Source organism: Binatus sp. (SeqCode), from assembly GCF_049584895.1.
In the GTDB taxonomy this organism is placed as follows: Bacteria; Desulfobacterota; Binatia; order Binatales; family Binataceae; genus Binatus.
Genome location: NZ_JBAUYR010000041.1, coordinates 1 through 52,621, shown reverse-complemented (window position 1 = coordinate 52,621; position 52,621 = coordinate 1). Strand labels below are relative to the sequence as shown.

The following is a 52,621-nucleotide window of genomic DNA, read 5'->3' as shown; positions in this document are numbered from 1 at the left end:
TACAATCATCACCGCCCCCATCAAGGCATCGGCGGCCGCACTCCTATCTCTCGCCTTCCGAGGGACAACCTGTTGCAACTCGACACCTAACCCCTAACCCCTTCCCTCCAGGGAAGGGGAACCGGATCACTTTTGCTCACTTAGGACATGCCTTGGATCGGGGAGGCCCAGCGGGTGAAGACGGTCTCCGATATCTTTTCGAGTGGCGGTAGGAACTCGGCCGCTTGGGCCATCATTCTATCGGCCGGGATGTTCTCGCGAACTAAATCTTTCGCGAACGCGTTGGCCATCGCGGCGACTCCTTCGCGCGTCACTTCGATATGAAACTGGAGGCCGTAGACCTTGTCGCCATGACGGAACGCCTGGCACGGAGTCTTGTCCGACGATGCGAGTGAGACGGCGCCCAGTGGAAGTTCGAAAATGTCGCCATGCCAGTGGAACGGAGTCATCGTCGCGGGCAGCCCGCGCATCAAGCGATCCTCTTCAGCCGAATCGCTGAGGCGGATCGGATGCCATCCGATTTCCTTGCCGGACGGATTTCGTTCCACCTTCGCGCCCAGAGCGGCCGCGAGAATCTGCGCGCCGAGACATATACCTAGCACCGGCAGATTCATTTTCATCGCGTCTTCGATGAGTCGCATCTCGTCGCGCAGCCACGGATAGCGATCGGTTTGATAGACGCTCGCCGGACCGCCCATCACTATTAGGCCGCCCGCGCCTTTCATGCTCGCCGGAACCGGCTGGCCCTGGTCGACGCGCACGTATTGCCATGCGAGCGCGGCGCCCTCGAGCGCGTCGGCGATGTTGGCGAGGCTCTCGACCGGGTGATGCTGGAGAACATAAATCTTCGCCATCGGGGTGTCTCTTCAGCGCTATAGAATAGCCGGCGCGCAACGGTTGTAAAAACTGCAAGCTTTTTGCATTGCGCGTTGGCTATCCAGCGGCGTTCGTGGTTTGACCTTCGTTAGTGTTTTCATGAATCAGATGACGACCGTGATCTTCTCTGGCTTGGTTGTCCTGTCCGTCGCAGGCTGCACTGTCAATCGCGAACTGGCTCCGCAGAGTATTTCACCGCCGGCATCTCTGGGGAATGAGAGATTACCGCTGAACGTCGCGGTGATCGGCGACCCTGCTTTGAAGTTCGACTACCCACGATACTTCAAGGCTTTCGTCGAGGTGCTGAACCCCGGGCTCGCGCAGACGCTGCAAAGCGCGTTTCGCGGAAACTTTCAGAATGTGAATGTAGTCGAGGCTGAAGAGGCTGCGGGCAGTGCCGACCTGTTGGCTTCGCCCAAGCTGGAGCTTTCAGATCCGATGAAGTTGACAGTGACATTTGTCGATCCACGTTCGCAGAGAATTGTCGCAGAGCTTTCGTCAGAGCGGTCTTGCGACGGCAACGCGCCCGGCGTCTACGACCACCTCGTAACCGACCTGGTGCTGTTCGCTGCAGTAGTCGTTTTTCCCCCTGCGGACAAGTTGGTCACGCATGAAATCGACAAGCACACTGCCGATCGCTTCAACGCCGCATTTGCGCCCGCGATCGCGCAGATGGCCGGCGATATCGCGATCAAGGCGTCGAAGGATCCTCACTTACAGTCGTTCGCGACACCGCGCGTTCAATCCGTTAGCGCCGCACCCGTGAACACCTTCTAGCAAATCGCCATCACAGCAGAGTGCCGCGGCGGATGCGGCCGAGATGTGTATACGCGCGTTGCGTGGCGACGCGGCCGCGCGACGTGCGCGCGAGGAATCCCTCTTGCAGCAGGTAGGGCTCGTAAACTTCCTCGATAGTGTCGGACTCTTCGCCGACTGCGGCCGCAAGGCTCTCGACGCCGACCGGGCCGCCGTCGAACTTGTCGATGATCGCGCCGAGAATCGCGCGATCCATTTTGTCGAAGCCTGCGGTGTCAATTTCGAGCAGCTCCAGGGCGGCCAGCGCGATTTCGCGCGTTACGACCGGCGCTTCGTTCACCTGCGCGAAGTCGCGCACGCGCCGCAGCAGGCGATTGGCGATTCGAGGAGTCCCGCGCGACCGCGACGCGAGCTCGTGCGCGCCAGCTTCATCGATCGCGACATTCAGCAGAGCCGCGGAGCGGCGGACGATCTCACCCAGCTCCGCGTGATTGTAAAAGTCGAGATGAAAATGCTGGCCGAATCTGTCCCGCAGCGGCGAACTGAGCAGACCCGAGCGTGTGGTCGCGCCGACCAGCGTGAACGGATTCACCGAGAGCTTCATTGTGCGCGCGCCCATCCCCTCGCCCACCACGATGTGAAACTCGAAGTCCTCCATCGCGGAATATAGCCGTTCCTCGACCACGCGCTGCAGGCGATGAATCTCGTCGATGAAGAGCACGTCGTGCTCCTCGAGATTGTTCACGATTGCGGCGAGGTCGGCGGCGCGCTCGATCGCCGGTCCGGAAGTCACGTGGACGTTGACCCCGAGCTCGCGCGCGATGATGTGCGCGAGCGAGGTCTTGCCGAGGCCGGGCGGTCCCGCGAACAGCACGTGATCGAGCACTTCTGCGCGTCCACGAGCCGCATCGATCGACATGCCGAGGATTTTCTTGGTGCGCTCCTGGCCGATGAACTCCGCGATAGCGCGCGGACGCAGCGCGAGATCGATGCGACGATCGTCCTCATGGCCGACGCGCGCGGTAAGCCGCCCTTCCGCTGGCGGCGGCGGCGTGCCGGCATTTTCGATTGGCTTACTTTTCGCCAAGCAGCACCGCCAACGCCTTTCGGATTATGATTTCAGGATTCTGCGCGGCGCCCGCGTCGGCCGCTATGACCGCATCAACTGTGCGCTTCGCCTCTATCGGTTTCATGCCGAGATTCACGAGCGCGGAAATCGCCTCGTCCGATGGACCAGCGGGTCGTGCGGCGGCGTCGGGCACAGGCCGCAGATGGCCGTTGGACGTGCTGGTGGAGGGCGCCGCCATCTTCAAGTCGGCGACCTTGTCGCGCAGTTCGCGCACGACGCGTTCCGCGACCTTCGGACCAACGCCGGGCACCGCGTCGATTCGCTCGACGTCCCCCTTGCCGATTGCAGCCACGAGTTCTTCGGGCGCGAGCATTGACAGGATCGCGAGCGCGAGCTTCGGCCCGACGTGTTGCACGCTCATCAGCAGGTCGAAGGCGCGCTTCTCAGTCGCGTTGGAGAATCCATAGAGCAGCAGCGCGTCCTCGCGCACGACCTGGCGGATCATCAGCGAGACACGCTCACCGAGCTGCGGCAATCGATAGTAGGTGCTGAGCGGGATCAGTACTTCGTAGCCAACGCCACCGGTCTCGACGACGATACGCCCCGCGTCACGAACTGCGAGCGCGCCCGACAACGTCGCGATCATTGCGGCACCATCTTCGGTTTGGTTCGGCGCGGCGCTGCGGGCCGGATGCGCTCGATCGACTCGACCAGGTTCGGCATGCGTCCGCGGCCGAGATGGCAGAGCGCTATCGCGAGTGCGTCGGCCGCGTCGTCGGCGAGCTCGACTGCCGGGTCGAGCTTCAGCGTCTTGCGTACCATGTACTTCACCTGCGCCTTGTCGGCGTGTCCGTGACCTGCCACGCAGAGCTTAACTTCGTTGGGCGGATATTCGTACATCGCGAGCCCGCGCTCCGCCGCCGCGAGCATCGCCATCGCGCGCGCCTCACCGAGACGAAAAGCGCTCTGCACGTTGGCCGCGACGAAATGCCGCTCAAGACTCACCGCCGTGGGAGCGAACTCATCGATGATGTTGAGAAGAACTTCATGAATACGATGCAGGCGCGCGGGACCCGGCGCGAGCGAGGCGCATCGAATCGTGCCTGCGTTCACGTAGCGCATGCCCGGCCCCTCGACCACGCCGTAACCGCACACCGCACTCCCGGGATCCACCCCGAGTATCCGCATACCCCACCTCCGCGGCAGCACCGCGCGGCGTCAGGCCGCCGAGAACTGCGCCATCTCTTCGTCGCTGATGTCGAAATTCGCGGCGACGTTCTGCACGTCGTCGTGATCCTCGAGTTCTTCCATCAGCTTGAGCACCTGCCCGGCCGTATGGCCGGAGACCGCAACCGTATTTTCGGGAATCCGCGTTTGTTCCGAATGCGCGATCGCGAGACGGGCTTTTTCCAGCGCGTCGCGCACCGCGTTCAACTTGTCGGGCGACGTGAGAACCTGGAAAGTCTCGCCGTCGCTGGTCACGTCGTCGGCGCCGGCGTCGAGCGCGAGTTCGAGCAGCTTGTCCTCGTCGATTGCGGATTTTTCGATTCCAATCACGCCGCGCTTCTTGAACATCCAGCCGACGCATCCGACTTCGCCGAGGTTGCCGCCATGCCGCGAGAAAACGAACCGCAACTCGGCGACCGTGCGATTGCGATTGTCCGACAGCACGTCGACCATTATTGCGACGCCGCCGGGGCCGTAGCCCTCGTAGGTGATTTCCTCGAGCGACGCGCCCGCAATTTCGCCGGTGCCTTTTTTGATCGCGCGATCGATGTTGTCGTTGGGCATCGATTGCTTCTTGGCGACCGTCACTGCCGTGCGCAGGCGCGGGTTGGAATTGATATCACCGCCGCCGAGTCGCGCCGCGATCGTGATTTCCTTGATCATCTTGGTGAAGACGCGGCCGCGCTTGGAATCGGTGATCGCCTTCTTGTGCTTTATCGAACTCCATTTCGAATGACCCGACATGGCAAATACCTTCCGCGGGGCCACCTCGGCGGGCGGGTCCCGAACGATGCCGAGATTATCATAAAGTTTCGCGCAAGGGGGAATGGGGCGAAGCCTATGGCGTCGAGGAATTCACGCGCTCGCGGACTTCGAAGTCATCACATCTTCAAGCGCGCCTGCGAGGCTCGGATGCTCGAAGACGTAGCCGCTTTGCTCGGCCACCTTCGGAAAGACCCGCTGCGACGTGAGCAGGATGTCGCTCACCTCTCCCAGCGCGAGGCGAAGTGCCATGCGCGGCACCGGGAGCAGCGCCGGCCGGTGGACTGCATTCGCCAGCACGCGCGTAAAATCGGCATTGGTCACCGGGCGTGGCGCGACCCCGTTCATCGGCCCACGGATCGAGTCGTTCCGGCTCGCATGCAGCATCACGCCAACCAAATCCTTGATATGAACCCACGGCATCCACTGCCTGCCACTGCCGAGCCGACCGCCCACTCCCATCCGAAAGGGAGTCAGCATCGTGGCGAGAGCCCCGCCGTTCGGAGCGAGAACGACCCCAATTCGGACGCATACCACGCGAACACCAAGCTGCTCGGCCGCCATCGCTTCGCGTTCCCAATCCACGCAGAGTTTCGCGAGGAATCCATCGCCCGCACTTGAGTGTTCATCGAGCTCTTCGTCGCCTCGATCGCCGTAGTAGCCAACCGCCGACGCGGACACGAGCACCTTCGGCCGGCTCTCCGAGGCCGCGATCGCGCTGACCAAGTTGCGCGTGCCGAGGACACGGCTGTCGCGGATGCGGCGCTTCTTCTCTTCTGTCCAGCGCCCCTCGAACACCGGCTCGCCCGCAAGGTTGAAGACGACCTCGACGCCGCGGATAGCGTCAGCCGGCGCAGGGCCGCCTTCCGGATTCCAGGCGTGCGCCTCAACCTTACCGAGCCGACGCCGCGCTTCGTCCGGGTTGCGACTCAGGACGACCACGTCCTCGATTTTCCCGACGAGATGCTTTCCGACGAGCCCAGTAGCACCTGTGATGAGTGTTCGCATACCGTCCTTCTTCTGTCTTATCCTTAGCAGGTTCGCAACTGTCGATACGCTCTCCGCGTTGCGCGCGCATAACGATCGCTGCGAAAGCGCTAGCCTCAACTCCGTCCGCTTCTGTTATCATGCTGTCGCTATCGATTCGGATGATCGAGGAATGCCTGGGGTGAGAATTTCGATTTTGGGTTTGTTGGCGGGGCTGTGCGCTGCCGGGTGCCTATATCCTCCCGTCACGCAGCCGCCGCCTGACGCGCAGCAGGAGGTGGTGATACCGCTGCCGTACGATCTCGCATGGGACGCGGTGAATGGGGTCATCACCGAAAATTCGTTCCACGTGCAGGCGCAGGATATGACCAACGGGATTATCGAAGCGGTGGGTCCGCGCTTCACACTGCATGACGCCGATTGCGGAAAGATAAAGAGCGTGGCGGGCTCTTACATTGCAGAGCCGGAGCAGGACTCGTCGTCCGTGTACAACTTCCTGGTGCGCCCGCGCGGCACGGAGGCGACGCTGGTCGAGGTGCGCGCGACCTTTAACTCCTCGGTCAAGGTCCCGTTGCATCCGGCGACCGACGTCGACTGCGTGTCGCACGGAATCCAGGAATCGAATCTGCTGCGCGAGGTCCTGGTTGAAGCGAAGAAGACTCATCGCCCGACATTCGCCAAGCAGAGCGGCACCCCGCAGCAGGCGGCGTCTTCGCAATCGTCGGGACCGGCGCACAGGCCTCCGTCGACGATTGATAAAACAGAGGGACAATCCGAGATGCCGACTTCGATGCGCGGATTTTCGATTGGCGGGAATCTCAAACTGCCAGAGCCTCCATCGCAGTAGACCAGCACTCGCGCGGGCTTGACATTTTTTTCGTCCGGGATGAAACCGGGGCAGAGACCTCTCCCCTAACCCCTCTCCCTTTAGGAGAGGGGAGAAGCAGAGTTAGGAGAAACTTTATGAAAGGTCGCATCGCGTTCATCCCAACCGCACACAAAATTGAATTCCACGAGTACGAGGTTCCCTCGCCTGCCGCTGGCGGTCTCGTCGCGGCCGTCACGCAGACCAACGTGTGCGGCTCGGAAGTGCATATGTGGAAGGGCGAATTCGGGCGGCGCGGCGTGATGCCAGGCCATGAGATGAGCGGGCGCATCGAGGCGCTCGGCGCGGGCGTGCGCGCGGATTGGGCCAGCGTTCCGGTCAAGGAAGGCGACCGGATCGCGCCGGTCTACTACACGGTGTGCAATCGATGCATAAACTGCGTCAGCGGTAATCATGCGGCGTGCACCGCCAAGGTGGTCGGCGCGCGGCATCCCGATGAGCCGCCGCATTTCACCGCCACGTTCGCAACGCATTATGTCGTAAAGCCTGATCAGCATTTCTACCGCGTGCCGGACAATGTGCCCGACCTGGTCGCGTCGTCGGCGAATTGCGCGATGTCGCAAGTCTTCTGGAGTCTCGATCGCGCGCGGCTGGCTTACGGCGAAAAGCTGGTGGTGCTCGGCGCGGGCGGACTCGGGCTGCATGCTATGGCGATCGCGAAGGCGCGCGGCGCACATGTGATCGCCGTCGACGGCGTCGATCTGCGCTTGCGCGAGGCGCGTCGATTCGGCGCCGACGAGACGGTCGATATGCGCGAATACAAAGATGCGGAAGCTCGCGACAAACGCGTGCGCGAGCTATGCGCCGGATGGCCCGACGTGGTGCTCGAGGTAGCCGGCGTCCCCGAGGCGTTCAGCGAGGCACTAAAGATGGTGCGCGCCGGCGGCCGCGTGATCGAAGTCGGCAACATCTCATCGGGCCTGACGGTCCAACTCCCTCCGTCAACGATCACCTTCAAATCACTGGAAATAATCGGCGTAGCAACCTACCCGCCGCACTACCTGAAGAAGTCGCTGGACTTCCTGGCCGCAAACATCGACCGCCTCCCCTACCGCGAAATGTGCGACGCGACGTTCCCGCTGTCGAAGGCCGCCGAGGCACTGGACAAAAGTGAGCATCGCGAGGTCACGCGCGCGGGATTGTTGCCGGAGATGAATTAGAAATTTAGGAGAATCGAAATGAGTGCCGAGTCCACAGGAAATAGTAATTCGAGCGCAATCAGGCCGGCAAAACTCTCGCATGCAGTGCTGCGCACCGGGCATCTCGACAAGATGATTGAATGGTACAAGACGGTGTTCAATGGTGAGGTCTTGTTCGAGAACGATTTTATCGCGTTCATGACCTACGACGACGAACACCATCGGATCGCTTTCATAGGCTTTCCCGGTGTCGTCGATAAGCCGAAAGGAAGCGCAGGGCTCGACCATCTCGCCTTCTTTTATGCGACTCTCGGTGATTGGATCGCGACGTATGAACGCCTCAAGACGGCCGGGATCACACCGCGGATCGGCATTCACCATGGGTTGACGATGTCGTTGTATTACCGCGATCCCGATAACAACGGCGTCGAATTGGCGATCGACAACGTCGAGAAATCCAAGTGGCACGACTGGATGCGCAACACCCTAAAGGACGTTCTAATCGGTGCGCCGATCGATCCCGAGGAGCTAGTGAGGAAGTATCACGCGGGAGTGCCCGAGGCAGAATTAAGGCGTTTCACGCCAGCCAGTGAGTTAGATCCGGAAGTGCTGCGCCGTATGGTCGAGTAGTGGAATCAAGCAATCGCTTCGACGGAATAAATTCCGTCCTACTGTCTGAATAAAAGCTCTCACTTTCGAAACTCTCCCATCGCGAGATCCCGGGAGAAAAACCGCGTGCTCGCCGTAGTGACTGCGACGTGATAGGTTGCCAGCAATCTGTCGGTGCTGGACGAGATTGAGCGCCGCAGATTGATGCACGCGGGATTGCTGGCAGACCTAAGACTCAAAATCTGCGGGGGCTGCGTGATTCCAATCCGCTACAATCTTAGGAGCCTGCTCGAGCGGCGTGCTACGACGCTGATGACCGTGCTCGGGCTTGGCATGGTCGCGATGATCTTCGTCATTCTGTTCGGGTTCATCGGCGGGCTGAAAGGCACGATGCTCAATGCAGCCGACCAGCGCAACTGGGTGTTGCTCAGTCGGGGTACGCCGGATGAAACGGCGAGCTTCATTCCGCACGCGCTTATGGACCTCATCCGCGTGCGGCCCGAAATCGCAACGAGTGACTCAGGCCAGCCGTTGATGTCGCCGGAGATTTTCGCGGGCGTGAACATCAGCCGCGACAAGCATGTGCGCCAGTTCGTATTGATGCGCGGCGTGATGCCGATCGCAATGAAAGTGCATCGCAACATGCGCCTGGTCGCGGGGCATTGGCCGACTCGCGGCAACGGCGAATGGGCCGTCGGGCAAAAGATCGAGGCGCGGCAGCCGTATATGACGATCGGCACTCAGATGCATTACGGCCGGCGCAACTGGACAATCGTCGGAGTTTTCTCCGATGAGGACAGCGCGCGCGAGTCCGAGATTTGGACCGACTACGATTACCTGCTCACCGACGCGCAGAGCCCCGGCAAAGACACCAACTCGCTGCATATCGTGTTGAAGCCCGGCACCGCGGACTCATTTCAGAATGCGCTCAAGAGTGACTCACGGCTGAAGGTCGACGCGATATCCGAGCGCGACTACTACGCCTCGCAAACTAAAGTGGTGGACCAGTTGCGATCGCTCGGGCTGATCGTGGCGCTGATGCTCGGGGTCGGCGCGGTGTTCGGCGGGATGAACACGATGTACGCGGCGGTGGCCCGGCGCAAACGCGAGATCGGCGTGCTGCGCGTGCTCGGATTCTCGCGCGGGAATATTCTCGGCAGCTTCGTAATCGAGAGCGCTATTCTCGGTATCGCTGGCGGCGTTGCGGGCGTCGTGCTGGCGTATATCGTCGCGTGGGGCACGGGCTTGAACAGCCGTCTGCTCAGCGTTGGTTCTACCTTCTTTTCTTATCGGCCGACGCCGGCGGCGATTGTCGCGGGGCTGGCCGCGGCGAGCGTGATCGGTGTGGCGGGAGGATTTGCGCCGGCATGGCGCGCGGCGCGCATCGGGGTGATCGATTCGATTCGGGAAGCATGATGATAGCGAAGCTGTTCATCGTCGCGATCCGCAATATGCGGCGTCAGCTGCGGCGCACGATTCTGACCGCGCTCAGCTTCGCGGTCGCGGTCTTCCTGTTCACAGTGCTGGTGGCGGTGCCGGTGTCGATGGATCGAATCGCGGCCGACGCCGCGAAGGGCCTGCGCCTGATCGTTATCCCGCACAACTCGTACAAGCTGCCGGCGAAGTACTGCAATGATATCAGGAAGATGCCGCATGTGATGGGATGCGCGCCTGAGCTTCAGTGGGGTGCGATTTATCGCGACCCGCGCAATCAGATTATGGCGATCGGCGTAACGCAAGATATCTATTCGGTCAGCGGGCCGAGCGATTTTCAGTTGCCGCCCGAGATCCGCAAGCAGATGTTCACGGACCGGCGCAACGCATCGGTCGGCAGCGTGCTGATGCGCGAGCAGGGGCTTAAGCTCGGCCAGCCCTTCACTCTCCGTTCACCGGAGAACGCAAAGCTGACTCTGACTCTCATTCCAAAGACCGAAATGCCAACCCTCTTAACCGCGCGGGCGCTGTTCTTCGATCGTCGATTGCTCGACGAGGCGGTGAAGAACGCGTACGGAGCCGATATTCAGGATCGCGCGACCTTCCTGGCGGTCAGAGTCGATCGCGCCGAGAACATGAATTCGGTGATCGGCGAAATCGACGAGAACTTTCACAACTCGGACGGTGAAACCGAGACGACGCCGGAGTCGGACGCACTGAACAGTGTGATCACCGGAATCGGCGACGTGCGGACAATCATGTACAGCATTTGTATCGTCGTGCTGCTGACGGTCTTGCTGATCGCGGCCAACTCGATGGCGATGATGGTGCGCGACCGGATAACCGAGGTCGCGGTGATGCGCGCGCTCGGCTTCGCGCGCGTTCACGTGGTGGCGTTGCTGCTGACGGAGGCCGCGCTGATTGGACTTGCCGGCGCGATTGTCGGCGCGGGCGCAGCGCTGTGGTGCTTCCACGGAGGCATCTCGCTCGGGGCGCTCACGGGAGGACTCGGCTACATGGCGGTCGCACCGAGCACTGCGGCATTGGCGGTTCTGGTCGCGCTCGGTGTGAGTCTTCTGAGTGCCGTGGCGCCAGTGACGCAGGCAGCGAACATCCCGCCCGCGATGGCCTTCAGGAAAGTAGTGTGAAACGGAATGTCTCAACTGCCAGCGCGGTCAGGGATTAGAGCGTCGGCGGGCACCACCTCCGGGTCTGAGGTGCCCGGGACTTTCCAGTACAGGTGCAGGTATGAGCCGCCGCCGATATTGCGCTCGCCGACTTCGATCCGATGCGGTCCTTCGGTGAGGTGAATCGTGCCGCTGTCGCGAACCTTGGTGACCGGGCCGGGATCGCGAATGACGGGAGTGCCGTCAACCGTGACCCATCCTGAATCGTCGACGTCGATTGTGAATTGGTAGTCTCCCGTTTTTGGCGCGAGCAGCTGGCCGCGCCAGATGTCGCATGAGGGGAACGGCATCGCGCCCATCTCGGCAATCGTGTCGAAATCAAGTTGCCGATCGACTCGCACGATATGTGGAGCGGTACTGCCGCATTCGTCGCCGACGTAATACCTGCCCAGCAATCCGTGATGCCCGCTCTGCAAGAAGGGCTGCATGACACGCTGATTCATCGAGAGCAGGAAGACTGTCGCGATTGCCAGCGTGACGGCGGCTTGTTTGTGGCGGCGCGACGTACGATCGCCCCAGAGCCCGAGCGTGTCCGACAAATCGTACGCACCGAAGATCCAGAACGCGGCGAGCGGCCATAGCTGGAACGGGCCGGGCAGTCCGAGAAGTTTGCCGAGATTAAAGGCTACAGAGTCGCGCACAATCATGCCGCCGCCGAAGAATGCGTCGCGGTTGGTGGCGAAGTCGCCGCGCATGAATTGCTGCAACGCGAAGTCGCGCACCGGGTTGTCGTATTCGTACGGGAAGTGCGGATTGGTCGAGGTGGCCATCAGCATGATCGCGGCCGATAGCGCGCCGATCGCGCCCAGCAGCCAGTTGAATGCGGCGGGAAGAAACGTTAGTGCGAGAACCATGAACGGAACCGACGCGACGATTTGCCGCGGGCCGGTCGCGGTGCCGCCGCCCCACGATACGATCGATTCGCCATACGATGCGTTGAACAGGATCAGCACCACGAACGAATAGACGGTGACGACGAATTCGGCGCGCCACTTTTTCAGCTCCGCGAAATAGCCGACGCCGACGGCCGACAGCAGCAGCACCGGGTTGCAGAAGAACAATCCGCGCTGCGGATCGAGCAGCACGTTCCACAGGATGCGCATCTTCGGATAGGTCAGTCCGACGAAGCCCACAGCCTGCTCGGGGAATTGACGGTTCTCGGTCGGGGCGAGCTTGAACGCCTGGTAGCTGAAGAAGAATGGATTTCCGAATGCTCCCCAGTTGTAAGCGAGCATGATCGCGACGGTGATCGCAGCGCCGGCGGAAAACGCGGCGAGATTCTTCAGGTCGCGCAGTTTGAATAGCGCGTAGATTCCGATCGCGGCGGCGACGAGGAAGACTGGGTAGTCGTTGAGGACTGCCCATCCTGCTAGGAAGCCAGCCGCCAATGCGCGCGCCGGCGATGGACGAGTTACGAAGGTCGCGAGCAGATAGAACGCGCTGAATACGCATACCGCGGCGACCGGCTCGCCGGTGAGTTCAGTGGCGTATGGAAACGCGATTGTCCCGAGACCGAGAATCAGCGCGACACCGGCCGCGCGGCCGTCCGACGCGCCGAGAAATCGCGCGAAGCGAAACATGACCACGCACATCGCGGCGACGAGCAGGCCGGTCGTGAACACTGTCGTCAGATATGTGACGAATGCCCAATACTGCGGCTCGTGCGCCGCGTTCATCGGCAGCAGCGCGATGCGGAAGATCATCCACGGAATCAGCGCGGTGTATGACGTGCCGGGCGCTTTGACGGAGTAGATGTGCCCGTGGAACGTGATGATGTCGGCGGTGTTGTAGCCGCAAAAGTCATTGATATAGAGCGCGCCCTTTTCGATCATCGAGCGCAGCAGGTCGAAGCGGCACGCGACGCTCTGGTCGGCGCCCTGGTAAAAGTAGGCATAGGTGACGAACGGGATCAGGAAGATCGCGGCCTCGATTTGGCGGCGACGATCTTCGGGCGCGATCGCGCCGTTGGAGCTCGAGACTCCCCCGGTCATTGTTTTTTGGGGCGCCCCGCCATCGCAGCGCGAAACGTATTGAAAATGCGAAAGTCGTCGTCGCCGTAAATGCGCCAACCGGCCCATGCGATTCCCACCAGCGCCAGAAAGGTGACGATCAGCGAGATTGGCGAGCCGATCGGCACCGGCGCTCCCTGCTGCCGGATCGCATTCAAGTCGTACGTCGGAGTCGCGTTGGCAGGCGGCGCGTCAATCGCGACCATCGACGCGTTTCTGAAGAACGCCTTGCCGGTGTTGAGGCTGCCGAATCCACCGACGCGCAGGGCGACGTCGATATCGGCGCCGTGGCCTCCCACCTTGAGGTACAGGGTGACGCGCTGCCAGTCGGTGGTGCCGTGGATGTCCGCCGACATGATGCCGTCTTCCATGACCGACATCGACGCGCCGGATTCCTTGGCGCCGACGTCTTCCGTGCGGACATCGACGCTCAGCTGATACCATCCGGGCGGCACGGTCAGCGGTTGCATCCAGCGGCCGTCGTTGGCCTTGAGGTTATCCACCTCCATCTCACTCGGCTTGTCGGTGTAGGAATGCCAGTGCGTTTGAAAAGCGTCGGGGCTGTTGATCCAAGCCTCGGTGCGCCAGGAGTCCGGCTGATCCTCGGAGCCTTTTTTGAAGTCGCCGTTGAGCAGGAGGTTTTTTTGATCGGCGGAGTATGCGCGGCGCGAGGTGAATACTGCGGCCAGCATCGTGCAGAGAACGATTGCGGACAGCAACCTAACCCCTAACCCCTTCCCTCGAGGGAAGGGGAACGATCGCAGGAGGGCACAGTCGCAACGGCGGAGCGGGATCATATCCAATTGCGGATTCCGCCTGACTGGAGCCACATGCGCGCGTAGTATCCTTCGCGGCTTATCGGCATGCCGACCCAAATCGGGAAGTAGTACACGAACAGGATCAGCGCGGTGACCGCGAACACGCTAGCGACGTATCGGCCCGCATACGGAGTCCTCAACAGCAGAAAACCGTACGCGCCAATGACCACAATAAAGGTGATCCACGCCCACGTCGGAGGCAGGCCGAGAAAAAACACCGGCGTCATCGTCAGCAACAGCGCAAGATGCTCCCACGGCTCGGCGCGCTCCTTGAAACATTCGGCGAGCAGAATCGCGAGCGCCAGGTAGCCGAAATAAACCGACGCCATGTAGTGGTAGAGGAACAGCGTGCGGCCGATCCACGCCCAGATTAGCAGGTAGCTGAGATAGCCGATGACCAGGAACGATCGCGTGAGCGACGGGCGCTCTATAGCCTGCACCGCGGTGATCGTGATCGCGGTCAGCGCGCCCCACCATAGAAGAGGATTGCCGCCGCCCCAGACAGTCTGCACGTCGCCGGTCTTGGGAAAGTTCTGCCAGTAAGCAATCGGCCGCAGCATCAGCGGCCAACTCCACCATCGCGACGCGTACGGATGCGTCGCGGAGGAAACACTCTTCTCGTACCAGACGACGTCGGTGTAGTACTTGCCGAGATCGGAGATGCCGCCCCACCATCCGAGCCAGAAATGCGGGATGAACACCGCCAGGTAGGTGATTGTGGCGACGGCCCCGACCAGCAGGACTGCGCCAACGTTCATCGGTTCGAGTACGTCGGCCATCGACGGCATCTGCCACGATTGCGCGGCTGATGGCGATGAGCGGTTGCGCCAATAAATCTCAGCGAAGCGTATTACCAGGAACGCGAGAATGATCAGTACGACGAATGAGATTGTTATGTCGCTGAGGTAAAGCAGGAATCCGAGGACGATACAGGTTGCAGAAATGAACAGCGCCGAGGTCTGATCGAAAAGATTGAGTGCGATCGGGACCGCCGGCGCTGGCGCTTTGATTTTCTTCGGCTTGGATTCGATCGGCGCCTTTGGTTCGACCAGCGGCTCCGGTGGAGCGGGTTTCGGATGGTCTCTCGCGATCACGTAAACGATAAAGCCGAGCACCAGTAAAAAAGTGATCGCCGGGATGTAGAGTTTGCTCGCCAGGCAGAGGCCCAGCGCCAGACCGATCCACGGCAGGATGCGTTGACGCGCTTTCGGGTCGGGCGTCTGCACGAATTTGAAGAAGAGCAGGTACGAGACGGCGGCGCACGTGAGATAGACGATGTCGATCACGGCGTAGTGCGAATCGACCAGGTACATCCCGTCGCAAAGAAGGATCGCGCCCGCCAGCGCGCCGACCAGCCGCGATCCCGACATCCGGCGCCCGATTAGATACGTGATTCCCACCAGCGCGGTGCCGATGGTCGCGTTGCCGACTCGCCAACCAAACGGATGATCGCCAAAGAGCAGGATGCCGAGCGCGATGATGAGCTTGGCCAGTGGAGGATGAGGATCGAGGAATGATTCGCCGTGCAGATAATGGCGGCCTTGCGCCACGAAATGGACCTCGTCGAAAACGATCTCGGCCGGATGCCCGAGATGCCAGAAGCGCGTAATTGCCGCGGCGATCAGCAGAATCGAGATGATGATCGTGTCGGTCGCGATCCACGGGGGCGCGGATGCCGCCGGCTCCTCGACGTAGTCTTCGATCGGCCGCGGGGGCATCGCGAATTTGCTGAAGAACTCACCGATCGGATCGGTCTCAGCACTGCTGTCTTTCATTCGCGTCGAACCCCAGTAGACGGCCAGCCCGAGAGCGATCACGTTCAGAGCCGAGGTCGCCATCGCAAGGCGGTCGCGCGAATCCAAAAACACGACGGTGTTGAGCGTGTGCAGAATGTAGGCGAGGTTGATGAAGCAGGTGATCGTGAGAATCACGAACACCGCGAGCATCTCGGGCGCTTCCAGAGCCAATGGCACCGCCAACGCGATTGCGGGGTAGAGGTACCGCTCGTGCATCCTGGGCGCGACCATGAAGAATCCAAAAACCGCGATGAACGACGCGAACAGCAGGCGCGTCGGCGTTCTGCCCCGCCACAAAATCCACGCGACGAATACGTACAGGGGCACCAACAGGCTCATCCCGAGCGCGAAGAACGATACTCCCGCGAGCGTGTTCGAATCGGCCTGGCGCAGTCCGCCAAGCAACGCCATCAGGTTGAATGCGTTGACCGAAGTCTCGTGGTAGTACGCCGCGGTCGACGTGTAGAGCTTGATGATCCAGTTCCATTCGTGGCCGATTTGAAACGGCGCGATGCCGATGATCGCGACCGCGATCAGCGCGATTCCTGACCTTATCCAGGTCGCGAAGTCGGTCTCGAGCATCGTCCACACGCCGAGCACCGGAAGCATCATCAGTCCCTGCGGCTTGACCAGCACCGCAATCGCGGCGAGACCCCATGCGATTTCGTACTGCTCGCCAAGAATCGCCACGATGCTCAGAAGCGTGACAAACGTCATTACGGAATCGCTCTGGCCCCAGACCACGGTGTCGAACAGCAGCGACGGATTCAGCGCGACCATCAACATCGCGAAGAATGCCATCTCGGGCCGGCCACCGCGCCGAATGAAGGCGTACATCAGGATCGAGAGCGCGAGGTCAGCGACAATCGCCGGACTTTGTATAATGACGCGGTAGAAATCTCCGGTGGCGCCGATTGCATGCGCGAGTATCCCGACGACCCACAGCCCGTACAGGTAGCCGGGCGGATAATCGAGGAAGAATCCCTGCTGATATGTATGCGCGGGACCGAACGTCGCGATTTGGCTCGCCCACGCCTGGTAATCGCCAACGTCAGGGCCGAAGCCGGGAAAGTACGGCATCACCAGCAGCTTCAGGATAGCCAGGGCGGCGAGCACCAGCAGAGCTGGGATGACGCCGGAGTCGGTATCTTCGGTCAGGGGGCGGAGGTAATCGATGAAGGCGTAGCCGACCAGCGCGATCAGAATCGCGGCGGCGATGAACCCCGGTAATTTGCCGGTGGAAACTGCGGGCGTCGATGCGGCCGCGATGGCGACGACCGCCAACGCGGCAACGCCCCACGGTGCAATTCGCGCCCACGCAACCCACCCTTGAGGCCGGTCCCCCTCGACCTTCAGACTCTCGATCATCCTGCTATCGCCCACATGCGCAAACGATAAAGATAGCGGTTATTTCAGCCGCGATGAACAGGGGCAGGTGTCGGGCATCGCGGGTCATTTTTCGTTTTTCAATTGGCTGGCGACCGCGCTAGCCGGCAGTCTATTATGGGCGGCATTGCCGCCAAGGAGAACTCTTCGATGCGACTGATTCACACCGTCTATGAGCCGGCAGGCGAAGGACCCCATCCGACGCTGATCGCGATGCACGGGTTCGGCGCCAGCGCGCTCGATCTGCTGGGGCTCGCGCCGTACATAGCAGAGGGCCGCTTCATGGTGATTTGCCCGCAAGGTCCGATGGAAGTGCCGATTGGTCCGACCCGCGGCTACGCGTGGTTTCCGATTCGCATGGGCGCATCGCCCGATCGCGGTGCAATCGACGACGCTAACAAAATGGTGACCGAGTTTCTCAACGAGGCACTGAAAAAATACCCGGTCGATCGAAAAAAGCTGGTGGTGCTCGGATTCAGCCAGGGCGGCATGATGGCGTATCGGCTCGCGATCAGAAATCCCTCGAAGTTCGCAGCGCTGGTTGCACTCTCAACGTTTTTTCCGCCGGACTTGAAGGACGAGGTAAACGACCCCGCCGCGCTCGAAGCGCTGCCGACACTCGTCCAGCACGGCCGCGCCGACGACATGATCGAAATCACCCGCGCGCGAGCATCGGTAGAAACGCTGCGCGCGCTCAAGGTACCGCTGACATATCGCGAATACGATTGCGGCCACGAGATCACGGCCGAAGCCCTGACTGACCTATCGAATTTCCTGACCGAGAAGGTCCTCGACCCGATCGTCAAACCGTAGTTCTTCCCCTCTCTCTGAAAGGGAGAGGATCGAAGGTGAGGGGTCCTTACACAGCGCGCATCTTTTGCGCGCGATTCAAGATTCTGCCTCTGCCTGCTACTCATCTTCGACAATAGCGACTGGACGCACCCATCCTGCGCTGCCGCCGGTGATTTTGATTGGCAGCGCGCTTACTTTGAAACCGAACGGGCGCGGGATTGCGCCGAGGTTGGCGAGTTTTTCCATGTGGATGTGCTCGCGCTCGCGGCCGACGAAATGCGCCGGGAACAATGCGTCGGGATTACCTTCGCGCAAGCCGCGCGCCATCGTGGCGAACGACACGTCCATCGCGATCGCGTCGATTCCGATCAGCTTCACACCTTCATCAAGAATAAAATTCTGGCCCGCGACCGACAGCCCGGCTTGTCGGCGCACGTACTCATCGACGTTGTCGAGATACTGGTCGCTGCCGGTCCAGAGCAGCACGATGTCGAGCGGCTTGAGCGTGTAGCCGATTCGCGAAAGCTCGCCCTTGATGTCCTCGACGCTGATGTCTTCACCCTGGCGATGGCGAAAATCGAGCCGCACGCCGTCGCCGTAGCACCATTCCAGTGGAATCTGATCGATAGTGCGCGCAGGCTTGCCCTCGCACAGCGGGCCGAAGTGCCACGGCGCATCGATGTGATTTCCGGCGTGCCCCGTCAGCGTGATCGTTTCCCATCCGAGTCCCATCGACTCCGGGTAATCGCCAACGTCCGAGCCTTTGAACAGACGCAGCATCGCACGCGCGCCTTCCTCGTGGCTGACGCGCTTGAAGCGATAATTCCACGGCGGATACGGCGCAGCGTCGAGCGGTACTCCGATATCGATGATTTTCATTTTCACGAGATAAGATTCTAACGCCCGCATCTCATCCTGTCATTCAGAGCCGCTGCGGCGAAGAAACCCGGATCTTTGCCAAAACCAAGCATGCTAGGATCGCCGGCATGAGCGATGACACCAACGTGGCGCAAGCATTCGCGAAACTGCTCGAGGTCGTCACGGAACTGCGCGCGCGATGCCCGTGGGATCGCGAACAGAAACTTGGCGACACTCCCCGGCATCTGATCGAAGAGACATACGAAGTGGCCGACGCGATTGCTCGCGGTAACCTGCCCGACGTCGCGGAGGAACTCGGCGACGTGATCGTCCAATGCCTGTTCATTGGCGTGATTCTCGCCGAGGATGCGAAGCTCGATATCGCAACCGTCATGCAGAACGCCGCGGAAAAACTAATTCGGCGGCATCCGCACGTTTACGGTGACACGCGCGCCGAAACTTCGGAGCGAGTGGTCGAGAATTGGGAGCGGATCAAAGTCGGCGAGCGCGCGAGCAAGAACCCGGACAGCGCCAGGAGCCTCGCGCACGTCGGCCGCGGCTTGCCCTCGATGATGCGTGCGGAAAAACTCGGCGAGAAAGCGCGCCGCGCCGGAATGGATTGGGCGAACATCCGCGACGTACTGGCGAAGGCTCGCGAGGAAATCGACGAGGTCGAGCAGGCACTCGATCGCAACGACAACGCAGATGCGGCAGAAGAGCTGGGCGACCTGATGCTCGCGATCGCCAACGCCCCCCGCTTCATTGACCAGGACGCCGAGACGACTCTGCGCGCGGCCTGCGACAAGTTCGTCGGGAGATTCGACGAAGTCGCGCGCATCGCAGCATCACGCGGGCTCGACCTGAAATCGATGACGCCGTCCGAAATCGACGCACTGTGGAACGAAGCTAAAGCGGCCAGGTCTCGATGAATCGATGCTCGCGTCATTTGAGAAGCGAACCGCGTAGGGTCGACATTGGACGCCCGCCTGCCAATTTAGTAACACAGATGGCGACTGGGTCCTGCCTCCCCCTTCATCCAGTCGGGGAACGGGTTGGCGTTTTAGAAGGCGAACGCTGGCCCGTTCTTTTTTAGGGAATGAGTCGCTGACGATGGATCGAGTATTATCGAAGTGGATCGGCTATGCCGTGATCGGTCTCGTGGTCGTATACCTGTGGATGCATTCCAATTCCATCGCCGGCGAGCTCAGAGCGCTGATCGGTGACTGGTGGAAATGAATCGCGCAGAAACTTGAACGGCGAACATGCGGCCGTAGCCGCTAACCGGCGATTATGGCAGTGTGTCAGGCTTGGCTCGATCCCTTGACCCCATCCTGGAGGAACCCATGAGCCTGCGAGCACTTCCTATCCTGTTTCTATTCGCCGCGGCCCTGACGCTCACCCCAATCTCGGGCCTCGCTGCTGTCGGCCTGGCGGTCGGAATCGCCCCGCCCGCGACTGTAGTCGAGACGCCTCCGCCCCCTCCGCCGCCGCCCGCGAATGTCTGGGCGCCGGGCTACTGGGCATGGGACGGCACCAAATATGTCTGGGTGCCCGGAAGTTACGTGGTGGCCCCCTTCCCAGGCGCCGTGTGGGTAGCGGGACACTGGGTTAGAGGCGGCCACGGCTGGGGTTGGCATGACGGCCACTGGCGGTGACGGGTCTCCGCGGGTGAGGTGCAGGAGTATTGCTCCGGCGCTCTCGCACTGTTACAGATGACTGGTTATGCCTCATATTCCCGTTCATCCGTCGGCCGAGAAACGACATCGGCAAAGTCTTAAGCGCGCCGAGCGCAACCGCGTCGTCCGCACACGTGCCCGCACGTTGGCCAAGACCGCAGCGGAAACTATCGCCTCCAGCAGCGACGAGGCTGCGGCCAAGGAAGCGCTCAAACAGGCGACCAAGGTGCTGTACAAGGCGATCAGCAGCGGCACGATGCATCGCAATACGGTGCGGCGCAAAGTTGCGCGGCTGTCCGCCAGCCTGCATCGCAAGTTCAGCAAGAAAGCGTAGATCGGTCCGCTCGAGCGAGGGCTTCCTTAGTCGGGCGCGGTCATCAGGTCGAGGATCAATCCCGCGAGCGCCTGTTCGCGATCCTTGATGGTGCCGTCCTTGAAGCCCGCGTCCATCGCGCACGCACGCCAGTAGGCGCGTTCCAGCCGGGCGAGCCCGAAGCGTCGCGCTCCTTCGATAGCACGAGTTGCCAATCCACTTTGCGGCGGGAGGCCGAGCGCAGCTGCCACATCGCCTTGACTCCTTCGCGCCGCCATCATCGAGGCTGCGATCATCATCCGTCGCATCATCGGGATGATTTCGACCGCGAGTATCTCGAAGACCTCGCGCCCGAGCGCGAGCGCGCGGCCCAATTGCGCCAGCGCGGCCGAGGCCCTGCCACGCGCGACGCTCTCCGCGAGCTCGAATGCTTCCGGCATCCGTCGTGCGCCCTCGTCCAAATCGGCCGGCTGCACCGCCTTGCCCGGCTCGGCGAAAATCATGACTTTGCCGAGCGTGTTGGCGACCGCCGCCAAATCTCCGCCGTGACGCGAGATGATCAGGTCGAGCGCCGCGGGCGACATCTTTAATCCAAGCGATTGCGCAAACGCATTCACGTACTGCTCGATCTGGTTGTCGAACGGACGCATGCAGTTCACCAGCAGCGCCGATTTTTCCGCAGCGCGGCGAACCTTGGCGGGCGCGTTGTCCTTTTCGTAGAGCAGGATGAGATGACCGGGGCAGCCCGCGGTTTCAATTGCCGCGACCAGCGCAGCCTCCGAGCCGCCGCTGCCCGACGTGCGCGCGTCGCCGGCATCCGCATCCGCACCGGATGTCTCGGCCTTGTCGCGACGCGACTTAAGGATTCGGCATGCGATCGCGCGCCTGGGCGCAAACAAGTCGGGCGCCTGAAGCTCGTTCAACACGGCGCCGCAGTCGTCACCCGAACCGATCTGAAAGCTGCGATACTGGCACCCGTCGCTGACGAGCTTGCGAACAACCGAATCAAGAACATATTCACGCAGAAATGCGTGCGGACCGAAAATTACAACCACCGGCGGGATTCGCTTTCGATCGTCCCCGCCTGATCCTCGAAGATACGCGAGCGCAGTTTCAAGCGGCATGCGGTAGTGTACCGAGGGAAAATGAAAAGCTAGAAACCTTCGGCCATTTCAGCGTAGAGGTTCTGCGCGAGCCGCTGCATCAACACCTCGCGCGACGATGCAGTTTCCGATTGCGCAGTCTGGATATCGGTCATGTTTGCGATGTCGTTGCTGCGCAAATTCTGCTGCAGGAAAGTTGGCGTCGTGGCCACGGTCGTCTGCGGCACCACGGGAGTGTGCTCCCCGGCGCTGATGTTATTCGCGGTCCATATTGTCTTCTTGGTGTGCATGTCTCTGAGCATCGCCGAGAGCACCATACTTTGATTGTATTGGGTCGGCTCGAGGGCAGAGTTGAAGTTCGTCGGAACTTCGTTAGCGAACCTCACCGCGCCCGACAACTCGAGATCGGCAGCGCTCGGGCTATCGACGATTTTGAGCCTTCGATGCAGGTCGATTTCATCTTTGATGTAACGCATGACCTCATCGTTGACGCCGGTCACACGCGTTTGATTGCCGAATCGCTCGACGTAAATCGTCTGCGCGCTCGACGGCAACGCGTCGCCCGATGCCGCGAAGTGATAGCCGCATCCCGCAAAAAAGAGCGCCGCGACAATAACGAAGCCGAGCAGCCTACTCGGCCTTGGATAGTGTGACATCCTCACCCTTCTGCTTGAGTCCCAGCCGTCCCGCGATTTCGTCCAGCACGCCGTTGACGAAGCGCCCCGACTCGATGTCGCCGTAGCATTTCGCCAGCTCGATCGCCTCGTCGATCGTAACCCGCGCCGGAATGTCTTCCATCCTGAGCAGCTCGAAAAGCGCGATTCGCATCACGTTGTGATCGACCCGCGACAGCCGCTTGACCGACCAATGCTCGAGCGCGTCCGCCAGATGCTTGTCGAGGGCAGGCTGCTCGCGGCGCACTCCTTCCATCAACTGGACGGCGAATCTGCGGGCTTCATCTTCGACTGGAAAACTTTCGAACAGCGCGGACAGGTCGTCGCTGCTGGCGCCGCCGCAGATGTCGATCCGATACAACGCTTTGAGCGCAAGCTCGCGCCCCTGATGTCTAAGTCCCATAGCAATTCCACAGTCGCGGGCGGCGCGGCAGGCGTCGGCGCAGCGGCTTACTCTTTCAAGTGATCAGCTTCAGCTCCGAGAACAGATGCCCGAGCTTTTCTTTCTTGGTTTTCAGGTATCCGATGTTTCCCGCGTGCGGCGTGACCTCGATCGGCACGCGCGAAACGTTTACACCGTAACGGCGCAGGCTCTCAATCTTGTGCGGATTGTTGGTGAGCAGCTGCACCTCGCCTACGCCAAGATCGCGCAGAATCTGCGCGCCGATCCCATAATCGCGCAGGTCCTCGTCGAAGCCCAGATGCAGGTTCGCTTCGACCGTGTCCATCCCATTGTCCTGCAGCGCGTAAGCGCGAATCTTGTTCCCCAGGCCGATTCCGCGACCCTCCTGATGTAGATAAATCACCACGCCGCGATCCGCCGCCATGATTCGTTCGAGCGCTTCCTGCAACTGCTCGCCGCAATCGCATCGCGCCGACGCAAACACGTCGCCGGTAAGACATTCGGAATGTAGCCGCACCAGCGCGGAACGTCCGCCGCCGACCTGGCCCTTAATCAACGCCAGATGCTCGCGGCCGTCGACGACGTTGCGGAAGACGACGGCATTCAGCATACCGCCGTCGATCGGAAACGGCTGCTCGGAAACGCGCTGCACCAGGACTTCATTGGTCAAGCGATGCGAAACAAGTTCCTTGACGTAGACGATCGGCAGCGAATGCTTCGCCGCAAACTCGCGCAGATCCTTAAGTCGCGCAGCCTCGCCGTCCTCGCGAAGTATCGTGCACAGAGCAGCGGCGTGGCCCAATCCAGCCGAGCGCATCAGATCGACGGCCCCCTCGGCGCGCCCGATCCGCACCATCACGCCGCCGCTCAGCGCCATCAACGGCAGGATGTGGCCGGGCATGACGATATCGTCATGGCGAGACTCGTCGAACGCGACCACCGAGATCACTCGCGCGCGATCGCCCGCCGAAATACCGGTGGTTGCGCCTTCGCGCGCGTCGATCAGCACGCCGGCCTGCTCATTGGAGTCGCCGTTGTCGGTCGAGGGCTGGAGCGGAATCCCGAGCTCGCGGAAACGCTTGTCGGGAATCGCGACCGAGATGACGCCGCGGGCCTCCCGCGCCATGAAATTGATGTCGTCGGGAGTGATTTTCTCGGCCGCCATCACGAGGTCGCCCTCAGCGTCCTCGCGCTCCTCCGCAATCATCACGACCATCTTTCCGTCGCGCAACGCGGAGAATATTTCTTCTAAAGAAGCCGATGCCATCTGATTCAATTCAACGATGGCGATATTACCACCGGCCCGGCAACCTAACCAGTCCGCGTATTCTCATCGCGTTTTCCGTCATCCCGTTTTCCGTCATCCCGAGCGACGCCGACGGACCCCGGACCTTTCTCGGCGCACGCGACCTTCGAGCAGCCAATCATCGCCCATCGGGCGCGCCGAAAGATCTTCGAGCGCGAGCGAATCACTGACGCTGCGCGAGTTCAGTCCCTCAATCGCCGACAGACCCGCGCCAATGATTTTCGGCGCGACGAAGATTGCGACTCGATCCACGATACCCGCGCCCAGCGCCGAACCGGCAAGATTTGCCCCACCTTCAATCAGCACGCGGCACCATCCTCGATGCCCAAACTCAAGCATCAACCGATTCAGCTCAATCTTGCCGTCATGTGTCGCGACCGCAATCACTTCGACGCCGCGGCGTTCATATCGTTCGCGCGCCTGTGCGAGATTGTCCTGCGTGGTGACCAGCACAGTAGACGCTTTCGACCGCTGCTTATAGATGCGCGCGGTCGGTGGCGTGCGCAGCTGCGCGTCGACGACGACGCGCACTGGATCGCGTCCGCCAGCGACTCGACACGTCAGGCGTGGATCGTCGGCGATCACAGTGCCGGCACCGACCATGATGGCGTCGCATTCGCGACGCCATCGATGGACCAGTTCGCGCGACTCGCGCGAACTGATCCATCGCGAATCGCCGCTGGCCGCGGCGATTCGCCCGTCCATCGACATCGCAAGCTTCAGGATCCCCATCGGCCGACCCAGTGTCGTCCGCGTGATGAAGCCCTCGTTTAGCCGTAGCGCTTCGTCCTCGAGTACTCCAGTCGTGACGGCAAGCTTCGCGCGCTTGAGGATTGCGATTCCATTCCCGCTGACACGCGGATCGGGATCGACACATCCGATCACGACGCGCTTGACGCGCGCCTCAACCAGCGCGTTCGCGCACGGCGGCGTCTTTCCGAAATGAGCGCACGGCTCGAACGACACGTATGCGGTAGCGCCGCGCGCGAGCGCGCCCGCGTTCGCCAGTGCCACCGTCTCGCCGTGCGGACGCCCGCCGTCTCCCGTGACTCCGCGCCCGACGACCCTGCCGCCGCGCACGATTACGCATCCTACCGACGGATTAGGAGTTGTGAACCCCAGGCGGTCCTGCGCAAGCGCGAGAGCCTCGCGCATGAAGCGCTCGTCCCGAACTGCGGCCGAATCAGGAGGCGCCGTCGCCTTTCTTTTCACCGGCGGCGCGTGGCCCGGACGTTTGCTTGCGTTGATTGATCAGATCTTCGAGCTCGTGCATGAACTCGTCGATATCTTTGAACTGGCGATAGACCGACGCGAAGCGCACGTAGGCGACCTGATCGATCTTGTGCAGCTCGTTCATCACCGCCGCCCCGATCATATTGCTGTTGACCTCGCGATCGCTCTGCTCGGTCATTGTGGTCTCGATGTTGTTGGCGATCTCCTCGATCGTTTCCATCGAGACTGGCCGCTTTTCGCAGGCTCGTTTGAGGCCGGCGATAATCTTGGCCCGGTCGAACTGTTCTCGGCGACCATCTTTCTTGACCACCATCGGCGCAGCTTCCTCGACGCGTTCGTAGGTGGTGAAACGCCGCTTGCACGCCGAGCACGCGCGACGGCGCCGAATCAACATCCCGTCGTTCGAGAGCCTCGAATCAATGACGCGATTTCCACGATGGCGACAGAAAGGGCACCGCATGGACTAGCTCCGGGTCCACCCGGCCAGCCGGAGCCCCGCCGATCTGTAACGAGCAGGTTTTGAGTCGAACGGCTTCAGCTCTTGTGAGCCTCGATATAGGTGACGACGTCTTTGACGGTGCGAATCTTCTCGGCGTCTTCGTCGGAAATTTCGATGTTGAACTCCTCTTCGAGCGCCATCACCAGCTCGACGATATCGAGCGAGTCGGCGCCGAGGTCTTCGATGAACGAAGCCTCGGGAGTTACTTCGTCGGCGGCCACACCCAGTTGTTCGCTTATCTTCTCGCGAACTTTGGTTTCGATGTCTTGAGCCATCGTGCTCTAGTTCCTCCTGGCAGCGAGCCGTAGTTGGGCCGCCAATCAATATTCTAACATTATCCCCCTGCCACGCAGACCAGAGGTAACGGGCTAGAGGGTCGGGATTAAATTATCAGGGGAGCATAAGGACTGAAAGGCGCGAGCGCAAGCCGCGTTCAAGCTTTGGCGGCAGGTAGGGTCTGATTCATCGACCCCGCATCGTTCACTTACGACGCGTACTTGTTCGTTTCAGTGTTTTTCGGCCACCGCCTCTTCGATTTCGCTCTTCCACGATCATGATTCCTTCTTAGTTCGCTTGTCTCGCATCTCAATCATATATTTTGCCAGTCGCTCAAAATACCGAAAATAAGTGGGATCGTCTTCAGCGCCGCGAACCGACCCGATCGCCTTCCGAATGTGTTCATCTTGCCATGCATCCATGATTGAATCACCCAGGATCTCATCCACCAGCTCAAGATCTACAAGATTGCGATGAAAATACAATCCGATTTCCTCGAAGAACCCAAGATAGTCATCGATTTCGTCATCAGTCAGAGGCTCTTTCTTGATACTGATCGCCCTCAGGTTTTCGTCTTCACTGAACTCTCTTCTGAATCGTTCGAAACTTTGAATTTGAAATCTGAGTAGCTCTCTCTTCGTCGCCAAATGATGGCCGACAAATTGCGCCGTTATCGCCGCCGCGGCACCAACCATCGCGCCGACAAGGCCACTCAACAGGATCGGGTTCATGCGCCAGGCAAAACCCTACTCCTTTAGTCAATCTTTCTAAACCACTAGTCAACTCACGCTTTGGCGGCGGCACCCGGTTCCGATGCCGCCTTCAACGATGCGAGATCTTCGAGCGGGCGGACGCGGATCGTCCGATAGGTCCGGCGCATCAGGCCCATCAGCACCCGGCCGCAGCCGAATTCGATCGCGTCGGTGATACCGGTGCGCGCGACCACGCCCATCGATTCTTCCCATCGCACCGGCGAGGTTATCTGCTCGAGCAACAGCGGCACGACGCGCGCCGGATCGCGATTCACTTCCGCCGTGACATTTGCGATCACGCCAAATTTGAACTCACCAATCTTGAGCGCGCGCAACACTGGCTTCATTCCGTCGCGCGCGGGTTGCATCAATGGGCAATGAAACGGTGCGCTGACTTTTAACTCGACCGACATCGAGGCGCCCCGCTCCTTCGCAATCTCAAGCGCGCGTCGGACGGGAGCGGCATGCCCGGCGATCACGACCTGGCCGGGTGCGTTGAGATTGGCCGGCACCGCGAGTTTGCCGTCGCCCGTGACCTCCGCGCAGATTTCCTGGACCTGTTGCAGCTCGAGGCCGATAAGCGCCGCCATCGCGCCCTGCCCCGGCGGCACGGCTTCCTGCATCAGGCGGCCGCGCTCGCGGACCGCGCGCACCGCGTCGGCAAACTCGATCGCACCGGCCGCAACCAGCGCGCTGTATTCACCAAGACTGTGCCCCGCCGCGACTTCGGGTTCGCCACCGACTTCTTTGCGATAAACGCGCAGTGCCGCAATCGAGGCGGTCACGATCGCGGGCTGAGTGTTGGCGGTAAGCCGCAACTCATCTTCCGGACCCTCGAAGCATAATTTTGCCAGCGGAAATCCGAGCGCGTCGTCGGCTTCCTCGAACGTATCGCGCGCCGCCGGGAAGTTGTCCGCGAACTCCTTGCCCATCCCGACGCGCTGCGATCCTTGCCCCGGAAAAAGAAACGCCAGCTTCATCGCCGGCGCCTCACGAATCGCTCTTTGGACGATCGGGCGAATGCGCATCCGCATCCGATTCGTCCGTCGTATGCAGCTCGCCCGACTTGTGCGACTTGTCTCCGCCCGGCGCCGTGCCGTTGGTCGACACCGGCGTCGCAGCTACATCGGGGGTTTCGTTCCCCACTTCATTCTTCAGCGAGCCACTGCCGCGCGGCCGGGTGTGGGTCGATTCGTAGTTGGCGCGTTCAATTTTCGGGTCAACGTGATGGTCCGCGCCATGCTCGGACACCGGCTCCCGCAGTGGACCTGTACCGCTCGCCACTGGATGCGATTCGTCGTGCCTGGCGGCCTCGCCTTCCTTCTCGCGGCGATGCAACCGTCCTCGCATCTTGCCGAACAACGCGCGAATCCCTTTACCCGCAGCAGGTTTGACCGGCCCGACGGGTTGAATCTTCGCAAGGATTTCCAGAATTTCGGCGTTCACATGGTGCACGACTTGCTCGTTGGCCGCCGCCCGAATCGCATTGCGGATCGCCTTGGGATTCGACGAACCGTGCGCGATGATCGAGACGCCGCTGACACCCAGCAGCGGTGCGCCGCCGTATTCCGAAGGGTCGAGCCGCTCGCGCATGGCAGTGAGATTTTTCCGCACCAGCAGATACGCGAGCCGCGTGCGCCAATTTCCGCCGAACACCTCGCGCAGACTGCCGAGCAGAAATGACGAGAACCCTTCCATCGTCTTGAGCGCGACGTTGCCGGTGAAACCGTCGGTGACGACGACGTCCGCCTTCGCGCGGTTGATGTCGCGGCCCTCGACGTATCCGATGTAGTGCACGTAGGTCGGCATCTGCTCGAGCATCGCGGCCGCCGCGCGCGTGTTCTCGTTGCCTTTGGAACTTTCCTCGCCGTTGGAAAGAATCCCGACCCGCGGTCGCGATACGTTGCGCACATAGCGCCAGTACACACTCCCCATCACAGCGAATTGCACGAGGTTAATCGGTTTGACGTCGGTGTTCGCGCCCGCGTCGATTAGAAGGCTGAACCCTTCACTGGTCGGCACGAGAGACGCGATCGCCGGCCGATCGACGTAGTTCAGGTTGCCAAGGATCATCATCGACGCCGTCATCACGGCGCCAGAATTCCCCGCGCTCACGAAAGCGCTCGCGTCGCCGCGCTTCACCAGATCGAGTCCAACGTGAATCGACGATCGCGGCTTGGACAGCACGGATTCGAGCGGTGAGTCGTCCATCAGAACGACTTCGGGCGCATGTTCGATTCGAATGGGTAAGTTGGCGGCGTCGTGGTCGGCAAGCTCGCGCGCGAGAATCTCGCCGTCGCCCACCATCACGACTTCGATACCAAAGTCGCGGGCTGCCAAAACGGCGCCCTCAACCGTCGCCTTGGGCGCCAAATCACCCCCCATCGCGTCGAGCGCGATCTTCACGGCCGTACTCCGCCGCGCCTATTCCTTGATCTCGGCCAGCTGGCGGCCGCGGTAGGATCCACAATGACGGCAGATGCGATGCGGCATCACGGGCTCGCCGCACGACGCGCAAGTACCGGGATTGACGGCGCGGAGGGCATCATGCGCGCGGCGCATGTTCTTTTTCGAATGCGAACTTCGGCGTTTGGGTGCTTGCATGGCGAATTACTTCCTAAAGTTGAGGTTGAGCTTATCAGGTGCGCGGCAGTTTAAGCGACCGGATTGCTTCCAGCCGCGGATCGAGGATTTCCACCCGGCAATCGCAGGTGCCGCGATTCAAATTCACGCCGCAATGCGGACACAGACCGCGGCAATCTTCGCGGCATAGCGGACGCGTCGGCAACGCGAGCAACACTTGCTCGCGAATCAGCGGACTCAGGTCCACCTCGTCGCCCTCGTACAGCGAAAATTCCAAATCCTCCGCGCGAAGAGTGTCGTCGTCGTACCCGATTGATTTGGGCGACAACACGAAGCGAAACGGACGGTCGCCCGCCGCGTCGAAATCCTCGGCACATCGCGCGCAAACCGCACCGGTCCTGGTTTTCAGCTTGCCGGAGAAGAACAGCTCGGTTCCCGCACGATAGAACGAGACCGAAACCTCGACCGGTCCTTCGAGGTGATACTCGCGGATCGGTCCCGCGCCCAGGACCCGGTTGATTTCATTCTCAGGCTCGGCAAACGCCAACTCTTTGGCGTCGGCCGTTATGTCCTCGATTCGGATTTTCACGTTTCACACGTAGCGCTTTGGACGGGACAAGTCGAAAGGGAATTATTACATTTCGCGCGCAATCTTCAAATACATCGGTTGGCGCGATCGCGATTTAGCTGTAGGCTCGAAGCAACGATCCGGCAAGCCAGCGCAATCGCGAAGGTGCCGGTTATCGTCACCAAAAACGGCATCGGTACCGACAAGGACGATCGCCGCATCGAGTACGTCCGGCGCGCACTGAACGGCGTCGCGCGATGCATCCGCGACGGCATCGACGTCCGCGGCTACTGCTACTGGTCGCTGCTCGATAACTTCGAATGCAACTCGCTATAAACCCACCTTCGGCCTGGTAGCGGTAGATCGCACCACTCAAGCGCGATCGCTCAAGCCGAGCGCAGAATGGCTAGGCAACATCGCGCGCGCCCAACGCGATAGATATCACTGACTGACCATCCCCAAAATCCTAATCCTGCCCTTCTAGGGTGGCACAGGCTTTAGCCTGTGATTCTAGTCCATGCAAATCCAGGCTAAAGACCAGAGGCTAAAGCCTGTGCCACTACTTCCCCACCCCAATCCTCGGGCAATCTCCCGCAATCGCACACGCCTCGCACTTCGGCTGGCGTGCGATGCAAATCTGCCGACCGTGCAGGATCAAGCGCATCGAGAATGGCGTCCAATCCTTCGGCGGCAGGATCTTCTGCATGTCGAATTCAATCTTCGTGGGATCCGTATGCTTCGTGAACCCCAGCCGATACGTCAGCCGCCGCACATGCGTATCCACTACGAACGCCGGCTTATGAAAAACGTGCCCGAGAATCACGTTCGCGGTCTTGCGGCCGACGCCCGGAATTTTCACCAGTTCTTCCATCGTCGACGGGACCTCGCCGCCATAGTCCTCGACGATCTTCCTGGCGGCGCCTATCAGAGCGCGCGTTTTCTGGCGAAAAAATCCGGTCCTGACGATTAACTGTTCGACGTGCCGCGGGTCCGCCGCCGCCATCGCGCGCGCGTCGGGATACTCCTTGAAGAGTCGCGGTGTCACCAGGTTGACGCCGAGATCGGTGGATTGCGCCGACAGGATCGTCGCCGCCAGGCATTGCCATGGCGTTTTGAAATCTAGGCTGATGCGCGCTTTCGGGTAGAGCTTCGCAAGCGTGCGCGAGATTCTAGCCGCGCGCTTTTTGAGATCCTCGAGCGATTCGCGCGCCATGATTTTTCACCGATCACTTATCACGCGACGACACGCCGGCTCTGCTGCTCATGCGTGAAGCTCGCGACTTCGCCCGCCTCGCGCGCGCGATCCCATCCGAGCTCCGCCGCCATGATTCTCGCCACGGCAGGCGCTGCCGCCTCAGCCTCGATCGGCGATCGCCACGACAACGACGTGCGCCGAATCAGAAAGTCGCCGACCGAATGCGCCATTTCGCTGCTAACGGCGTTGACGACCTCGGCGCCAATCGCAGGACAGTTCCGCGACAACGGCTGGGCCAGCTCCGGCTGCCGCGAAGCGATCCGCGCTACAATCGGTGCGCGGGTCCCGTAACGAGCTTTGAGAATCTCCGCCGCCGGCGACGGGATACTTCGCATAGCCGCGCCGCTCCCCGACTCATCTCGCGCATCCAACGGCCGCGCTCCGGGAAACGGTGTCGTGAGTGTCGGACAAACTCCCGCCGCGCGCCCCAGCCGCTTCATCACCTGATCGACCAGCTTCTGCGCGATCGCGCGATGGGTCGTGAACTTTCCCCCGGCGACAGTGATCAGTCCCGACCGGCTTTCCAAAATAACTTCCTCGCGCGGCACCGATGATGGCGTCTCGTTGTCCTCTCTGATGAGCGCGCGCAGTCCGGCAAAGCTGGTCGCGACGTCGGCGTTGGTAAGTTTGATCCCCGGCAGGCTCTCGGCCAACACCGCGAGCAGATACTCGACGTCGGGAATTTCGGTCCTGACGCTCGCGGGATCGCCCGTAAAATCAGTGTCGGTCGTGCCCACCAGCACGTAGCGATCATGCGGCATCACGAACACGATTCGCCCGCGCTCGTCGGCGAGCACGAGCGATTCGCGCACCGGCAGAACCGTCCGCGCAAACACCAGGTGCACGCCCTTGGTCAATCGCACGCACGGCTTCGACGCTGGATCGTCCATCCGCCGAATGTCATCCACCCAAGGTCCGGCCGCGTTGAGAAATTTCTTCGCGCGAACTTCACAGACACTGCCGCCGAGCAGATCGCGCACGCTGGCCGATGCGATCTTTCCATCGGTCATGTTGAAGTTCTCGACCGCAGCATAATTCGCAACCGCCGCTCCGTGCAGATCCGCGTCGAGCACGTTCTCGAAGGTAACGCGCGCATCGTCGGCCCACGCGTCGAAGTACATCGCGCCTCCCGTCAACCCTTCGCGGCTGAGCGCGGGCTCCGTCTCGCGCACCTCTGAGGCGTTGAGACTCGAGTGCCACTCTTTGAACGGCATCCGAGCGAACAAGTCGTAGAGAGTCAGCCCCATCGCCATCGTGAAGCGATTGAAGCCGCGCTTGCGATAAACGGGAAAGAGAAATTGAATCGGATGCACCAGGTGCGGCGCCGTGCGATGCCGCAATCTTTCGCGCTCGCGCAGCGCTTCGTACACGAGCTTGAACTGCCCCTGCGGCAGATAACGGAAGCCGCCGTGAATCAGCTTGGACGATCTCGACGAGGTGGCGCCCGCGAAATCGCCGCGGTCGATGAGCGCGACTTTTAAGCCGCGCATCGACGCGTCACGCGCGACGGCCGCGCCGTTGATACCCGCGCCGATTACCGCGAGATCGAATTCCTCGTCGCGAAATCGCGCCAGGCTCCTTTGACGATTGAGCGTCGCAGCCAAGTTAGTCTTCGGGATCTTCCTGGAACGAGTAACGCTCCTCGGTCCATGGGTCGGCATGATTGTGATAGCCGCGCACTTCCCAGAATCCGCGCCGGTCTATATCGGCAAACTCGATCGCGCGCACCCACTTCGCGCTCTTCCATCCGTAAAGCTTCGGCACGATCAGGCGCAGCGGAAATCCGTGATCGGGTTCGAGATCGCGTCCGTCATGCCGATGCGCCAGCATGACGTCGTCATCAAGAAACTCGTTCAGCGGGAGATTAGTCGTGTAATCGCCGTCGCAATGGACGATCACGTGGCGCGCCTCAGGACTGAGCTTCACCAGCTTCATTAGATCGGCGACTCTCACGCCTTCCCACGCGTTGTCGAGCCGCGACCACGTCGTCACGCAATGGAAGTCGGCCACCTCGCGCGATTGTGGCAGAGCGCGGAACTCTTCATATGAAAATCGAAGCGGCTTCTCGACCAGGCCCACCACCTTAAAATCCCACGTCTTCGGATCGAACCTCGGCGTCGGACCGTAGGTCAGCACAGGAAATTTTTCTGTCAGTGTCTGTCCCGGCGGAACCCGCGCGGCGAGGTCCTCGGAAGTGAGTGGCTTTGGCATACCGCTGACTAATATCTGACTGATAGATCCGGCGAAAGGGTAGCGCGCAAAGAACCTAACCTCTAACCCCTTTTCTCGGGCCCTCGAGGGAAGTGGAACAATCGCGAAGAAGGAAACAGCACCGGGATTCTTCGCTTCGCTCTAGAATGACACAGGAAAAAAACCTGAGAGCGAAACGTCGTCCTCGACATTTCGCGATTTCTTATCACTGGGTGCAGGGGTCACCCCTGCCCAAGGAAGTGTGAAACCCACGGAGGGTTTCACGTTAAATCACGTTCCTCCCCTCACCCCCGCGACATCGCCTTGACGATTGCGGCCGTCACCTCACCGGTTGATGCTTTCCCCCCGATGTCGCGAGTCAGCACTTTGCCCGCCCTCAGCACCGACGCTGTTGCCGCGCGGATCTTCTCGCCGGCCGCGCGATGCCCCAGGTAGTCGAGCATCATCGCACTCGACAGGATCATCGCAATCGGATTCGCGACGCCCTTGCCCGCGATATCCGGCGCCGTCCCGTGCACTGCTTCGAAAATCGCGCCCTTGTCGCCGTAGTTCGCGCCTGGCACGAGGCCTAATCCTCCCACGAGGCCCGCGCACAAATCCGAAACGATATCGCCGTAGAGATTTTCCAACAGCAACACGTCGAACGATTCAGGCTGAGTGACCAGCCGCATACAGGCCGCATCGACGATTTGCTCCTGGTACCGGATCGGCTTGTAGCCCTCCGACACCGCGCGCGCGCATTTGAGGAACAAGCCGTCCGACAGCTTCATGATATTGGCTTTGTGAATTGCGGTGACTGATTTGCGACGATGCGTCCGCGCATACTCGAATGCGAACTTCGCGATTCGCCGCGACGCGCGCGCCGTAATCACCTTGATACTTTCGACCACGCCCGGCGCGATCTCATGCTCGATTCCCGAGTACAGGTCTTCCGTGTTTTCGCGCACCACGATCAGATCGACGTTGTTGAACGGCGTATGCACTCCCGCGAAGTTCATCGTCGGACGCACGTTGGCATACAGGTCGAAGGTGCGCCGCAGATACACGTTGATCGAGCGCCATCCTTCCGCCACCCGCGTCTCGAGCGGACCCTTGAGCGCGACCCGGGTCCGTTTGAGCGATTCGATAAGCGCGTCTGGCACGGGAGTTCCGAAGCGCCGAAATGCGTTCATTCCCGCCGCCTGCCGATCGAAATCGATTTTGATTCCGGTCGCCTCGATCACCGCGAGCGCCGCACTCATCACTTCCGGCCCGACCCCGTCGCCCGGAATCAACGTGACCGCTCGTGCGTGCTCTGATTTAGCGCGTCGAGAAGCAGTCGACGCGTTTCTTGCGGATTTTTTTGTCACGGTACTCCGGTCTAGGTGATCGGTGCGTGGCATTCAACCGCAAATAAAGAAAAACGAAGCGCGGCAGGTCGTCGAGACCACCGGGCTTCGCAATGTCAGTCGGTTGCTTTAGCGTCGAGTCGCCCGCAGTGGGAATGCGAAGGCTCGCTCAGCACTAGTAATTCACCAGCCCGACGAAGATGTCGCTGACGTTGGTGCCCGTCGGTCCGGTCACGAACAGTCCGCCCGACGCTTTGAAAAAATTATACGAGTCGTTGCGGCCTAATGCGGTCGCGGCGCTGAGTCCCACGCGCTCGCTGTCCGCGACCGTATCCGGCGACGCGAACGCGCCAGCGGCGTCGGTCGGCCCGTCGATTCCGTCGGTCCCCGCGAACAGCGCCGCAATTCGCTTTCGCTGCCCGCGCCCGACTTGCGACAACTCGATTCCCATCGCGAGCGCGCATTGCTGGGCGCGTCCGCCCTTCCCTATTCCGCCCACCGTCACGACCGGCTCGCCGCCCGCCACGACGCATACCCGCTCATCCTCGATCTCACATAGATATTTCGCGATCGCACGGCCGGCGTCGTTGGCCTCGCCATGCAGCCCCTTCCACCTATGCGGATGGTACCCAAGCTCCGAGGCAGCCCGCTCGGCCGCATTCAGAGCGAGGTCGTTGTCGCCAATGATCACGTTGGTCACGCGCTCGAGTATCGGATCGCCCACCTTCACCGTCGTGCCGACTTCTCCCGCCACCGCCCGCTCGAGGTACGATCGTACCGCCTCGGGCGCGCGCCCCCAGACGCCGCGCCGCTTCAGGACCGCGACCGCGTCACCAAAGCTGCTCCAATCACCCGCGGTCAACCCGGAACCAATAGTCGCCAAATCATTGCCCGGCACATCGGAAATAATCAGGCTGAGCACACGCGCGCCGCCGCAATGGTGCAACAGGCGCCCGCCTTTCACAGCCGACACATGCCGCCGGACGACGTTCAGTTCACGAATCGAGGCACCGGCCTTAAGCAGCGCCTGGTTGACCGCAATCTTGTCCGCCAGCGTGAGTCCCTCAGCCGGCCGCACGAACATCGCCGACGCGCCCCCACTCAATGCGACGATCACCAGGTCGTCCGGCGTCGCGCGATGCAACATCTCGCACGCCAGCCGCGCCGCCTCCACCGACGACTCATCCGGCACCGGATGACTCGAAGCGACTTTTTTCACTATTAAGGCCCGCTCCGTTGTCGCGGCGGAATCCTTTGGAACCACGGCGATACCGTCGGCGAGCCGGTCGCCGACTCGTCGTTCGATCTCGCGCGCCATCCCAATCGACGCCTTCCCCACCGCCAGCAACAGAATCCGCGACGCGCCCGCAATCAAATCGGGAACCTGCTCCGCACCAAGGCAGCCGCCGTCCATCGCGAGACCGACGAGCCGCGCCGGATCGACCGCCGCAACCGCAGCGCGATAAATCTTTTCGAGGTCGGTCCGCGCCTGTGGTTGTTGGGTCATTACTGGGGGCGACTCCCTTTCCGTCATCCTGAGCGCAGCGAAGGATCTCGCGCGGAGCGCGTACCGGCAGCGCAGGATGAAGGAACATCCTTCGAGATTCTTTCCCTTCGGCTTCGCTCAGGGCTTCGGCTCAGTCACAGCAGCTTTCGCGCAGAATGACGGGCGATGTCTAGCGCTTCAACGCGCGAATCTTCCCCGATGCTTCCGCCACCAGCACGACATCCGCCATCGCAATAAACAACCCGGTGCCGACCACGCCCGGAATCGCGAGCAGCTCTCGATCGAGCCGCGCCGGACTCGCAATCCTCTTCACCGCGCAATCGAAAATCACGTTGCCGTTGTCGGTGATAAACTGCTTGCCGTCATTTTCGCGAATGCGCGGCTTCAACCCCAGCGCTTTGACCTTGGCCGTCACCAGCGGCACCCCAAACGGCAACACCTCCACCGGAATACTCCCGCGATCGCCGAGCCTCCTCACCATCTTCTCGTAGCCGATCAGCACGAGGAATCGCCGCGACGATGCGGCCACGATTTTCTCGCGCACCAGCGCGCCGCCATATCCCTTGATCAGATTGAGCCGCGGATCGACCTCATCGGCACCATCAAAGTCGGTATGGATCTTCCCCGCTTCAGCCAGCGAGACGATCGGAATCCCCACCGATCGCGCCAGCTCCTCAGCCGGCGTTGAAGTAGGCACGCCGCGAACTTTGATCCCGCTCGCGCCCAGCGCCCGAATGAACGCACTAGCCGCGCGCCCCGTCCCCAGTCCAATCGTATGCCCCGGCTTAACAAACCGAAGCGCATACTCCCCCAGCGCCCCCAGCGATGCGTCATCCGCCGCCATCAGTTATTCCTTAGTGCGTGCGCAACCAGCGCCGGACGCCAGAGCGCCCGTCGAGATTCTTCCCCTTCGGCTTCGTTCAGGGCTTCGGCTCAATCACGGCAGCCTTCACTCAGAATGACGCGAGAGGCAGCCCGCCTTTTTGAGTCATCCTGAGCGCAGCGAAGGATCTCGCGCGCCAGCGCGTCTCGATCAATCATCAGCATCTGGTTTAGCGAGCGACTCTAAATGCTTCGGGTTCCCCTGCTTCGCGTTTCGTTCTCCTGAACTAAAAAACGTTTCACGTGAAACGTTTGGCCCTGGATCCTAAGAAATAACCGCTGTTTCGCGAAATGCGCCGTAACCGACGTCTACGGCTTGCCGTTTCTCAGCAGTTGCATGAACTCCTGGCGCGTCTCGGTATTGGTGCGGAATACGCCCAGCATCGCCGAGGTCGTGACGAAGGAATTCTGCTTCTCCACCCCGCGCATCCGCATGCACAGATGCTCGGCCTCCAACACCACCGCGACCCCGAGCGGGTCGATCTCCGACATCAGAGTCTGCGCGATCTGCGTCGTCAGCCGCTCCTGCACCTGGAGGCGTCGCGCGTAGATCTCGACCATCCGCGCCAGTTTCGAGATTCCGACTATTTTGCGATTCGGCAGGTACGCGACGTGCGCCTTGCCCATGAATGGCAACAGGTGATGCTCGCACAAGGAATAAAAATCCAAATCCTTGCACAGGATCATCTCCTGGTAGTCGTCCTCGGTGAACAGCGCGCCGTTAATAGCTTCCTTCGGATCTTTGGCGTAGCCGCTGGTGAGAAACTCGTAGGCCTTGACGACGCGCGCCGGCGTGCGCTCGAGTCCTTCGCGATCCGGATCCTCCCCGATATGCCGCAGGATGACGCGGACCGCGTCCTCGACCTTGGCGCGGCCGCTGGCGCCGTCTTTATCCGCCGTCGCCATCTTGGCTCGTGAACCATTTGCCTGGGTACGGTTCATCTACCGATCTCCTTGCGCCACCGGCTGAACTCAAGCGCCAACTCGATAGCGAGTGACGGGCCGCCGCCGCTCATAATGATGAACCCGGCGGCATCGCGCGCCAACGACTTCATCAGCGCCATGTTCTCGCGGATCGACATCGCGCGCACTTCTTCTTCGCTCATCCCGGCGAATCTGTCCAGATGGCGGCGCGCGCCACTCAGGTCCTTCACCCGGTCGATCAGGTAGTTCGCCATCGCCTCGCGCTTGACCGGCAGTATTCCAAGCATCGTCTTGACGCCGACACTGTTCGCCTTCGCCACGAAGCGGCGCCCGGTCTCGGCGTCGAACACCGGCTGAGTGATCACGAAGCGCGCGCCCGCGGCAGCCTTGCGCTCGAGCAACTCGAACTCGCGCTCGATATTTTTTCGATTGGGATTCGCGACCGAGCCCGCAACCAGCGACGGGATCGCCTTGAGCAGCGCCTTGCCCTCGCCCGTGTCGCCCCGATTCAGCGCTGCGACTATCGCGAGCAGTCCGTATGCGTCGATATCGTGCGACACGATCACGTTGCCGTCGGCGCCGGGCGGAATCTTGTCGCCGTTGAGCGCGACCACCGCGTCGATCCCAATCGCAGCCGCGCCCAGCAGATCAGATTTCAGCGCAAAGCGGTTGCGGTCGCGGCACGACATGTTGAGCACGACCGGAATCTTCAGGCGCTCCTTGATTGCCGCGCCGAAAACCAGCCCCGACATCTTTACCTTGCCGAGCGCGTTGTCAGTAAGATTGATCGCGTCGACGTGCCCGGCCAGCTCAGCCAACCGTCGCAGCAGCATCGCAGGATTGATTCCGCGCGGCGGTGAGACTTCGAGCCATAGCGCGGGTGCGGCGGCGTTGAGGCTGTCGAGGATTGAGGGCAACGGATTTCTCCGCGGATGCGCGCGTCAGCTTGCCGGCGTCACGCCTGGCGGCGTTCGGTCGCTTTGACCTTCTGATATTTGCGGTAGTCGTATCCCGTCGCCATCGCCATCAGCAGCGGCTCCATCCCGCCCTCGCGCTCGCGCCGTAACACTCGGAGGCGCTCGAAAAACTCGCGGAAGTCCTTGTCCACGCGATTCTTGCCGTCCACCGGCGACAGAAAAAAGTCATGCAGGCGCGTCACGGTGAACCGCAGCGACGAAAAACGCAGCTCGTTGGGAAACGCGTCCCATTCCGCGAGCGATAGCGTGCGCACCGACTCGTAACCCGACAGCAGGTAGCGAAACCGATCGAGCGAGTACGCGCCATCGACGAAGCACAACGCGTTGACCGCAGTCGCGATATCGAAAATGAACTTGCCGCGGCAGGCCGCGTCGAAATCGAGCATCGCGGTCATCTTCTCGCCGCGGAACAGCAGGTTGTCCGAGAATATGTCGCCGTGGATCACGCCCTTGGGCAGCTTGCCCTCGAGGTACCGCGTCAGGTACTCGACCTCGTCATCGAGCGTGCGGCAGATTTTACGGAAGTAGTTCGGCAGCCGGTTGCGCACGGTCAGGTACAGGTCGGCGATTCGCTCGAAGCTGAAACGATTGTCGATTCCCTTTTTGTAAGCCTTGCCGATCACGTGCAGGTCGCCGAGCGCGTGGCCGATCGTTTCGAGTTGGCTCGGCTTCATGCGCGCGGGCGCGAGCACCTTGCCTTCCTGGTACTTGAACAGCGACACGCAGCGGTTGTTGAAGTTGCGATAGAAACGGCCCATCCGATCCTGCATCGGATGCGGGCACGGAAACGCGTGCTTGCGCAGGAACGACAGCAAATCGATCTCGCGCTTCAGCTCGTTCTCGCCTTTGACCTCGTCGACCCGCAGCAGGAACTTGCCCTTGGCCGCTTCGAGCACGTAGTTGGTGTTGACCGATCCTTCGGGGATTCCGATGGCGCTGGTCACGCGGCCGAGACCATAGTCGTCCGCCAACTCTTTGAGAAACGGTTTGCTTAACTCGGTATAAACGGCCATGGGACGCGGGCGCAATCGATTGAGGACTGTCAGCCCGCCAAGTCTAAGGGGTGACTGGCACCTCGTCAACTAGGGGCGACGAAACCCCTGTAAAATGAGGGTTTCGTGAATTCTTGAAGACTACAATTTGCCACAAACGGTGAGCGCGACTAAATCACTCCCATGCCGACATCCAAAAAAATCGCCGCGAAAACTCCGAAGAAGTCTGCCACCGCGATGCCGAAGAGCCCCAGCGCCGCTCTCGAAGGAAAGAAGGCGCCCGCGTTTGAGCTGCTCGATGCTGACGGAAAAACCGTCGCGCTGAAGCAGCTAATCGGCGGGAACAACCTCGTGTTGTACTTCTATCCCAAGGACATGACTCCCGGATGCACCACTCAGGCGTGCGGCTTTCGCGACAATATTGCGCCGCTCAAAAAGCTCGGCGCGAAGGTCGTCGGCATCAGCGGCGACTCGACCGACTCGCACGGCAAGTTCATCGCGAAGTACGAGCTCAACTTCCCGCTGCTCGCCGATCCCGGCAACAAGGTCTGCAAACTGTACGGCGTTTACAAAATGAAGTCGCTCTACGGCCGCGAGTTCATGGGCATCGAGCGTACCACATTCGTCATCGACAAAGCGGGAATCGTGCGCCGCGTTTTCCCCAAGGTCAAGGTAAACGGCCACACCGAAGAAGTGCTCGAGGCGCTGAAAGAGATCGCGTAGCGGTGCGGTGCTGAATGCCGGCAACCTAACCCCTGACCCCTTCCCGAGCGGGAAGGGGAAACGGAAGGATTTCGTCGGATAGCGTCCGTCCTATCCCCCTCACCCCCTTTCCGATGCGGAAAGGGGGAACAGAGGCGGAGGCATCTTCGCTTTAAAATTTGGTGCAGAGCCTGTCCTGAGCGAAGCCGAAGGAGGTCACCGATGCCCAGGGAAGCGTGAAACCCACGGCGGGTTTCACATTCAATAAGGATTGGAAGTGGCGCGGGCCGCCGTGCCCGCGGCTTCTTACGACGCAGCGGCGCTGGTCGTACTGAGCAAATTGTCGCGCAGGAATGCGCGCACGTCGGGCTCGACCCGCTTGCCAAGATCGTGCGAGGCCTGCGGGAAGTAATAGGTCTCGACTTTCGCGCCGTGCGCCCGCAACGCATCCGCAAGCTTGACCGCCTGCCGCACCGGCATCCGGTTGTCCTGCTCGCCGTGCATGATCAGCACACTGCATTCGAGCCGCGCCGGCAGATGCGCGATCACGCTGCGCTCCTTCAGGATGCGCTTGCTCGGCCACACTTCGCGCAGGATTGACAGCTTGGTGCGAAGCGGCGCCTCGGGCCACAGAGTCAGCGGATCGTAACATCCCGATTCAAGGATCAGCGCGCGCGGTCGCGAGTCGTAGTCCATCAGCAGTCCCGCGGCGACTGCGCCATGCCCAAGTCCCCACACCGCGAGCCGCGAGGCGTCGACGTCACTGCGTCCCGCGAGCATGTCGAGCGCCTTGCGCGACGCCAGCACTGACGGCTGTCCCACGAAGCGGCTCGGTCCTGACGAATTGCCGTAGCCGGGAATGCTCACGCACGCAACCTGGATACCCATCGCGGCAATTCCCTGGCTCATCTGCACGCACCTGTCGACGTTGCCCTCGCCGCCATTGAGCACCAGCAGTCCAGGCCGCTTTCCCAGCGCGGCGCTGCGCGTCAGGTATCCCTCGATGTGGTAATTCTTTGGCCCCTGCGCGACGTCGAAGTTGAATTGATCGACGTTTTTATAATTCGACGCGATCGACTTGCCGGGAATCCGGCAGGCGACCATCGAGGTCGCGAGCACGATCGCCACAATCGAAAGCCGGCCTGAAAATGTAGTAAGCCGCCGCATAGACAGCGGGTGCTTCGCTACCAATGAACGCGGTAAATAGCTTGGGAGGTCGTCTGACATCGTTCGGTAATCTACACGTCTTTTCTATAATTAAAAACCGTCTAAAAGTTCAGGGCAAGTCGCGGAGCCCGGACCCGCATTGAATCGAACCGCCGTTTCGCTGATACTTCTTGATTCGCATGCGCAACATTCGCGCAATTCAATCCGGTGGCAGCAATGACGACGCAGGCAGGAAAAACGGATTCAGCATCGGCGGCAATTGATTTCGACAAAAACGGCGGCGTCGTCGCCGCTATCGCCGTCGATCATCTGAGTAATCGCGTGCTGACTGTCGCCTACATGAATCGCGAGGCCTTCGACGAGACGGTCGCGACCGGCCGCGCATGCTACTTCTCACGCTCGCGCAACAAGCTGTGGCGCAAGGGCGAAGAGTCGGGAAATTTTCAAATCGTGCACGAGATTCGCCTCGACTGCGACGCCGACGCGATCGTCGTTGCCGTCGAACAGCGCGGCGACGGGGCCGCATGCCACGAGGGCTACGAGTCGTGCTTCTTCCGCAAGCTCGATGTCGGAGCATGGAAGATCGTCGACCAGCGCAAAGTCGATCCCGCCAAGTACGGCCCCAACTACGGGCATCAGAAGAAGTCGGCCGGTTGATACAACATGGCTGATCAGGTTCTGAAATTCGGCATCCCCAAGGGCAGCCTCGAGGATCAGACGCTCGAGCTGATGCGCAAGTCCGGCTGGCGCATCACGGTCGGCTCGCGCTCGTATATCCCGACCACCGACGACCCGACGCTGAGCTGCCGCATCCTGCGCCCGCAGGAGATGCCGCGATACATCGCCGACGGATCGCTCGACGCGGGCATCACAGGCAGCGACTGGATCGTCGAGAACAACGTGACGCTCCACCAGGTCGAGAGCTTCATCTATGCCAAGGCGACGCTGACGCCTTCGCGATGGGTGCTGTGCGTGCGCAACGATTCTCCCGTCAAGCGCCTCGAAGATCTGCAGGGTAAGAGAATCGCGACCGAGCTGGTCCAGTTCGTCACGCGGATTCTGGCCGAGCGCAAAGTTAAAGCAGAAGTTGAATTTTCATGGGGCGCGACCGAGGCCAAGGTCGCCGAAGGAATTATTGACGCCGCGATCGACGTGACCGAGACCGGCTCGTCGATCCGCGCAAACGGCTTACGCATCGTCGAGGAATTGCTCGTCTCGAATCCGGTGCTGGTCGCCAATCCCGCGGCATGGGCCGATCCGTGGAAGCAGGCCAAGATTCGCCAGCTCGGCATCCTGATTCGCGGCGCGCTCGACGCCGAGAATCGCGTCGGCATCAAGATGAACGTCGCCAAGGAAAATCTCGAGAAAGTGATCGCATTGCTGCCCTCGATCACCGCGCCGACCATCTCGCACCTCTATCCAAGTCCCGCGCTGAAGGGCGTCGAATGGCTCGCCGTCGAGACTGTTATCGCGGAGCAAACAGTCCGCGAGCTGTTCCCAAAACTGCTCGAGGCCGGCGCCGTGGGAATCGTCGAGTTCCCGTTAAATAAAATCATCGGCTGAGCTTCTTTTTCTTGTGTCATTCTGAGCGGAAGCTGCTGTAGCGAAGAATCTCGTCGGACGCTCTTGCGTTCGGCGCTGGCGAGCAGACGCGCTAACGCGCGAGATCCTTCGCTGCGCTCAGGATGACGGAGGAGGAAGTTCGATCTCTGGTCAGAGCCCCGCCGTTATGGCACAACAGAATCACTCACCAACGGAGGTCGGCATCATGGGTCTACCCAACGGAGTCCATCACCTCGCTATCTGCACCAAGGACATCAAGAAGCAGATCGAATACTTCTCGCAGGTCGTCGGGATGGAGCTGGTCGCGCTCTACTGGATGCATGGCGTCGACAACACCTTCCACGGCTTCATGAAGCTGAGCGACAGCTCGTCGATCGCCTTCGTGCAGCATCCCGAGGTCGCCAAGATTCAGCCGCTCAAGGGCGTCTCGCATGCGGGACATACCACGCAGAACGTGGCGCCGGGCGCGATGCAGCATCTGGCGCTCAACGTCGACAGCGAGGCCGACCTGATGGCGATTCGCGATCGCGTCCGCTCGCAGGGGCATTGGGTGATGGGCCCGCTCGATCACGGTTTCTGCAAATCGATCTACCTCGCCGCGCCCGAGGGAATCATGCTCGAGTTCTCGACCTCCGATGGCGGCTCAATCGACGCCGAAGCGTGGATCGATCCCGAAGTGCAAGCGCTCGCCGGAATCAGCGCCGACGAAGTCGAGCAGTACAAGCATCCCGCGCAATTCGAATCGAAAGGCGGCAAGGTCGCGCAGCCCAGGCCGGATCCGTCAAAGCCTCTGATGGATTATCCCGCGGACGATCGCATCTGGGCGATGAGCGACGAGGAAGTCACCCGGCGGATGAGCAACACGACGCCCCCGGTGCAGAAGAAACCGAAAGCCGCGTAGATTTGCCCTTCGGGTGAAATAAAGAAGGATCCGGGATTCTTCGCTTCGCTCTAGAATGACAAAAAAAGAGTTCTAACAGGGACGAAGTCCCGCATCTTTTTTAGTATCGGGTGCAGGGGTCACCCCTGCCCAAGGAAGTGTGAAACCCACGGCGGGTTTCACATTAAATAGAGTGATTACCCTTCCCCCTTTCCCTACCTCCTCTGCTATATGCCATCCGCATGAAGACTCTGCGCACAGAGACCCGTAACCGCGTCGGTATCATCACTCTCACGCGCGGCGCCGAGTACAACACCATCACGCCCGACCTGCGCGACGAACTTGCCAACGCTATCGACGACGCCGACGCCGACGATGACGTCCACGTAATCTTGCTGCGCGCAGAGGGGCCCGCATTCTGCGCGGGCTATGCACTTGGAGGATCGACTCGCGCGCAGGCCGGTGAAACCTCGCGCAAGCGCGCGTGGGATTCCGTCGCTGACTACGGGATGATCTCGCAATACGTCAACGTGTACATGAAACTCTGGTACGCCAAGAAACCCACCATCGCCGCAGTTCACGGATGGTGTATCGGGGGCGGCACCGACATGGTGCTATGCGCCGATTTGATAGTCGCCGCCGAGTCCGCGTCGTTCGGCTATCCGCCGTCGCGCGTGTGGGGCACGCCGACCACCGCGATGTGGGTCTATCGGATGGGCCTCGAACGCGCCAAGCGCTACCTGCTGACCGGTGACGAAATCCCTGCCGTCGAAGCCGCGCGCATCGGGCTCATCCTCGAAACGGTGCCTGACGACGAACTCGACGCGCGCGCGACTGCACTTGCCGAGCGGATGGCGCAGGTCCCCACCAATCAACTCGAGATGCTCAAGCTGCTATGCAATCACACCGCCGAGAACATGGGGCTGGCGACGTCGCGGCTGGTCGGCTCCCTGTTCGACGGAATCGCGCGCCACACGCAGGAAGGCCTCGATTTCGTCGCACGCGCACAAGCAGAAGGCTTCCGCCAGGCAGTGCGCGAGCGCGACGATCCATTCGGCGACTATGGATCGGGGCCGCGGTCAAAGAATCGCGCGGCGAAGAAGCCAGGGAAGAAGAAAACTTGATTTAATGTGAAACCCGCGGTGGGTTTCACGCTTCCTTCGGCAGGGCTAAGCCCTGCACCTTAGTGAAGAAGAAATCGCGAAATGTCGCGGACGACCTTTCGCTCTCCAGTTCTTTTCCTGTGTCATTCTAGAGCGAAGCGAAGAATCCCGGTGCTGCTCCTCGCGTGATTCTGACTGGAGCCTTTGACACTCTTATGATTAGGCTAACCCGATGACCACCACTGATATTACCTTCCCCGCCCACGACGGTCGGCCGATGCGCGCTGCGTATGCGGCGCCTTCCGACGGCCAGAAACATCCCGGCGTGATCGTTATCCACGAGATCTTCGGGCTCAACGACGACATCCGGCGTATCACCGGCAAGATTGCTGACCTTGGCTACGCCGCGCTGGCGCCCGACCTCTACGATCGCGACGGCGCGCGCCTCATCTGTATTGCTCGCACCCTGATGACGCTGAATCGCGGCGAAGGCGACGCCTTCAAGGATCTCGACGCGGCGCGCAAGTTTCTGCAGCAGCAGCCCGGCGTCGACGCGGCGCGCGTAGGAGTCATCGGCTTTTGCATGGGCGGTGGATTCGCGCTGATGTTCGCGGCGCGCGCACCAATCGGCGTCGCCGCGACATTCTATGGCGACGTGCCGAAGACCACAGAACAGTTGCGCGGCGTATGCCCGGTGCTCGGCGGCTACGGCGGCCAGGACCGGATGTTCGCGGCGCAGGGCCGCAGGCTCGAAAAGCTGCTAACCGAGATGGGAGTGGATCACGACGTCAAGGTCTACGAGGACGCCGGCCACAGCTTCATGAGCCGCAACACTGGATTCTTGCCGTGGATAGGAAAAATCGGCCCGATGAAGGCCGATTACAATCCCGAGGCAGCGGAAGACAGTTGGAAACGCATCGAAGCGTTCTTCGGCCGTCACCTTGGGCACTAGCAGAAAGGCAACTTAATGTATGCTGGCCGCGCTGGGCGACAGCCGCGAACTTCGGCGACATTGGCGACGCCTCAGATTCCGCTGGCAATACGGACCGGCCCCGAGGTGACGGGGCCGGCGTCATAATGCTACTTGCTTAAGCCGACGGCTTGCCGGGACTTGAAGATTCGCTCGCGCGAAGCCACCAGCGCCTCGACGTTCTTCGCGCCGCGATAGCCCATCTGATCGGCCAGATACTCCGCGAGCTTGCGCTCCGAGATCTTCGGTTTCTTCTTGCGTTTGTCCTCGGCCAGTTCGGCGAGCGTGGTCCTCAGGGTATCCTCGGAGTCCCTGAGCGTCTCAAAGATCGGAGAGGGGATCACAGAATTTATGGGCATGCTGTCACCTATACCGCGTATCCTAGCACAAACGCGTCAAAACTTGTGCATGCCGTAAGTCAAACGAATTCTTGCACCGTTCCTGAGAGTTTAGTTCTCGGCGCAACATTTCTATTCGGAAAATTTGTCATTGCCCTCTCATTTGATCCCGACGATTCCCGAGCTGGCGATCGCCAACTTCCAGCTCGCGATTTCCGGATAATTGTTCAGGTCCAACTCGTTGGCGAACTTGATCAGCCGCGCTGTATCGGGACCGCTGCCTTCCTCGGCTCGTTGGCGCAGATAATAGGGTGGGATGCTCTGGTAGTAGATACTCGCTTGCACCGCGGCGGGCGTCCCCGGAATTTGAGCCAGCGGGATTTCGTAGCTGAGCGAATCGCAGCCGCATCCATTGTGATACGACGGGTCATCGCCGGTGCCCACCGGTTTGGGCGACCTATCTGCCAATATTCCGTTGTCGGTCCGGCCGGCTGGTTGGAGCCGATTGTCCTTCACCCGATGGTCAAGGCTCAGAAAGCTCGTCGTCAACAATCCCTGGGGGTCGACTTCAAGCTCCTCGTAGATCTGAACCTGCTTGTCGCTGGTGATTGGAACATTTGTCCAGAAATGCGGCTGGAACTTCTGCTGCCTCAGGCTGAAAAACTCGGTCTCCAGCGGAGTCCCGGAATTGTCGACAATTACACCGTCAGGGTTGGTATTGCCCGAGGCCCACAGCATCGCGCCGTCGGCGTCCAGCACCTGAAAATTAACAAACGCGCGTCGGAAGCTTACCCCGGTCGGGAAGTTGTGACCCGCGAGGTTCTTAACCATTACGTTCGCACTGAGCGTGGTGGCTCCAGTCGATACTGACGTGACTGCCACCGTGGCAGTGGCCGTTTGCGCTTGAAGCACGCCTTCCGCCACCGCGGTCTTCTGCCCCGATATCTGGTCTCTTATAGATGACGGCAGATTCGGATCGACCTTGAAGAGACCAAGGTCCGTACGAAATTGGTCGAACATCTCGAGCACAAACAAATTGATGCCGTTCAACTGATGACGCCCGTAGGGTTGGCGTTGGGCCAGGGTCAGATCGCTATCGGGCAAGCGTGTCGACGGACCGGTGTCGGGTACCTGCGGAAACGTGTTGTCCTCGATATTGGCTATTTTGAACGCGAGATCGGCGCCCCTGTACGTTATGGGCATATGACATTTCTGACAGGCCACTTGGGTCGGCGGCATGAAGAAATCGCTGTTGAACCATTCGAAGACGGTCGTCTGTTCGAACTCGGTCTTGGGATTGCCATTTTCGTCGAGTACCTGGCGGCCGCTGCTGTCGTATATCGGCAACTGTATCGTGTGGCATGAGGCGCAAAGCGTCGCACTGGCCATGGTTCGGCCGAACATCGGCGTCACTCCGGTCGCATTCTTCATCGAGATTTCGGCGGTGGGAGGAGAATAGGGTCCGTAAAGCTCGTCCGCCGGTCCTACATTGAACAAGCCAGTGAAAGTTGAATCGTTAAAGAGGTCCTTCTCGGATATGTGATGGCAGGTGTCGCATGAAACGCCGTCGCGAGCGAGTGCACCGTACTTCGACTTGGGGTTCTGCAAAATCTCGCGCGTAAACAGCTGGTCCGGCCCTGGATTGTCGCTATGGAATTGCCGCTGGCCCATCACGCCGTGGCATCGAAGACATAAGTCCTGGACGAACGCCGCACCGTCCGCTTTGCCGACGAGATCTTTATGCAGCGTGGATTCGGTGTCGAGCTGGGCGAAGAAAACCGGATCGCGCCCCGCCAACCCCATCATCGAATAGCGCCACTCGCCGTATTCGGAGAGATTCACCGGCGTGCCGTCGGTTGTCTGAAAAATCATATTCGGAGTGAGCCCGGCCAGCGTCCCGGTCGCGTCATGGCAGCCACTGCACTGATCCGAGGTGACGAACTCCTGCGGCCCACCATGAGCAGGGCTCGGCGTCACCACGTGATCCAGAGCCTCGGACACCATGCACGGTACTTTCATGTCGGCCAATGGTCTCAGATTGGAGAAGACCGAACTGGGAATTCGTTCGATGAACTCCGGCGCCAGTTCCGCTTCCAATTCGCTTTCACTGGTGTCCTCGATCTGGAACGGCGCCATCTCATTGATCGCTCCGGATGCGAGCCCGATCGCTCCTGAGCCTTGCGCAAGATACGCAGTGCTCGAATACGTGTCCGAGTCCGCGATTGCCGACGCGTGGCAGTTGAGGCAGTACAGTCCCGCCCCGTTAAAGAGCGGCTGAGGCTCGGCGCATCCACCTTTGGGAGGCTCAGGAGGTGCGTTGGGGTTTTTCGGACTGGGATTCACCAAGTCGGCCCAGTACCATCCGTCCCACGACAGGTTCGAGTCCTTGACCATCACGGTCCACTCGGTGAGTGGAGCAGTCAGGCTGACGTACATCTCTTTGACGACGATCGCTCCGTTGGGGACCGGCACCTTGCGGTCCTTGACCGTCATCCAGTCGAAAAGCTCGGGGGAGTACCAGACTCGAACGAACGGATGCACCCCGTCGCTGGTGCGGACTTGGGCATCGTGCGGCCAGTTCGCCTTCTGGTAGCACAGCCCGTTCATGTAGCTGGTGAGATGCTCCAAAAAGTCCGGCGCGGAAGCGGGTGGCAGCGACGAGCACGCCATCACTTGCGAAACGCCGACGGTGCACGTCCACCAGACCGTGGCGAGCAGGCCGAAAGTGAATAACCCCCTCCGAACTCTCATTTCGAATTGCCGGACAGGCTCCCACGAAACCGCCAGCGTTGCAAACCCGGAAGACCCCAGCTTTGTTTTAATACTAGGTGCAGGAGTCACCCTGCCCAAGGAAGTGTGAGACCCAGGACGGGTTTCACATTCAATCAAGTACCTTTCTAGCTCTGCGGATCTTTCAGGTGTGGGCGGGTCGCGTAGAAGTAGTCCATCCCCGGGACGCCGCGCGGGGTTTCGTCGTCGAACAGGATGGTCACCACTCCGTAGAATCCGACGATTGTCCAGAAGGCTCCCGTGCCTATTGGTGGGAAGGCCACTGTCGTCGCGAAGACGATCAACGCGGCGATTGCGTCGTGTAGTAGCCAGAGTTCATTCATCGGGGTCGCAACTCCTCGGAACCTAACCCCTAACCCCTTCCCCTGGTGGAAGGGGGACCAAAGTTTGAGTAGTGGCGTCGGGCGCCCTGCTCTACTCTCCGGTCCAGTTGGGTTTTCGCTTTTGCGAGAATGCCAACGGACCCTCTATCGCGTCTTTCGATCGGAACAGTTTTGATTGCAAATCGTAATGCTTCGCGAGTGCGTCCTGGATCGGCAGGCCGAGGCCGTTCATCGCCGCCTCCTTGGAGGCTTGCACCGACAGCGGTGAGCATTCCATGATCTCGCCCGCCCACTTCTCGGCGGTGGGGATGAGATCTTTCAGCGGCACGACCTCATTGGCGATTCCGTAGCGCAAGGCGTCGGCGGCGGTGATGTGTTTGCCCGTGAGCATCATGCCCATCGCGATCTTCAGTGGAATCTGGCGCGGCAGGCGATGCACGCCTCCCGCTGCGGCCATCAGGCCGACGCGAGGTTCCGGCAATCCGAAGCGCGCATGCTCCGCCGCTATGATGATATCGCAAGCGAGCGCTATTTCGAATCCGCCGCCGAGCGCGAACCCGTTCACGGCCGCGATGATCGGCTTGTAGATGTCGAAGCGTGCGGTGATTCCCGCGAAGCCGCCCTTGGAGCGAAGTCCCTCGAGCACCTGCCCGCGATTCTCAGCGGTCCAGCGCAAATCGTTGCCGGCCGAGAATCCCTTGTCGCCGGCGCCGGTGACGATCGCGACCCACGACGATTTGTCCGCGACGAAGTCGTCCCACACACTGTCCATCTCGACGTGACACGGCGGATGCAACGCGTTCATCCGTTCGGGCCGGTTGAAGGTGATGTAGGCGATGTGGTTGCGCTTCTCGTACTTGATGAATTTGAGATCCATTTGATTCTCCGATGTTCGCTCTACTGGTTGACTCTCGAGAACCCAACCCCTAACCCCTTCCCGAGCGGGAAGGGGAACCGGATCGTTTAGACCACTACTTCTAGTTCATTATTTCATTGCTCGTCGAGCAGTTCGAAAAATGCGTCGATGCTTTGCAGCAGTTGCCGCCGGATTTGTACTCGCGTGCCTTCTATCAGATGCATCGTGACTCGGCCGCTGGTGCCGTCGGCCAGGCTGACCCGCGCATCCTCGACGCCCGCGACGCTGCCCTGGCTGAAAATCCGCATCCCGTAAACCAGCGATCCGCGCTGCGACGCTCCTTTCACCAGAGTCAGCTTACGCGCCATCGGGGTCTCCCTCGTTCATATTGGTTGCTCTATAGCATACCGTTGACAATCAGGAATGGCGCCCACAAAATCTCGCCCGATGGATCAGTTGTCGATAAGTACCCAAATCATGAAAAAAGTCCGATTTCGCCTACGTTCCCTGCTCGCGATTGTGTCGGCGGCGCTGATTTTCGCTTTCGCTGGATGCGGCCTCGCTTACCAGGCTGGCACCCGAATCAAGGCGACTCGGATGTCCGATTCGCTGCAGGTCGGCCAGACCTCGCCGCAAGTGCATCATTCATGGGGCGAGCCCGATATTCGGACCTATTTGCCGGGGGAAACCGAGGTCTGGAGCTATCCCTATAAGCCCAACAGCAACGACGTCGCGGCTGCCCTGATGTACACCTCGTCGAAGGACGGCGACAAGGGCACATTTTTAGATTTGAAGTTTGTGCAGGGTAAACTCGTCTCATGGCAGGAAGCCGAGCATACGTTGCCGGCTAAGGGACATACGGGGTTCGGCCTTGGGATCAATCAAGGGCCGATTGGAAACGGGACTCAGACGACACCGGGAGCGGTGCACTACTAGTGGCAGCGGGGACCTGCGAATCGTCAGTGCCACGGGGAACGCATACTTGCAACGAGCAGGAACCATCGTGTCTAATTGAGGCTCAGATGGGGGGAATAGTGGTATGTTCGGTGGGGGTGCATTGTCGTTGAAAACGACCCGATATGACTTGGATCGACGAGCGGGGTCATCTTCCACCAGGCTCGCCTCGGGACGTGCCTGATGGCGACTGCACGCAAAAGTTTCGAGGCAATTCTGCTCGACCGTTCGTGGGTTTCGGCCCAGGATCTCGACAAGGCGCGGCAGCGCAAAAAGCCGGGGCAGGAGCTGGCCGACGTGCTGGTCGAGATGGGTGCGCTTGAGCCGCAGCGCCTCGCGCGGGCACTCGCGCAGGAATACCGGCTGCCGTTCCAGGCTCATATCGATGAGAACTCGCTCGATTCGAAGCTGGTCTCGAAAATTCCGATCAATTACGCGAAGAAAAATCGTCTGCTGCCGCTGTCCAGCATCGACGGCACGGTGACCGTCGCGATCGCCGATCCCGCCAACTTCGAGCCGCTCGACGATTTGCGAATCCTGTTCGGTGCGCACATAAATGCGCTGATCGCGCCGGCCGAAGTAATCGCCGAGGCGATCAATCGTGCATACGATCAGGCGTCGGCCACTTCGGCCGAGGATCTGATGATCGATCTCCAGGAAGAACGGCTCGACGTGGTCGCCAGTGAACTCGCGTCGGAGCCGCTGGACCTGCTCGAGTCCGACGATTCGGCGCCGATCATCAAGCTCGTCAACGGCGTGCTGTCGCAGGCGGTCAAGGACCGCGCGTCCGATATTCACGTCGAAGTTTTCGAAAAAGAAATGGTGGTGCGCTTCCGCGTGGACGGCATGATGTACGACGTGCTGTCGCCGCCCAAGCGGTTTCAGCCCGCGATCACCTCGCGCGTCAAAGTTATGGCGGGCC

55 protein-coding genes and 2 pseudogenes are annotated in these 52,621 nt (G+C 60.9%); 20 read left to right on the top strand and 37 right to left on the bottom strand.

All coding sequences use genetic code 11. The features are described 5' to 3' along the window. Positions 1 to 140: 140 nt before the first annotated feature. Positions 141 to 854 (bottom strand): type 1 glutamine amidotransferase, encoded by a 714-nt coding sequence (locus WB650_RS08445; RefSeq protein ID WP_422301580.1) that lies wholly within the window; start codon positions 852 to 854, stop codon positions 141 to 143. Between the two features lie 130 nt (positions 855 to 984). Here WB650_RS08445 and WB650_RS08440 point away from each other — a divergent pair, with 130 nt between their 5' ends. Then, positions 985 to 1,653 (top strand): hypothetical protein, encoded by a 669-nt coding sequence (locus WB650_RS08440; RefSeq protein ID WP_423960133.1) that lies wholly within the window; start codon positions 985 to 987, stop codon positions 1,651 to 1,653. 10 nt (positions 1,654 to 1,663) lie between these two features. Here the strand turns inward: WB650_RS08440 and ruvB are convergent, their stop codons facing one another. The 5 genes from ruvB to WB650_RS08415 all read right to left on the bottom strand — a co-directional run bounded on the left by ruvB (position 1,664) and on the right by WB650_RS08415 (position 5,698). After that, positions 1,664 to 2,719 carry a Holliday junction branch migration DNA helicase RuvB gene (ruvB, locus tag WB650_RS08435; protein ID WP_422301584.1) on the bottom strand — a complete coding sequence of 352 codons (1,056 nt, stop codon included), beginning with the start codon at positions 2,717 to 2,719 and terminating at the stop codon, positions 1,664 to 1,666. After that, positions 2,706 to 3,347 (bottom strand): Holliday junction branch migration protein RuvA, encoded by a 642-nt coding sequence (gene ruvA, locus WB650_RS08430; protein WP_422301586.1) that lies wholly within the window; start codon positions 3,345 to 3,347, stop codon positions 2,706 to 2,708. The genes ruvB and ruvA overlap by 14 nt, the downstream gene beginning before the upstream one ends. After that, the gene (gene ruvC, locus WB650_RS08425) at positions 3,344 to 3,889 is read right to left on the bottom strand and encodes a crossover junction endodeoxyribonuclease RuvC (RefSeq protein ID WP_422301588.1); all 546 of its coding nucleotides are present in this window, start codon (positions 3,887 to 3,889) and stop codon (positions 3,344 to 3,346) included. The genes ruvA and ruvC overlap by 4 nt, the downstream gene beginning before the upstream one ends. A gap of 30 nt (positions 3,890 to 3,919) precedes the next feature. Then, positions 3,920 to 4,672, bottom strand: a complete 753-nt coding sequence (locus tag WB650_RS08420) for a YebC/PmpR family DNA-binding transcriptional regulator (protein WP_422302568.1) — start codon at positions 4,670 to 4,672, stop codon at positions 3,920 to 3,922. 111 nt (positions 4,673 to 4,783) lie between these two features. Continuing rightward, positions 4,784 to 5,698: a TIGR01777 family oxidoreductase gene (locus WB650_RS08415; protein ID WP_422302566.1), complete on the bottom strand. Its 915-nt coding sequence runs from the start codon at positions 5,696 to 5,698 to the stop codon at positions 4,784 to 4,786. A 160-nt stretch (positions 5,699 to 5,858) separates the two neighbouring features. Here WB650_RS08415 and WB650_RS08410 point away from each other — a divergent pair, with 160 nt between their 5' ends. From WB650_RS08410 to WB650_RS08390, 5 genes are all read left to right on the top strand, one after another. Next, entirely contained in the window at positions 5,859 to 6,524 is a 666-nt protein-coding gene (locus WB650_RS08410; RefSeq protein WP_422302564.1) for a hypothetical protein, read from the top strand. Positions 6,525 to 6,640: 116 nt separating this feature from the next. Further along, on the top strand, positions 6,641 to 7,723 hold the full coding sequence (locus WB650_RS08405) for a zinc-binding dehydrogenase (RefSeq protein WP_422302563.1): 1,083 nt from the start codon (positions 6,641 to 6,643) through the stop codon (positions 7,721 to 7,723). Between the two features lie 18 nt (positions 7,724 to 7,741). Further along, positions 7,742 to 8,332, top strand: a complete 591-nt coding sequence (locus WB650_RS08400) for a VOC family protein (protein ID WP_423960130.1) — start codon at positions 7,742 to 7,744, stop codon at positions 8,330 to 8,332. Between the two features lie 153 nt (positions 8,333 to 8,485). Then, positions 8,486 to 9,727 carry an ABC transporter permease gene (locus WB650_RS08395; RefSeq protein ID WP_423960128.1) on the top strand — a complete coding sequence of 414 codons (1,242 nt, stop codon included), beginning with the start codon at positions 8,486 to 8,488 and terminating at the stop codon, positions 9,725 to 9,727. Next, the gene (locus WB650_RS08390) at positions 9,724 to 10,893 is read left to right on the top strand and encodes an ABC transporter permease (protein ID WP_422302558.1); all 1,170 of its coding nucleotides are present in this window, start codon (positions 9,724 to 9,726) and stop codon (positions 10,891 to 10,893) included. The genes WB650_RS08395 and WB650_RS08390 overlap by 4 nt, the downstream gene beginning before the upstream one ends. An 11-nt stretch (positions 10,894 to 10,904) precedes the next feature. Here the strand turns inward: WB650_RS08390 and WB650_RS08385 are convergent, their stop codons facing one another. The 3 genes from WB650_RS08385 to WB650_RS08375 form a co-directional block, all read right to left on the bottom strand. Then, positions 10,905 to 12,923: a PA14 domain-containing protein gene (locus WB650_RS08385; RefSeq protein ID WP_422302556.1), complete on the bottom strand. Its 2,019-nt coding sequence runs from the start codon at positions 12,921 to 12,923 to the stop codon at positions 10,905 to 10,907. After that, positions 12,920 to 13,660, bottom strand: coding sequence for a hypothetical protein (locus WB650_RS08380; RefSeq protein ID WP_423960125.1), 741 nt, complete (start codon positions 13,658 to 13,660; stop codon positions 12,920 to 12,922). Before WB650_RS08380 ends, WB650_RS08385 begins: the two co-directional genes overlap by 4 nt. A 74-nt stretch (positions 13,661 to 13,734) precedes the next feature. Further along, positions 13,735 to 16,923: a phospholipid carrier-dependent glycosyltransferase gene (locus tag WB650_RS08375; RefSeq protein WP_422302552.1), complete on the bottom strand. Its 3,189-nt coding sequence runs from the start codon at positions 16,921 to 16,923 to the stop codon at positions 13,735 to 13,737. 168 nt (positions 16,924 to 17,091) lie between these two features. On the opposite strand from WB650_RS08375, the gene WB650_RS08370 reads away from it, so the two are divergent. Further along, entirely contained in the window at positions 17,092 to 17,754 is a 663-nt protein-coding gene (locus WB650_RS08370; protein WP_422302550.1) for an alpha/beta hydrolase, read from the top strand. 96 nt (positions 17,755 to 17,850) lie between these two features. On the opposite strand, the gene WB650_RS08365 is transcribed toward WB650_RS08370, so the two are convergent. Next, the gene (locus WB650_RS08365; protein ID WP_422302569.1) at positions 17,851 to 18,612 is read right to left on the bottom strand and encodes a cyclase family protein; all 762 of its coding nucleotides are present in this window, start codon (positions 18,610 to 18,612) and stop codon (positions 17,851 to 17,853) included. Positions 18,613 to 18,719: 107 nt separating this feature from the next. Between WB650_RS08365 and mazG the strand changes: the two genes are divergently transcribed. From mazG to rpsT, 4 genes are all read left to right on the top strand, one after another. Beyond that, positions 18,720 to 19,520, top strand: coding sequence for a nucleoside triphosphate pyrophosphohydrolase (gene mazG / locus WB650_RS08360; RefSeq protein WP_422302548.1), 801 nt, complete (start codon positions 18,720 to 18,722; stop codon positions 19,518 to 19,520). A 181-nt stretch (positions 19,521 to 19,701) separates the two neighbouring features. Next, positions 19,702 to 19,827, top strand: coding sequence for a hypothetical protein (locus WB650_RS08355; RefSeq protein ID WP_422302546.1), 126 nt, complete (start codon positions 19,702 to 19,704; stop codon positions 19,825 to 19,827). Between the two features lie 107 nt (positions 19,828 to 19,934). Continuing rightward, positions 19,935 to 20,246 carry a YXWGXW repeat-containing protein gene (locus WB650_RS08350; RefSeq protein WP_422302545.1) on the top strand — a complete coding sequence of 104 codons (312 nt, stop codon included), beginning with the start codon at positions 19,935 to 19,937 and terminating at the stop codon, positions 20,244 to 20,246. 67 nt (positions 20,247 to 20,313) lie between these two features. Next, positions 20,314 to 20,601, top strand: a complete 288-nt coding sequence (gene rpsT, locus WB650_RS08345) for a 30S ribosomal protein S20 (protein ID WP_422302535.1) — start codon at positions 20,314 to 20,316, stop codon at positions 20,599 to 20,601. Positions 20,602 to 20,627: 26 nt separating this feature from the next. Here the strand turns inward: rpsT and holA are convergent, their stop codons facing one another. The 12 genes and pseudogenes from holA to WB650_RS08285 form a co-directional block, all read right to left on the bottom strand. Then, a complete protein-coding gene (gene holA, locus WB650_RS08340; protein ID WP_423960122.1) occupies positions 20,628 to 21,704 on the bottom strand; it encodes a DNA polymerase III subunit delta in 1,077 nt (358 codons plus the stop codon). Positions 21,705 to 21,733: 29 nt separating this feature from the next. Then, on the bottom strand, positions 21,734 to 22,339 hold the full coding sequence (locus WB650_RS08335; protein ID WP_422304102.1) for a hypothetical protein: 606 nt from the start codon (positions 22,337 to 22,339) through the stop codon (positions 21,734 to 21,736). Continuing rightward, positions 22,314 to 22,760: a transcription antitermination factor NusB gene (gene nusB / locus WB650_RS08330; protein WP_422304103.1), complete on the bottom strand. Its 447-nt coding sequence runs from the start codon at positions 22,758 to 22,760 to the stop codon at positions 22,314 to 22,316. Before nusB ends, WB650_RS08335 begins: the two co-directional genes overlap by 26 nt. Before the next feature lie 55 nt (positions 22,761 to 22,815). Further along, positions 22,816 to 24,027, bottom strand: a complete 1,212-nt coding sequence (ribA, locus tag WB650_RS08325; RefSeq protein ID WP_422304104.1) for a GTP cyclohydrolase II — start codon at positions 24,025 to 24,027, stop codon at positions 22,816 to 22,818. A gap of 93 nt (positions 24,028 to 24,120) precedes the next feature. Then, the gene (ribD, locus tag WB650_RS08320; protein WP_423960120.1) at positions 24,121 to 25,278 is read right to left on the bottom strand and encodes a bifunctional diaminohydroxyphosphoribosylaminopyrimidine deaminase/5-amino-6-(5-phosphoribosylamino)uracil reductase RibD; all 1,158 of its coding nucleotides are present in this window, start codon (positions 25,276 to 25,278) and stop codon (positions 24,121 to 24,123) included. Next, a complete protein-coding gene (gene nrdR / locus WB650_RS08315; protein ID WP_422307264.1) occupies positions 25,250 to 25,759 on the bottom strand; it encodes a transcriptional regulator NrdR in 510 nt (169 codons plus the stop codon). The genes ribD and nrdR overlap by 29 nt, the downstream gene beginning before the upstream one ends. Positions 25,760 to 25,833: 74 nt before the next feature. Then, entirely contained in the window at positions 25,834 to 26,073 is a 240-nt protein-coding gene (gene acpP / locus WB650_RS08310) for an acyl carrier protein (protein ID WP_324094984.1), read from the bottom strand. 276 nt (positions 26,074 to 26,349) lie between these two features. Next, complete coding sequence (locus WB650_RS08305; RefSeq protein ID WP_422307266.1) at positions 26,350 to 26,805, bottom strand: DUF4760 domain-containing protein; 456 nt, start codon at positions 26,803 to 26,805, stop codon at positions 26,350 to 26,352. 53 nt (positions 26,806 to 26,858) lie between these two features. Next, on the bottom strand, positions 26,859 to 27,806 hold the full coding sequence (gene fabD, locus WB650_RS08300; protein ID WP_423960118.1) for an ACP S-malonyltransferase: 948 nt from the start codon (positions 27,804 to 27,806) through the stop codon (positions 26,859 to 26,861). 397 nt (positions 27,807 to 28,203) lie between these two features. Beyond that, a pseudogene (gene plsX / locus WB650_RS08295) lies at positions 28,204 to 29,232 on the bottom strand (phosphate acyltransferase PlsX); the annotation flags it as partial. A gap of 18 nt (positions 29,233 to 29,250) precedes the next feature. Then, positions 29,251 to 29,430: a 50S ribosomal protein L32 gene (gene rpmF / locus WB650_RS08290; RefSeq protein WP_324094987.1), complete on the bottom strand. Its 180-nt coding sequence runs from the start codon at positions 29,428 to 29,430 to the stop codon at positions 29,251 to 29,253. A gap of 34 nt (positions 29,431 to 29,464) precedes the next feature. Beyond that, positions 29,465 to 29,998, bottom strand: coding sequence for a YceD family protein (locus WB650_RS08285; protein WP_422306637.1), 534 nt, complete (start codon positions 29,996 to 29,998; stop codon positions 29,465 to 29,467). A gap of 144 nt (positions 29,999 to 30,142) precedes the next feature. Between WB650_RS08285 and WB650_RS08280 the strand changes: the two genes are divergently transcribed. Further along, the gene (locus WB650_RS08280) at positions 30,143 to 30,313 is read left to right on the top strand and encodes a family 1 glycosylhydrolase (protein WP_422306635.1); all 171 of its coding nucleotides are present in this window, start codon (positions 30,143 to 30,145) and stop codon (positions 30,311 to 30,313) included. Positions 30,314 to 30,536: 223 nt separating this feature from the next. Here the strand turns inward: WB650_RS08280 and nth are convergent, their stop codons facing one another. The 9 genes from nth to WB650_RS08235 all read right to left on the bottom strand — a co-directional run bounded on the left by nth (position 30,537) and on the right by WB650_RS08235 (position 40,074). Further along, the gene (gene nth, locus WB650_RS08275) at positions 30,537 to 31,190 is read right to left on the bottom strand and encodes an endonuclease III (RefSeq protein WP_422306634.1); all 654 of its coding nucleotides are present in this window, start codon (positions 31,188 to 31,190) and stop codon (positions 30,537 to 30,539) included. Positions 31,191 to 31,210: 20 nt separating this feature from the next. Beyond that, a complete protein-coding gene (locus tag WB650_RS08270; RefSeq protein WP_423960115.1) occupies positions 31,211 to 32,836 on the bottom strand; it encodes an FAD-dependent oxidoreductase in 1,626 nt (541 codons plus the stop codon). A 1-nt stretch (position 32,837) separates the two neighbouring features. Further along, positions 32,838 to 33,443, bottom strand: coding sequence for a sulfite oxidase-like oxidoreductase (locus tag WB650_RS08265; RefSeq protein ID WP_422301559.1), 606 nt, complete (start codon positions 33,441 to 33,443; stop codon positions 32,838 to 32,840). Positions 33,444 to 33,727: 284 nt separating this feature from the next. After that, complete coding sequence (locus WB650_RS08260) at positions 33,728 to 34,717, bottom strand: isocitrate/isopropylmalate dehydrogenase family protein (RefSeq protein WP_422301561.1); 990 nt, start codon at positions 34,715 to 34,717, stop codon at positions 33,728 to 33,730. Between the two features lie 229 nt (positions 34,718 to 34,946). Further along, on the bottom strand, positions 34,947 to 36,278 hold the full coding sequence (locus WB650_RS08255; protein WP_422301563.1) for a glycerate kinase type-2 family protein: 1,332 nt from the start codon (positions 36,276 to 36,278) through the stop codon (positions 34,947 to 34,949). Positions 36,279 to 36,447: 169 nt separating this feature from the next. Beyond that, positions 36,448 to 37,122 carry a ribose-5-phosphate isomerase RpiA gene (rpiA, locus tag WB650_RS08250; RefSeq protein WP_422301564.1) on the bottom strand — a complete coding sequence of 225 codons (675 nt, stop codon included), beginning with the start codon at positions 37,120 to 37,122 and terminating at the stop codon, positions 36,448 to 36,450. Between the two features lie 347 nt (positions 37,123 to 37,469). Continuing rightward, complete coding sequence (gene folE / locus WB650_RS08245; RefSeq protein ID WP_422301566.1) at positions 37,470 to 38,102, bottom strand: GTP cyclohydrolase I FolE; 633 nt, start codon at positions 38,100 to 38,102, stop codon at positions 37,470 to 37,472. Continuing rightward, positions 38,099 to 39,001, bottom strand: a complete 903-nt coding sequence (locus WB650_RS08240; protein ID WP_423960113.1) for a methylenetetrahydrofolate reductase — start codon at positions 38,999 to 39,001, stop codon at positions 38,099 to 38,101. Before WB650_RS08240 ends, folE begins: the two co-directional genes overlap by 4 nt. 38 nt (positions 39,002 to 39,039) lie before the next feature. Continuing rightward, positions 39,040 to 40,074, bottom strand: a complete 1,035-nt coding sequence (locus WB650_RS08235; RefSeq protein WP_422301570.1) for a homoserine kinase — start codon at positions 40,072 to 40,074, stop codon at positions 39,040 to 39,042. Positions 40,075 to 40,290: 216 nt separating this feature from the next. Here WB650_RS08235 and bcp point away from each other — a divergent pair, with 216 nt between their 5' ends. Further along, a complete protein-coding gene (gene bcp / locus WB650_RS08230; RefSeq protein ID WP_423960135.1) occupies positions 40,291 to 40,776 on the top strand; it encodes a thioredoxin-dependent thiol peroxidase in 486 nt (161 codons plus the stop codon). A 285-nt stretch (positions 40,777 to 41,061) separates the two neighbouring features. On the opposite strand, the gene WB650_RS08225 is transcribed toward bcp, so the two are convergent. After that, entirely contained in the window at positions 41,062 to 41,922 is an 861-nt protein-coding gene (locus WB650_RS08225; protein ID WP_423960111.1) for an alpha/beta hydrolase family protein, read from the bottom strand. Positions 41,923 to 42,138: 216 nt separating this feature from the next. On the opposite strand from WB650_RS08225, the pseudogene hisI reads away from it, so the two are divergent. The 5 genes and pseudogenes from hisI to WB650_RS08200 form a co-directional block, all read left to right on the top strand. Continuing rightward, a pseudogene (gene hisI / locus WB650_RS08220) lies at positions 42,139 to 42,543 on the top strand (phosphoribosyl-AMP cyclohydrolase); the annotation flags it as partial. Positions 42,544 to 42,585: 42 nt separating this feature from the next. After that, positions 42,586 to 43,485 carry an ATP phosphoribosyltransferase gene (hisG, locus tag WB650_RS08215; protein WP_423960109.1) on the top strand — a complete coding sequence of 300 codons (900 nt, stop codon included), beginning with the start codon at positions 42,586 to 42,588 and terminating at the stop codon, positions 43,483 to 43,485. 205 nt (positions 43,486 to 43,690) lie between these two features. After that, positions 43,691 to 44,386, top strand: coding sequence for a VOC family protein (locus WB650_RS08210; RefSeq protein ID WP_423960107.1), 696 nt, complete (start codon positions 43,691 to 43,693; stop codon positions 44,384 to 44,386). Between the two features lie 221 nt (positions 44,387 to 44,607). Then, on the top strand, positions 44,608 to 45,489 hold the full coding sequence (locus tag WB650_RS08205; protein WP_423960105.1) for a crotonase/enoyl-CoA hydratase family protein: 882 nt from the start codon (positions 44,608 to 44,610) through the stop codon (positions 45,487 to 45,489). A 211-nt stretch (positions 45,490 to 45,700) separates the two neighbouring features. Beyond that, positions 45,701 to 46,420, top strand: coding sequence for a dienelactone hydrolase family protein (locus WB650_RS08200; RefSeq protein WP_423960103.1), 720 nt, complete (start codon positions 45,701 to 45,703; stop codon positions 46,418 to 46,420). A gap of 128 nt (positions 46,421 to 46,548) precedes the next feature. Here WB650_RS08200 and WB650_RS08195 read toward each other — a convergent pair whose 3' ends face one another. The 5 genes from WB650_RS08195 to WB650_RS08175 all read right to left on the bottom strand — a co-directional run bounded on the left by WB650_RS08195 (position 46,549) and on the right by WB650_RS08175 (position 51,113). Next, a complete protein-coding gene (locus tag WB650_RS08195; RefSeq protein ID WP_422304793.1) occupies positions 46,549 to 46,797 on the bottom strand; it encodes a hypothetical protein in 249 nt (82 codons plus the stop codon). Positions 46,798 to 46,935: 138 nt separating this feature from the next. Next, complete coding sequence (locus WB650_RS08190; RefSeq protein WP_422304795.1) at positions 46,936 to 49,527, bottom strand: hypothetical protein; 2,592 nt, start codon at positions 49,525 to 49,527, stop codon at positions 46,936 to 46,938. 146 nt (positions 49,528 to 49,673) lie between these two features. Beyond that, entirely contained in the window at positions 49,674 to 49,889 is a 216-nt protein-coding gene (locus tag WB650_RS08185) for a hypothetical protein (RefSeq protein WP_422304797.1), read from the bottom strand. Between the two features lie 91 nt (positions 49,890 to 49,980). Next, positions 49,981 to 50,766, bottom strand: coding sequence for an enoyl-CoA hydratase-related protein (locus WB650_RS08180; RefSeq protein WP_422304799.1), 786 nt, complete (start codon positions 50,764 to 50,766; stop codon positions 49,981 to 49,983). A gap of 113 nt (positions 50,767 to 50,879) precedes the next feature. Next, positions 50,880 to 51,113, bottom strand: coding sequence for an allantoinase (locus WB650_RS08175; protein WP_422304801.1), 234 nt, complete (start codon positions 51,111 to 51,113; stop codon positions 50,880 to 50,882). 109 nt (positions 51,114 to 51,222) lie between these two features. Here WB650_RS08175 and WB650_RS08170 point away from each other — a divergent pair, with 109 nt between their 5' ends. Both WB650_RS08170 and WB650_RS08165 read left to right on the top strand, forming a co-directional pair. Continuing rightward, the gene (locus tag WB650_RS08170; RefSeq protein ID WP_422302178.1) at positions 51,223 to 51,681 is read left to right on the top strand and encodes a hypothetical protein; all 459 of its coding nucleotides are present in this window, start codon (positions 51,223 to 51,225) and stop codon (positions 51,679 to 51,681) included. A gap of 201 nt (positions 51,682 to 51,882) precedes the next feature. Next, on the top strand, positions 51,883 to 52,621 hold a 739-nt coding region (locus tag WB650_RS08165; RefSeq protein WP_423960101.1), incomplete at its 3' end, for a GspE/PulE family protein.

Coding starts and splice junctions, on each gene's coding strand:
- WB650_RS08445 (WP_422301580.1), bottom strand. CDS start 854: ATGGCGAAGATTTATGTTCTCCAGCATCACCCGGTCGAGAGCCTCGCC.
- WB650_RS08440 (WP_423960133.1), top strand. CDS start 985: ATGACGACCGTGATCTTCTCTGGCTTGGTTGTCCTGTCCGTCGCAGGC.
- ruvA (WP_422301586.1), bottom strand. CDS start 3,347: ATGATCGCGACGTTGTCGGGCGCGCTCGCAGTTCGTGACGCGGGGCGT.
- ruvC (WP_422301588.1), bottom strand. CDS start 3,889: ATGCGGATACTCGGGGTGGATCCCGGGAGTGCGGTGTGCGGTTACGGC.
- WB650_RS08420 (WP_422302568.1), bottom strand. CDS start 4,672: ATGTCGGGTCATTCGAAATGGAGTTCGATAAAGCACAAGAAGGCGATC.
- WB650_RS08415 (WP_422302566.1), bottom strand. CDS start 5,698: ATGCGAACACTCATCACAGGTGCTACTGGGCTCGTCGGAAAGCATCTC.
- WB650_RS08405 (WP_422302563.1), top strand. CDS start 6,641: ATGAAAGGTCGCATCGCGTTCATCCCAACCGCACACAAAATTGAATTC.
- WB650_RS08400 (WP_423960130.1), top strand. CDS start 7,742: ATGAGTGCCGAGTCCACAGGAAATAGTAATTCGAGCGCAATCAGGCCG.
- WB650_RS08390 (WP_422302558.1), top strand. CDS start 9,724: ATGATGATAGCGAAGCTGTTCATCGTCGCGATCCGCAATATGCGGCGT.
- WB650_RS08385 (WP_422302556.1), bottom strand. CDS start 12,923: ATGACCGGGGGAGTCTCGAGCTCCAACGGCGCGATCGCGCCCGAAGAT.
- WB650_RS08375 (WP_422302552.1), bottom strand. CDS start 16,923: ATGATCGAGAGTCTGAAGGTCGAGGGGGACCGGCCTCAAGGGTGGGTT.
- WB650_RS08370 (WP_422302550.1), top strand. CDS start 17,092: ATGCGACTGATTCACACCGTCTATGAGCCGGCAGGCGAAGGACCCCAT.
- WB650_RS08365 (WP_422302569.1), bottom strand. CDS start 18,612: ATGAAAATCATCGATATCGGAGTACCGCTCGACGCTGCGCCGTATCCG.
- mazG (WP_422302548.1), top strand. CDS start 18,720: ATGAGCGATGACACCAACGTGGCGCAAGCATTCGCGAAACTGCTCGAG.
- WB650_RS08355 (WP_422302546.1), top strand. CDS start 19,702: ATGGATCGAGTATTATCGAAGTGGATCGGCTATGCCGTGATCGGTCTC.
- WB650_RS08350 (WP_422302545.1), top strand. CDS start 19,935: ATGAGCCTGCGAGCACTTCCTATCCTGTTTCTATTCGCCGCGGCCCTG.
- rpsT (WP_422302535.1), top strand. CDS start 20,314: ATGCCTCATATTCCCGTTCATCCGTCGGCCGAGAAACGACATCGGCAA.
- holA (WP_423960122.1), bottom strand. CDS start 21,704: ATGCCGCTTGAAACTGCGCTCGCGTATCTTCGAGGATCAGGCGGGGAC.
- WB650_RS08335 (WP_422304102.1), bottom strand. CDS start 22,339: ATGTCACACTATCCAAGGCCGAGTAGGCTGCTCGGCTTCGTTATTGTC.
- nusB (WP_422304103.1), bottom strand. CDS start 22,760: ATGGGACTTAGACATCAGGGGCGCGAGCTTGCGCTCAAAGCGTTGTAT.
- ribA (WP_422304104.1), bottom strand. CDS start 24,027: ATGGCATCGGCTTCTTTAGAAGAAATATTCTCCGCGTTGCGCGACGGA.
- nrdR (WP_422307264.1), bottom strand. CDS start 25,759: ATGCGGTGCCCTTTCTGTCGCCATCGTGGAAATCGCGTCATTGATTCG.
- acpP (WP_324094984.1), bottom strand. CDS start 26,073: ATGGCTCAAGACATCGAAACCAAAGTTCGCGAGAAGATAAGCGAACAA.
- WB650_RS08305 (WP_422307266.1), bottom strand. CDS start 26,805: ATGAACCCGATCCTGTTGAGTGGCCTTGTCGGCGCGATGGTTGGTGCC.
- fabD (WP_423960118.1), bottom strand. CDS start 27,806: ATGAAGCTGGCGTTTCTTTTTCCGGGGCAAGGATCGCAGCGCGTCGGG.
- rpmF (WP_324094987.1), bottom strand. CDS start 29,430: ATGCAAGCACCCAAACGCCGAAGTTCGCATTCGAAAAAGAACATGCGC.
- nth (WP_422306634.1), bottom strand. CDS start 31,190: ATGGCGCGCGAATCGCTCGAGGATCTCAAAAAGCGCGCGGCTAGAATC.
- WB650_RS08265 (WP_422301559.1), bottom strand. CDS start 33,443: ATGCCAAAGCCACTCACTTCCGAGGACCTCGCCGCGCGGGTTCCGCCG.
- WB650_RS08255 (WP_422301563.1), bottom strand. CDS start 36,278: ATGACCCAACAACCACAGGCGCGGACCGACCTCGAAAAGATTTATCGC.
- rpiA (WP_422301564.1), bottom strand. CDS start 37,122: ATGGCGGCGGATGACGCATCGCTGGGGGCGCTGGGGGAGTATGCGCTT.
- folE (WP_422301566.1), bottom strand. CDS start 38,102: ATGAACCGTACCCAGGCAAATGGTTCACGAGCCAAGATGGCGACGGCG.
- WB650_RS08235 (WP_422301570.1), bottom strand. CDS start 40,074: ATGGCCGTTTATACCGAGTTAAGCAAACCGTTTCTCAAAGAGTTGGCG.
- bcp (WP_423960135.1), top strand. CDS start 40,291: ATGCCGAAGAGCCCCAGCGCCGCTCTCGAAGGAAAGAAGGCGCCCGCG.
- WB650_RS08225 (WP_423960111.1), bottom strand. CDS start 41,922: ATGCGGCGGCTTACTACATTTTCAGGCCGGCTTTCGATTGTGGCGATC.
- hisG (WP_423960109.1), top strand. CDS start 42,586: ATGGCTGATCAGGTTCTGAAATTCGGCATCCCCAAGGGCAGCCTCGAG.
- WB650_RS08210 (WP_423960107.1), top strand. CDS start 43,691: ATGGGTCTACCCAACGGAGTCCATCACCTCGCTATCTGCACCAAGGAC.
- WB650_RS08205 (WP_423960105.1), top strand. CDS start 44,608: ATGAAGACTCTGCGCACAGAGACCCGTAACCGCGTCGGTATCATCACT.
- WB650_RS08200 (WP_423960103.1), top strand. CDS start 45,701: ATGACCACCACTGATATTACCTTCCCCGCCCACGACGGTCGGCCGATG.
- WB650_RS08195 (WP_422304793.1), bottom strand. CDS start 46,797: ATGCCCATAAATTCTGTGATCCCCTCTCCGATCTTTGAGACGCTCAGG.
- WB650_RS08190 (WP_422304795.1), bottom strand. CDS start 49,527: ATGAGAGTTCGGAGGGGGTTATTCACTTTCGGCCTGCTCGCCACGGTC.
- WB650_RS08185 (WP_422304797.1), bottom strand. CDS start 49,889: ATGAATGAACTCTGGCTACTACACGACGCAATCGCCGCGTTGATCGTC.
- WB650_RS08180 (WP_422304799.1), bottom strand. CDS start 50,766: ATGGATCTCAAATTCATCAAGTACGAGAAGCGCAACCACATCGCCTAC.
- WB650_RS08175 (WP_422304801.1), bottom strand. CDS start 51,113: ATGGCGCGTAAGCTGACTCTGGTGAAAGGAGCGTCGCAGCGCGGATCG.
- WB650_RS08170 (WP_422302178.1), top strand. CDS start 51,223: ATGAAAAAAGTCCGATTTCGCCTACGTTCCCTGCTCGCGATTGTGTCG.